Below are 57,671 nucleotides of genomic sequence, written 5' to 3'. Positions count from 1 at the left end.
GCCGCCTTCCCGGGCGAGTACGGCCTGATGGTGCATGAAACCAACACCCTGGTCGGCGCGCACGTGCAGACCATGCAGGACGTGCTCGCCGTGGTCCAGCGCTACGCCGTGGGCGACCTCAGCGCCGACATCGCCCGCTACCCCGGCGACAAGGCCGCGATCAGCACCACTGTCGATGCGGTCAAGCACAACCTGGCCAGTATCAATGCCGAAATCAAGCGTCTCGGCGCAGCCGCGGCCGCTGGCGACTTCAGCCAGCGCGGCGACGCCGCGCGCTTCGACCACGACTTCGCGCAGATGATCGCCAGCCTCAACGCGATGATGCAGGTCAGCGACGACAACCTGGGCAAGCTCTCGCAGCTGCTTTCGGCGATTGCCGAAGGCGACCTCACCGCGCGCATGCACGGCGACTACCAGGGCGTGTTCGCGACCATGCGCGACGACGCCAACGCCACCGTCGCACAGCTGACCCAGATCGTCGGCCAGATCCAGGAAGCGGCCGGCAACATCAACCTGGCCGCCGGCGAGATCGCCACCGGCAACAGCGACCTGTCGCGCCGTACCGAACAGCAGGCCGCCAACCTGGAAGAAACCGCCGCCTCGATGGAGGAACTGACCTCCACCGTGCGCCAGAACGCCGAGCATGCCCGCCAGGCCAACCAGCTCGCCATCGGCGCGCACAGCGTGGCCTCGCAGGGCGGCGAAGTGGTCGGCCAGGTGGTCACCACCATGAGCGCGATCGAAGCCAGCTCCAAGCGGATTGCCGAAATCATCTCGGTGATCGACGGCATCGCTTTCCAGACCAACATCCTGGCGCTGAATGCCGCCGTGGAAGCGGCGCGTGCCGGCGAACAGGGCCGCGGCTTCGCCGTGGTCGCCTCCGAAGTGCGCACCCTGGCCCAGCGCTCGGCAGGCGCCGCCAAGGAGATCAAGGGCCTGATCGACGACTCGGTCGGCAAGGTCAACGACGGCTCCGCCCTGGTCCACAAGGCCGGCGCCACCATGGGCGAGATCGTCGCCTCGGTGCAGCGCGTCACCGACATCATGGCCGAGATCTCCGCCGCGTCGCAGGAACAGTCGGCCGGCATCGAACAGGTCAACCAGACCGTGGTGCAGATGGACGAGACCACCCAGCAGAACGCCGCGCTGGTGGAGGAAGCCACCGCCGCCGCCCGCGCCATGGAAGAGCAGGCAACCCAGCTGGCCGACGCCGTCTCGATCTTCCGCCTCGACAACCAGGTCGCCAACGCGGTCAGCGCAGTAGCCGCTCGCGTCGCACCGCCTGCACCACTGCGCAGCGTGAAGCCGGCAGCCGCCAAGCCGCCCTCCATCGTGCGCACCCCGCGCAGCACCCCGGCCGACGACAGCAACTGGCAGGAATTCTGACGTCGTAGAGCGGAGCCCTGCTCCGCTCCCCACCGCCCCCCATCCTCCCGAGTGCGCCCGTGACCACGCCTACCGCTCCTGCCACCACCAGCACGCCAAACGGTCGCGAATTCGAGTTCGCCGACCGCGACTTCCGCCGGATCTGCGACCTGATCTACCAGCGTGTCGGCATCTCGCTCGCCCCGGCCAAGCGCGACATGGTCTACGGCCGCCTCTCGCGACGTTTGCGCGCGCTGGGCCTGCGCAGTTTCCAGGAGTACCTGGACCAGTTGGAAAAGCACGGCGGCGATGAGTGGCAGGCCTTCACCAACGCGCTGACCACCAACCTCACCGCATTCTTCCGCGAACCGCACCACTTCGAAAAGCTCGACACCGAACTGCGCGCGCGCACCGGCCACGGCACGCTGCAACTGTGGTCGTGTGCCGCCTCCACCGGTGAAGAGCCCTACTCCATGGCGATCACCGCCTGTGAAGCGTTCGGCACCCTGAAGCCGCCGGTACGGATCCTGGCCACCGACGTGGACACCCAGGTGCTGGCCACCGCCAGCAAGGGCGTCTACACCATCGACCGCGTCTCCGGCCTCGATCCCGCGATCAAGAAGCGCTACTTCCAACGTGGCAGCGGCCCCAACGAAGGCCAGTGCCGCGTGCACCCGGCCCTGCGCGAGCTGATCGACTTCCGCCCGCTCAACCTGCTGGCGCCGCGCTACGACGTCGGCGGCCCGTTCGACGCCCTGTTCTGCCGCAACGTGATGATCTATTTCGACAAACCCACCCAGCGCGGCATCCTCTCGCGGCTGATCCAGCACATGGGCGACGACGGCCTGCTCTATACCGGGCATTCGGAAAACTACCTGCACGCCGCCGACCTGATCCAGCCGTGCGGCCGTACCCTGTACAAGCGCGCTCCCGGAGCCCCGGCATGAACCTCGCCGCCCGCACCGACGATGTCATGCGCTACTACGACAGTCGCTTCAAGGTGACCGCCGCCAAGCTGCTGCCCACCCAGTACCTGGTGGTCGATGACGAAACCGCGCTCACCACCACCCTGGGCTCGTGCGTGGCCGCGTGCCTGCGCGACCCGGTACTCAAGATCGGTGGCATGAACCACTTCCTGCTGCCCGAGGGCAACGTCGGCGACGGTGCACCGGCGCGCTACGGCAGCTACGCGATGGAACTGCTGATCAACGACCTTCTCAAGCGCGGCGCACACCGCAAGCGCCTGGAAGCCAAGGTATTCGGCGGCGCCAACGTGCTCAAGGGTTTCACCAGCAATCCGGTCGGAACCCGCAATGCCGAGTTCGTCCGCCAGTACCTGCAGGCCGAACACATCCCGGTGCTGGCTGAAGACCTGTGCGGCATCCACCCGCGCAAGGTGTGGTTCTTCGCCGACACCGGCCGCGTGGTCGTGCAGCGCCTGCCGCATGCGCACGAAGCCGAAGTGGCCGCGACCGAGTCGGCCGTGCGTGCGCGCCTGTCGCGTGCCCCGGTCACCGGCGGCGTGGAGCTGTTCGAATGATCAGTGGTTCGCCTGTACGCGTCCTGATCGTGGACGACTCCGCCGTGGTGCGGCAGATGTTGAGCGAGATCCTCGCCAGCGATCCCGGCATCGAAGTGGTCGGCACCGCCGCCGATCCGCTGCTGGCACGCGAGAAGATCAAGCGCCTGGCGCCGGACGTGATCACCCTGGACGTGGAAATGCCGCGCATGGACGGGCTGGCATTCCTGGAAAACCTGATGCGCCTGCATCCGTTGCCGGTGGTCATGATTTCATCGCTGACCGAGCGCGGCGCCGACACCACCCTGCAGGCGCTGGCACTGGGCGCGGTGGATTTCATCTCCAAGCCGAAGCTCGACGTCGCGCGTGGCCTGCAGGGCTATGCCGAAGAGATCATCGCCAAGGTCAAGATGGCCGCACGCTCGCGTGTGCGCACCCTCGCGCGCCCGATCGCCCCGCGTGTGACCCTGGACGCCGTAGCGCCCTCGCCCACGCGCTCCATCCAGTTCCGTACCACCGACCGTCTGATCGCCATTGGTGCATCGGCCGGTGGCACCGAAGCGCTGCGGGTGGTGCTGGAAGGCATGCCCGCCGATGCACCGGCGGTGGTGCTGACCCAGCACCTGCCCGCCACCTTCAGCACCGCCTTCGCCGAACGCCTGGACCGCCATTCGGCAATGTCCGTGCGCGAAGCCAGCGACGGCGAGGCCGTGCTCGCCGGCCACGCTTATCTGCCGCCGGGCGGCAAGCACCTGCGCGTTATCCGTGACGGTGCGCGCTGGCGGTGCCGCATCGACGACGGCCCGGCCGTGAACCGGCACAAGCCGGCGGTGGACGTGCTGTTCCGCTCCGTGGCGGAAAGCGCCGGCGCCAACGCCATCGGCGTCATCCTCACCGGTATGGGCGACGACGGCGCACGCGGCCTGCTTGAACTGAAGAACGTCGGCGCCCCCACCCTGGTCCAGGACGAAGCCACCAGCGTGGTCTGGGGCATGCCGGGTGCCGCGTTCAAGCTGGGCGCGGCGGAAGAGCAGGTCCCGCTGGAGCGGATCGCCGAACGTCTGATGGCGCTGGCGCGGGGCTGATGAAACGAAATGGCAGGGACTGGTAGGGTCGGTTCCCAAACGACCGCCGATCGCGGCTCCGGGTTCATTGACGCATGGGCCCCGAACGGAACCGCCTTCGGCACGTTCGCTCCGTTACAGGCCCATGCCCCAATGAACCGATCACCACCCCAGCGGTGGATGCTCCTCCGCATCCTGCGGCCGCACCACTTGTGCATCCATGCACGGCGTCGATTGGGATGCGACCCTACCGCCGCCCTCCTGGCTATTCCCAATACAACCGCATCGGGTTGGCTACCAGCAGCTTGTGCTGCAACTCTCCTGTCACCGCAATCCGTGGAATGACATCCACCAGCGTCCCGTCATCGGGCATGTGCGACTTCAGGTTCGGGTGCGGCCAGTCCGTGCCCCACAACACCCGCTCCGGGAACTGCTCGACCAGGTACCTGGCGAACGGCACCACGTCGTCGTAGTCCGGCGGACCAGACTGCGACAGCCGCTCCGGGCAACTGACCTTGGTCCACACGTTGGGGTGCTCGCGCATCAAGCGCACGAACCGCTGGAACTCCGGGCCCTCCACCGGCTGGGTCACATCCGGACGCCCCATATGGTCCACCACCACCGTAGTTGGCAGCGACGTGAAGAAGTCCCAGCGCTCGGCCAGGTCCGCCGCCTCGAAGTAGACCACCACGTGCCAGCTCAGCGGCGCGATCCGCTCGATGATGGCGTGGTAGTACGCATCCGGCTTCGGATCCACCAGCCGCTTCACGAAGTTGAAGCGCACGCCACGGACACCGGCTTCATGCAACCCGCGCAACTCCGCGTCGGTCACCGTGTCGCGCACCGTCGCCACGCCCCGCGCCCGTCCATCCGAACTGCGCAGCGCATCCACCAGCGCGCTGTTGTCGGCACCATGGCAGGTCGCCTGCACGATCACGTTGCGGCTGAAGCCCAGGTGGTCGCGCAGCGCGAACAACTGCTCCTTGCCCGCATCGCACGGCGTGTACTTGCGCTCCGGTGCATACGGGAACCGGTCGCCCGGGCCGAACACATGGCAGTGCGCGTCCACCGCACCCGGCGGCGGCACGAACGTCGGCCGGCTGGCGTTCGAACAGAAGTCCAGCCAGTCCGCATCTTTCACGAAGTCGCTCATTACAGGCCTCTCGCCTTCAGTTGTGCGTCCAGCCGCGGGTACACGCGCCGCGCATTGCCCGACAGCACCCTGGCGCGATCGTCGGCCGACAACCCCAGCGCCTCCACATAGCGCAGCGTGTCATCGAAGAACTGTCCCGTCTCCGGGTCGATCCCTCGCACCGCCCCCACCATCTCGGAGCCAAACAGGATGTTGTCGATGTCGATCACTTTGAACAGCAGGTCGATACCCGGCTGATGGTATACGCAGGTGTCGAAGAACACGTTCTTCATCACGTGTTCGTTCAGCGGCGGCTTGTCCAGCATGTCCGCCAACCCACGGAAGCGGCCCCAGTGGTACGGCACCGCACCGCCCCCATGCGGGATGATGAAGCGCAGCGTCGGGAAGTCACGGAACAGATCGCCCTGCAGGAACGGCATGAACGCGGTGGTGTCAGCATTAAGGTAGTGCGCGCCGGTGGCATGGAAGTTCGCATTGCAGCTGCCCGACACGTGCACCATCGCCGGCACGTCCAGCTCCACCATCTTCTCGAAGAACGGATACCAGGCGCGGTCGGTCAGCGGCAGCCCGGTCCAGTGCCCACCGGACGGATCCGGATTGAGGTTGCAGCCGACGAAACCCAGCTCGTTCACGCAGCGCTCCAGCTCCGCGATCGAATGGGCGATCGGCACGCCAGGCGACTGCGGCAGCTGGCACACGCCGATGAAGGTCTCCGGGTACAGCCGCACCACCCGCGCGATCAGGTCGTTGCAGCGTCGCGTCCATTCCGCGCTGACCGCCTCGTCGCCGATGTGATGGGCCATGGTGCTGGCACGCGGCGAGAAGATGGTCATGTCCGCGCCGCGTTCACGCAGCAGGCGCAGCTGGTTGGCTTCAACGCTTTCGCGCAGTTCGTCGTCGCTGATCTCCGGGTAGACCGGCGCAGGCAGGATTGGGTCGTTGAAGTGCGCCACCTGCGCCTTGCGGAACGCGTCGTGGCTGGCAGGAGCGGTGGTGTAGTGACCGTGGCAGTCGATGATCATGGGAGGCCTCGTGGGGGAGGAATTACCAGCCGAACAGCTGGGCGAAATGGACGTCCACGCGCAGGCCGACGATCAGCGCATCGGGAATGTCGGTGGTCCGCGTGGGCGCGTAAATCGGGTCGGGGTTGACCACGTACTGCAGGTTCGGCATCAGCCGGATGCCTTTGTGTACGGCCCAGCCGTAACTGAGCTCGGCGATGATTTCATCGGCATTGGGCGCCCCGGTACCGCCACTGCGCGCGCGTCGGTCGCGCAGGAAGCCGATCTGCTGATCGCTGAAGTGCGTGTTGGAGACGAACATCGCCAACGTATCCTGGTCGCGGCCGGCAAACGTGCCGGTCTTGACGAACCCGGCGGAGACGAACTGGTCCACGGGCGCTTCGTTGCCGGTGTTGACGTACGCCCGGGCGAACAGCGCCAGGTTGCGCTTGCCCTCACCGCGCCACACGGTCTGGTCGGCCATGCCGAACCAGCCGGCGCGCGCGCCCTCCTGCATCGCTGTGGGGCGGCCGGTCAGCGCGGCCGAGTTGCCATTGGCATCGTAATACGGGCTCTTGCCGCCGTCGCTGTTGCGGTACATGCCCAACCGGAACGCGCGCGGCAGACGGTCATTGGCGAAGCTGGTCTGGTACCCGACCTCATAGGCGGTGATGGTGCCGGTGCCCTCGCCCACCGAGAAGTCCAGCCCGTTCTTGCCGGCCTTGTTCAACTCGTTGTTGTAGTCGAACGCGCCGCCCTGCACATACCAGCGATCATTGACGTCGTAGCGCAGGATGCCGGCCCAGGAGGAATTCGGGTAGGCGGTGATGCCGAGGTCGGTGATCGCGCCATACGGGGTCAGGCACATCGCATTGCTCATGAACACGCAGTTGAGCGGCGAATTGTTGAAGTAACTGTTCACCGGAGCGCGGCCGGCGGTGATGCTCAGGCCATTGTCGAAGCGATGGCGCACGGTCAGCCGGGTCAGGCGCCCGCCGGCCACCGGCCGCCAGGTCTGCTGTGCACTGATCGAGTTGCCGATCTTCTCGCGGGCCAGGTTGCGCCCTGCAAACCAGGCCCACTGCGCGTCGACGTCGGTGTTGTGCACGCCGAACAGGGCGTCCAGGTCGAACTTTGACTGCGCCATGATCCAGTAGGAGCCTTCGGTCCCCTGCTCGACCCCGCCTACCGGGTTGGAGGCGACGTTGCCGACGAAATCCAGGGTCAGGTCGACGCCCTTCGGCAGCGTGCCTTGGGCGGCCGCAGGTGCGGCCAGTGCAGCGCTCAACAACAGCGCAAGCGTGGTGTGGTGAATGGTGGACATGATCTCTCCCTCCCCGGTGCCGTAGCACCGGGTTCAATGCACTCTCAGGTGGCGCCGCCCGCATGCGGCGGAGCGTCGGTCAGGCTTCGCGGACGCCCAGGTGGCGCAGGCGGGCACGGCGGGTACCGATCTGTTCGGCCATCACCTTCTCGTCCAGCTTGCCTTCCCACTTGGCGATCACCAGCACCGCGATCGCGTTGCCCACCAGGTTCACGAAGGTCAGCCCTTCGGCCAGGATGCGGTGAATGCCCAGGATCAGCGCGATGCTGGCCACCGGGATGGTGCCGGTGGTGCCCAGCGTGGCGGCCAGTACCACGAACGCCGCGCCGGCGACGCCTGCCGCGCCCTTGGAGGTGAGCAGCAGCACCGCGATCAACCCCAGCTGATGCCACACGGTCAGCTCGGTGTTGGTAGCTTGTGCCAGGAACAGTGCGACCGTGGTCAGGTACAGGCAGGTGCCGTCCAGGTTGAACGAATACCCGGCCGGAATGACGAAGCCCACCACGCTCTCTTCGCAGCCCAGCTTCTTCATTTTCTCGATCAGGCGCGGCAGCACCGTTTCGGTCGAGGTGGTGGCCGCCACGATCACGATCTCATCGCGCAGGTAGGCCAGCAGGCGCCACAGGCTGGCACCGGTCCACCAGCACACCGTACCCAGCACCAGCACGGTGAAGGCTGCACAGACCACGAAGAACTCGATGATCAACTCGCCCAGTGACAGCAGCGACCCGGCCCCGAACTGGCCCACCGTGAAGGCGATGGCGCCGAATGCACCGATCGGCGCGAAGTACATGATGTAGCCGATGATCTTGAACAACGCACTGGACGTGCCTTCGATCACCTTCATCACCGGCGCGCCGCGCTCGCCTACCGAGGCCAGCGCCACACCGAACAGCACCGCCACGAACAGCACCTGCAGCACGTGCGCTTCGGTGAACGCGCTGACCAGCGTGTTGGGAATGATCGCCATGACGTAGGCCACGATCGACTGGTCATGTGCGGTATGCACATAGCCCTGGATGCTGGCCATGTCGATGGTGGCGGGGTCGATGTTCATGCCGGCGCCCGGCTGCCACAGATCGACCGCGACCAGGCCGACGATCAACGCCAGTATGGTGATCACCTCGAAGTAGATCAGCGACTTCAGTGCCAGGCGGCCGACGCTGCGCATGTCGCGCATGCCGGCGATGCCATGCACTACCGTCACGAAGATGATCGGCCCGATCATCATCCGGATCAGCTTGATGAAGGCATCACCAAACGGCTTCATCGCCGAACCCCAGTCCGGCTGCAGCCAGCCCAGCACCACGCCGATCACGGTGCCGGCCAGCACCTGGAACCACAATTGGCCGAATACGCCGAAGCGGCCCTGCCGCTTCTCAACTACTGTCATGACAACCCTCCCAGGTCACAAGAATAAGGACGGTGCGCCTATTCAGTCGAACGCGAGGTTCAACCGAACAGCACCCCGTCAAAGAGCTTTCGCGCGGTACGCAGGATCGCCGCAGCGGTTACCTGCCCCGCCGCATCCCGCTCCAGCACACAGCCGGTGCTGCCGCTGGGGTGTTCGATATCCAGCTGCAGCGGGCTGCCCTCCGCCACGGTAGCCAGACCGCTGGCCGGCGACCCGGGCAACAGGCAGGCGGTCGCGACAGTCACCGCTCCCAGTACGCCGATGGAGGCATGGCAGCGGTGCGGAATGAACGAGCGCACGCAGATCGCGCCGCCATTGCGCGGGGCGGCCACCAGCATCATTTTCGGTACCGACTGCGTGGTGAGATCGCCGAGGTTCATCAGCGGACCGACCTGCAGGCGGATCGCCTCCAGACGCGCCTTGAGTGCATCGTCAGCATCGAGCGTTGCACGGTCTTCGTAACCGCTCACGCCCACGTCGCTGGCCCGCAGCACCACGCAGGGCATGCCGTTGTCGATCAAGGTCACCTGCACCCCGTCAATGACATCGCAGGCATTTCCCGTAGGCAGCAGCGCGCCGCAGCTGGAGCCGGCGATATCGGCAAACGTCAGCGGGATTGGTGCGGCCGTACCCGGCACCCCGTCGATCCGCGCTGGACCGTCATAGCGCACCGTGCCGCCGGGGGTCTGCACCTGTGCGGTGGCCACCTTGCCGGTGTTGACCATGAAGATCCGCACCTCGGTGGAATGCTCCCCCGCCTCGACAAGACCACGCTCGATCGCGAACGGCCCGACCCCGGCCAGCAGGTTGCCGCAGTTCTGCGCATCGCTGACCACGGCTTCATCGACGAAAACCTGCAAAAACAGGTAGTCGACATCCGCATCGGGGCGGCTGGACGCAGATACCACCGCAACCTTCGAGGTCAACGGATCCGCGCCGCCCATGCCATCGATCTGGCGCGGGTCCGGCGAGCCGAAGGCACGCAACAGGAACGCATCACGCTCGGCGGGTGTCGGCGGCAGCGCGTCGGCCAGGAAGTACCCGCCCTTGGAGGTACCACCGCGCATCCACATCGCGCGCACGCCGTCATTCATAGCGCAGGCCCTTGGCCGCCAGGCGCTCGCGCATGGCGTAGATGTCCAGGCCCAGCTCGCCCTTGGCCAGGCGCTCGCGCTTGTCAGCTTCGCGGTCTTCGCGGGCCTGGGCCTCCGTCGCGACGCGCGCCGCCTCGGCACGCGGAACGATGCACACGCCGTCGTCGTCGGCAATCACCACGTCACCGGGGTGCACCAGGGCGCCGCCGCAGACCACCGGCACGTTCACCGAGCCCAGGGTTTCCTTCACCGTGCCCTGCGCATGGATCGCCCGGCTCCAGACCGGAAAACCCATCGCGGTCAGGTCGCGGACGTCGCGTACACCGGCGTCGATCACCAGACCCTGGCAGCCGCGCACCTGCGCGGACGTGGCCAGCAGGTCGCCGAAATAGCCATCGGTGCAGTCGCTGGTCGGCGCCACCACCAGCACATCGCCCTCGCGCAGCTGCTCGATGGCCACATGCATCATCCAGTTGTCGCCCGGCGGCACCGACACGGTGATGGCGCTGCCTGCAATGCGGGCGCCGTTGTAGATCGGGCGAAGCCGTGGGTGCAGCAGGCCGCTGCGGCCCTGGGCCTCGTGCGCGGTGGCAACACCGGCGTGGGCGAGGAGCTGGATTGCGCCGACAGCGGCGCGTTCGACACGGGTGACGACGCGGGACATCCATCCATCCTTCAATGACGATGATGCAGTCTTGTCCGCGAGCGCCCACCCCTCAAGATCGATTTCCGCAACAGCCATTTGGTTTGGTTATAGTTGATCCATGAACCGCGCTCTCGAGTTGAACCTGAAGCACCTGCACGCACTGGTCGCGGTGCATCGCCACGGCGGTATCAGTGCCGCTGCGCCACAGGTAAATCTGTCGCAGCCCGCGTTGACCCAGGCCATCGCGCGGCTGGAGACCCAGCTCGACGCCACGCTGTTCGACCGCCAGCCCGGCGGCATGGCGCCCACCGAAGCGGCCGAGCTGCTGGTGCCACGCATCGAGCGGGCACTGGGCTACATCGCCGATGGGGTACGCGTGGCACGCCGCGCGCACCGCCTGCCCGCGCTGCCGGCGGTGGAGCGGCGGGTAACACTGGGCCAGCTGCGGGCGCTGGTTGCCGTGGATGCGGCGGGCAGTTTCACGCTCGCAGCGGCGCGCTCTGGCATTTCACAACCGGCGATCTACCGTGCCGTTCACGAGCTGGGCACGGCCATCGAGACCCCGCTGACCGAACGCCATGGCAAGACCGTACAGACCACTCCGGCGGCCACACGCATGCTTCGACTGGTGCGGCTGGCCTTGTCCGAACTTGCTGCGGGCATCGATGAAGTGGCGCTGCTGCGCTCCGAACAAGGCGGCCGTGTCACGTTGGGCGTCATGCCGCTGGCACGCGCCATCCTGCTGCCGCAGGTACTGGCGCGCTTCGCACGCGCCCACCCCGGCGCATCGGTGAACGTCATTGAAGGACCGTATGCGGAACTGCTCGGCGACCTGCGGGCCGGCAGCCTGGACCTGTTGATCGGCGCCATGCGCGACAGCCTGCCGGTGCGCGACATCGCGCAGGAAGGGTTGTTCGACGACGAACCGGTGATCGTGGCACGCACCGACCATCCGCTGGCAGGCGCCACCTCACCCGCGTTCGAACAGCTGCTGGCCTACCCGTGGGTGATCGCCGCCACCGGCGCACCGGTACGCGCCCGCTGGGAACGCATGTTCCGCCAGCACGGACACGAACCGCCGCGGCTGCGCATCGAATGCGGCTCGGTGCTGATCACCCGCGGCCTGCTGCTGGAAGACGACTGGCTCACCCTGATGTCGCGCGACCAGTTCGTGATCGAACGCCGCGCCGGCCTGCTCTGCGAAATCGGCAGCGCCGGCGACGAAATGCGCCGCCGGATCGGCCTCACCACGCGCGCGGACTGGCACCCCACCCGGCTGCAGCAGGCCTTTGTCGACACCTTCCGTGCGGTCTGTGCAGAACGGAGCAACGACAGCGACACCACATGGCCATTCCGCCATCCGGACCCGAAAACGTCCATGCAATAAAAAACCCCCGGCTCGCACCGGGGGTTTTTCATTCAACACATCAACCGATCACGAAACTCAGGCGGCGACCGTCTTGGCCACGTCCTGGTATTCCTCGATCTGGTCGAAGTTCATGTAGCGGTAGATCTCCGCGCCGCTCTTGGCGATCACGCCCACATCGGCCATGTACTCTTCCTTGGTCGGGATGCGGCCCAGGCGCGAGCAGATCGCGGCCAGTTCGGCCGAACCCAGGTACACGTTGGTGTTGCGGCCCAGGCGGTTCGGGAAGTTGCGGGTCGAGGTCGACATCGCGGTGGAGCCTTCGCGGATCTGCGCCTGGTTGCCCATGCACAGCGAGCAGCCCGGCATTTCCATGCGTGCGCCGGTGGCGCCGAAGGTGCCGTACACGCCTTCCTTGGTCAGCTCCGAAGCATCCATCTTGGTCGGCGGGGCCACCCACAGGCGGGTCGGCAGGTCACGCTTGCCTTCCAGCAGCTTGGCAGCCGCACGGAAGTGACCGATGTTGGTCATGCACGAACCGATGAACACTTCGTCGATCTTGGCACCGGCCACTTCGGACAGGGTCTTCACGTCGTCCGGGTCGTTCGGGCAGGCCACGATCGGCTCGTGGATGTCGGCCAGGTCGATCTCGATGACGGCGGCGTACTCGGCGTCGGCATCCGGCTCAAGCAGTTCCGGGTTGGCCAGCCACGCTTCCATCTTCTCGATACGGCGCTGCAGCGAACGCGGATCCTGATAGCCCTCGGCAATCATCCACTTCAGCAGCGTGATGTTGCTGGTCAGGTACTCGATGATCGGTTCCTTGTTCAGGCGCACCGAGCAACCGGCGGCCGAACGCTCGGCCGACGCGTCGGACAGTTCGAACGCCTGTTCGACCTTCAGCTCCGGCAGGCCTTCGATTTCCAGGATACGGCCGGAGAAGATGTTCTTCTTGCCAGCCTTGGCCACGGTCAGCAGGCCCGACTTGATCGCGTACAGCGGAATCGCGTTGACCAGGTCACGCAGGGTCACGCCCGGCTGCATCTTGCCCTTGAAGCGCACCAGCACCGACTCCGGCATGTCCAGCGGCATCACGCCGGTGGCAGCAGCGAAGGCGACCAGGCCCGAACCGGCCGGGAACGAAATGCCCACCGGGAAACGGGTGTGCGAGTCACCGCCGGTACCGACGGTGTCCGGCAGCAGCATGCGGTTGAGCCAGCTGTGGATCACGCCGTCGCCCGGGCGCAGCGAGACGCCGCCACGGGTGGAGATGAACTCCGGCAGGGTGTGGTGGGTCTTCACGTCCACCGGCTTCGGATAGGCGGCGGTGTGGCAGAACGACTGCATCACCAGGTCGGCCGAGAAGCCCAGGCAGGCCAGGTCCTTCAGCTCGTCGCGGGTCATCGGGCCGGTGGTGTCCTGCGAGCCGACCGAGGTCATCTTCGGTTCGCAGTAGGTGCCCGGGCGCATGCCCTGGCCTTCCGGCAGGCCACAGGCGCGGCCGACCATCTTCTGCGCCAGCGAGAAGCCCTTGCCGGTGTCGACCGGCTGCACCGGCAGGCGGAACAGGTCGGTCGGGGCCAGGCCCAGCGCTTCGCGCGCCTTGCCGGTCAGGCCGCGGCCGATGATCAGCGGAATGCGGCCGCCGGCGCGCACTTCGTCGAACAGCACGTCGGACTTGACCTGGAACTCGGCGATCACTTCACCGTTCTTCAGCGCCTTGCCTTCGTACGGACGCAGCTCGACCACATCGCCGTGCTCCATCTTCGACACGTCCAGCTCGATCGGCAGTGCGCCGGCATCTTCCATGGTGTTGTAGAAGATCGGGGCGATCTTCGAACCCAGGCAGACGCCACCGGCACGCTTGTTCGGGATGAACGGAATGTCATCACCGGTCCACCACAGCACGCTGTTGGTGGCCGACTTGCGCGAGGAACCGGTACCGACCACGTCGCCCACGTAGGCAACCAGGTGGCCCTTGTCCTTCAGGTCGAGGATCTGCTGGATCGGGCCGCGCTTGCCGTCTTCTTCCGGGGTGAACGGCGCGTCGTCGCGCTTGTTCTTCAGCATCGCCAGGGCGTGCATCGGGATGTCCGGGCGGGTGGTCGCGTCCGGCGCCGGCGACAGGTCGTCGGTATTGGTTTCGCCCGGCACCTTGAACACGGTGACGGTCATGCTCGCGGCCACTTCCGGCTTGCTGGTGAACCACTCGGCATCGGCCCAGCTCTGCAGCACGGCCTGCGCGTTGGCGTTGCCTGCCTTTGCCTTTTCCTGCACGTCATGGAAGGCGTCGAACACCAGCAGGGTGTGCTTCAGCGCATCGGCGGCAATGGTGCCGACGCTGGCATCGTCCAGCAGCTGCACCAGCGGCGCGACGTTGTAACCGCCGAGCATGGTGCCCAGCAGTTCGGTGGCGCGCTCGCGCGAAATCAGCGCGTTGGTTTCGCTGCCGAAGGCGATCGCAGCCAGGTACGAGGCCTTGACCTTGGCGGCGTCATCCACGCCGGCCGGAACGCGGTGGGTCAGCAGCTCGACCAGGACGTCGGCTTCGCCGGCCGGCGGGTTCTTCAGCAGTTCGATGACGTCGGCCGTCTGCTGGGCGTTCAGCGGCAGCGGCGGGATGCCAAGCGCGGCGCGCTCGGCTACGTGGTGGCGGTAGGCTTCCAACATGACAACTCCCGGGTGATTCTCGAAGAATGCGATTGAATGAAACGGTTGAAAAAAGAGGGCTCAGGCGTGCGGCACGATCAGCTTCAGGCCCTTGAAGTAGTCGCGGTAAAACTTGTCGTTCCAGGTGATCAGGCCGTCGCACTGCAGCAGCGCGTGCGCGCCGACCATGAAGTCGTCCAGGCTGCGCCGGCTGTCCCCGCGCTGACGATGGCGGCGGTGCATCTCGCCCGCGCGCAGGGCCGACTTGGCTTCCAGCGCGTTGAAATGGACGCCCATTTCCTCCAGCGCTTCCAGCACCTCGGCACCGCCGCGCAGGCTGGCACAGACTTCGGCGAGGGTCGCCCCGCACACCACCACCTTGCCGCTGACCAGGCTTTGGCGCAGGCAGGCCTCCACGGCATCGGCCTGCGGACCATTGCTCAGCAGCTCGACCAGCACCGGGGAATCGACGGCGATCATCCCGGCTTACTCCTCGTCGCGCACGGCGCGCACGGCCGCCTCGGCCGACTCGAAGCCGTCCAGCGAAAACTTGCCGCGTGCCCGTGAAATGGCATCGTCGACACTCTTGCGCAGGATGATGCGGCTGCCGTCGAGCTCCACCTTCAACTGGGTGCCTTTGGTCAGGCCGAGCGCATCACGGACCGCCTTGGGCAAGGTGATCTGTCCGCGTTCTGCAACGGTGGCTTCCATCGGTAGGCCCTCCAGAGTATGTACGAATTATACATACTTGGACCCGCATACTTCTACCCGGCCCTGTTCAGCCTCGCCGCCTCCAACCGGCCAAGGCCCTGCCACACCAATGACACAGGCGATACATAGGTATAGGTAGCCTGAGGCCCTGCCGAAGTCCGGCGCGTGGCTGAAGGGTTCATACTGGTTCCCACTGCCGGCGCCTGGCCTCCGGCAACCGCAAGCAGGCCCCCCGGGCCACTGCAAGCCATCCGCAAGAGGAGTTTCCCCGCATGAGCGACTCGTTCTCCACCCGCAGCCAGCTGGACGTCGGCGGCACCACCTACGACTACTTCAGCCTGCCCAAGCTCGGACAGCAGTTCGACATCTCCCACCTGCCCTATTCGATGAAGATCCTGCTGGAGAACCTGCTCCGGCACGAGGACGGCGGCGCGACCGTCGGCCGCGATCACATCGAAGCGGTGGCACGCTGGAACCCGGCCGCCGAGCCGGACATCGAAATCGCCTTCATGCCGGCGCGCGTGGTGCTGCAGGACTTCACCGGCGTACCCTGCGTGGTCGACCTGGCCGCCATGCGCGACGCCGTGGTCAAGCTGGGCGGCCGCCCGGAACAGATCAACCCGCAGATTCCCTCCGAGCTTGTCATCGACCATTCGGTGCAAGTGGACGTGTTCGGCACCCCGGACGCACTGGACCTGAACGGCAAGATCGAGTTCCAGCGCAACCAGGAACGCTACGGCTTCCTGCGCTGGGGCCAGAAGGCGTTCGACAACTTCAAGGTGGTGCCGCCCAACACCGGCATCGTCCACCAGGTGAACCTGGAAAATCTGGCCCGCGTGGTGATGACCGCGGACAAGGACGGCAAGGCGGTTGCGTATCCCGACACCGTGTTCGGTACCGACAGCCACACCACCATGATCAACGGCATCGGCGTGCTCGGCTGGGGCGTGGGCGGCATCGAGGCCGAAGCGGCCATGCTCGGCCAGCCCTCGTCGATGCTGATTCCGCAGGTGGTGGGCTTCAAGCTCACCGGCCGCCTGCCCGAAGGCGCCACCGCCACCGACCTGGTGCTGACCGTCACCCAGATGCTGCGCAAGCTGGGCGTGGTCGGCAAGTTCGTCGAGTTCTACGGCGACGGCCTGCAGCACCTGCCGCTGGCCGACCGCGCCACCATCGGCAACATGGCCCCGGAATACGGCGCCACCTGCGGCATCTTCCCGATCGACAACGAATCGCTGACCTACCTGCGCCTGTCCGGCCGCAGCGAAGAGCAGATCGCACTGGTCGAAGCCTATGCCAAGGCGCAGGGCCTGTGGCACGACGCCAACAGTCCGCATGCGCAATACAGCACCACGCTGGAACTGGACATGGGCACGGTGAAGCCGTCGCTGGCCGGCCCGAAGCGTCCGCAGGACCGCGTGCTGCTGGAAGACGTGCAGAAGAACTACCGCGAAGCGCTGGTCGGCATGACCGCCAACCGCGACAAGCGCAGCGACGACGTGTCCTCGTTCGTCAACGAAGGCGGCGGCGCCGCAGTGGGCAACGAGCAACTGGCCAAGGGCTTCGCCGACATCGAGATCGAAGGCCGCAAGGTCCGGCTGAAGGATGGTGCGGTGGTCATCGCTGCCATCACCTCCTGCACCAATACCTCCAACCCGGCGGTGATGATCGGTGCCGGCCTGCTCGCGCGCAACGCGGCCGCCAAGGGCCTGAACCGCCAGCCGTGGGTCAAGACCTCGCTCGGCCCAGGCTCGCGCGTGGTCACCGACTACCTGGAAAAGGCCGGCGTACTGAAGGAGCTGGAGAAGATCGGCTTCTACGTGGTCGGCTACGGCTGCACCACCTGCATCGGCAACTCCGGCCCACTGCCGACCGAAGTCAGCGCCGGCATCGCCACCGGCGACCTGGTCGTCACCTCGGTGCTGTCGGGCAACCGCAACTTCGAGGGCCGCGTGCACCCCGAAGTGAAGATGAACTACCTGGCCAGCCCGCCGCTGGTGGTGGCCTACGCCATCGCCGGCACCACCGACATCGACCTGACCACCCAGCCGCTGGGGACCGGCAGCGATGGCCAGCCGGTATACCTGCGCGACATCTGGCCGAGCAACAAGGAAATCGGCGATGTCATCGCAGCGACCGTCGGCCCGGAAATGTTCAAGCAGAACTACGCCGACGTGTTCAAGGGCGATACCCGCTGGAACACCATCGCCTCGCCGGACGGCAATCTGTACGAGTGGAGCGATGCCTCCACCTACATCAAGAATCCGCCGTACTTCGATGGCATGACCATGCAGACCGGCACCATCGATGACGTGCACGGCGCGCGCGTGATGGGCCTTTTCGGCGACTCGATCACCACCGACCACATCTCCCCGGCCGGCAACATCAAGAAGGACTCGCCGGCGGGCCGCTTCCTGCAGGAGCGCGGCGTGCAGCCGGCCGACTTCAACAGCTACGGCAGCCGCCGCGGCAATGACGACGTGATGGTGCGCGGCACCTTCGCCAACATCCGCATCAAGAACCTGATGTTCGGCGGCGAGGAAGGCGGCAACACCCTGTACTACCCGGCGGGCGGCGGCGAGCCGCAGAAGCTGGCCATTTACGACGCGGCCATGAAGTACAAGGCCGACGGCGTGCCGCTGGTGGTGTTTGCCGGCAAGGAATACGGCACCGGCTCCTCCCGCGACTGGGCGGCCAAGGGCACCAATCTGCTGGGCGTGAAGGCGGTGATGGCCGAGAGCTTCGAGCGCATCCACCGCTCCAACTTGGTCGGCATGGGCGTGCTGCCGCTGCAGTTCAAGGCCGGCGAGAACGCCCAGAGCCTGGGCCTGGATGGCTCGGAGAAGGTCGACATCACCGGCCTGGCCGATGGCGCCAGCAAGACGGCCACGGTCACCGCGACCCGCGCCGACGGCACCGTGAAGACCTTCCAGGCCCACGTGATGCTGCTGACCCCCAAGGAAGTGGAGTACTTCAAGCACGGCGGCCTGCTGCAGTACGTGCTGCGTCAGTTGGCGGCCCGCTGAGCCCCGTGGCCCCCTTCCATTCAGGAAGGGGGTCTGCACGCGGCCTGCACACTTTATTCACAGGCCCTTCGCGTTTTCCATTCGGACCGGTATGCTGCCGGGGACCGAAACGACGGATACTGGCCGTCGGCATCACAACATCCACGTTTCCTGGAGGGGGAATAATGAGTCTGGAACGTCCCTGGCTGCAGAGCTATCCCAACGGCGTACCCGCCGAAATCGACGTCAACGAGTTCCGTTCGGTGTCGGCCGTTTTCGATACGTCCGTGGCCAAGTACCGCGACCGCCCCGCCTACTCCAGCTTCGGCAAGGTCCTCACCTACGGTGAAACCGACGCCCTGGTCGAAAAATTCGCCGCCTACCTGCTGGGCGAGCTGAAGCTCAAGAAGGGCGACCGCGTCGCCCTGATGATGCCCAACTGCCTGCAGTACCCGGTGGCCACCTTCGGCGTGCTGCGCGCCGGACTGACCGTGGTCAACGTCAACCCGCTGTACACCGCGCGCGAACTCAAGCACCAGCTGGTCGACGCCGGCGTCAGTGCGCTGGTGGTGGTCGACAACTTCGGCGACACCGTCGAGCAGGTCATCGCCGACACGCCGGTCAGGCACGTGGTCACCACCGGCCTGGGCGACCTGCTCGGCGCCAAGGGCGCGATCGTCAACTTCGTGCTGAAGTACGTCAAGAAGATGGTGCCCAACTACCACATCAAGGGCGCCGTCCGCTTCAAGCAGGCGCTCAAGCTGGGCAGCCGCCACGCGCTTCCGCCGGTCGAGATCGACCACGACGACATCGCCTTCCTGCAGTACACCGGTGGTACCACCGGCGTGGCCAAGGGTGCGATGCTCACCAACCGCAACCTGATCGCCAACATGCAGCAGGCCTCGGCGTGGCTGTCGACCTCGGGCATCGAGCCGGGCAAGGAAGTGATCATCACTGCCCTGCCGCTGTACCACATCTTCGCGCTGACCGCGAACGGCCTGGTCTTCATGAAGTTCGGTGGCTGCAATCACCTGATCACCAACCCGCGCGACATGAAGGGCTTCGTCAAGGAGCTCAAGGGCACCCGCTTCACCGCCATCACCGGCGTCAACACGCTGTTCAACGGCCTGCTCAACACCCCGGGCTTCGACGAGATCGACTTCTCTTCGGTCAAGTTCACCCTGGGCGGCGGCATGGCGGTGCAACGTGCCGTGGCCGAACGATGGAAGAAGGTCACCGGCGTGACCCTGGTCGAAGCCTACGGCCTGACCGAGACCTCGCCGGCAGCCTGCATCAACCCGCTCACCCTGCCCGAGTACAACGGCGCCATTGGCCTGCCGATCCCGTCCACCGATGCCTGCATCAAGGACGACAACGGCAACATCCTGGCGCTGGGCGAAGTGGGCGAGCTGTGCATCAAGGGCCCGCAGGTAATGAAGGGCTACTGGCAGCGGCCGGAAGAAACCGCCACCGCCATCGACGCCGACGGCTGGCTGCACACCGGCGACATGGCGAAGATGGACGAACAGGGCTTCTTCTACATCGTGGACCGCAAGAAGGACATGATCCTGGTGTCCGGCTTCAACGTGTACCCGAACGAAGTCGAAGACGTGATCGCGATGATGCCCGGCGTACTGGAAGTGGCCGCAGTCGGCGTGCCGGACGAAAAGTCCGGTGAAATCGTCAAGGTGGTCATCGTCAAGAAGGATCCGAACCTGACCGCCGAACAGGTCAAGGAACATGCCCGCGCCAACCTGACCGGCTACAAGCACCCGAAGATCGTCGAGTTCCGCAAGGAACTGCCGAAGACCAACGTCGGCAAGATCCTGCGCCGCGAACTGCGCGACGCCCCGACGGCGTAACCGCCAGCATCAAGTTAACGAAGAACGCCCGCCCATCAGCGGGCGTTCTTCGTTTTGGAGCATTTGTTCGGACTGGAACGAATCTGCGCATTCTGCGCCGTGCCAGGCGAATCCGATTATCTCGGCGACCGGCACCTCATCTCCGCAATACCGCCGCCGCACAACGCGTATGGCGCTTTCACCCATTCTTCATCGCGCCAGCGGAACACCCCCCGGGTTTATGCATTTCACCCCCCACCGCCGGTGTAGGATCGCGGCGTGTGGACCCGTCCGGCCTGCCGCCCACCGTCCTCCCAGCAGGCCAACCCGCCGAGGTGATCACCATGCATTCCATCGAAAAGCTCCCCTATGCCCGCGGCTACGCGACCATCCGCACCGAAACCACCGGCGACAACGCCGCCCACTGGTTGTTCATGCACGCCGACGCCGCCACCGGCATCCGCCCCTGCTGCCGCAAGGACATGCTGGACGAAATGTGGAGCGTGATGAGCCAGATCACCCTCTCGCCGGCCGAACGCGCCAGCGGTCGCCTGCGCCATTTCGTGCTGGCCTCCGACGCCACCGCCTACAACCTGGGCGGCGACCTGGCCCTGTTTGCCCAGCTGATCCGCGAAGGCAACCGCGACCGCCTGCTGGCCTATGCACAGCGCTGCGTGGAAGGCGTGCACCACCTGCACACCGGCTTCGGCGGCGACGTCCGCTCGATTGCCCTGATCCAGGGCGACGCACTGGGCGGTGGCCTGGAAATGGCCCTGGCCTGCCACACCATCATTGCCGAGGAAGGCTGCGGCATGGGCCTGCCTGAAGTCCTGTTCGGGCTGTTCCCGGGCATGGGCGCCTACTCGTTCCTGTGCCGCCGCGTGGCCCCGCAGCTTGCCGAGAAGATCATCCTCGAAGGCCGCGTGTACTCGTCCGAAGAGATGTTCGCCATGGGCGTGGTCGACATCCTGGTGCCTAAGGGCCAGGGCATGAAGGCCGCCGAAGACCTGATCCGCCAGCAGCAGCGCACCCCGCGCAGCTACCTGGCGATGAACGCCGCACGCAACCTGGCCCAGGCGGTGGGCTATGACGAGCTGCTTGAGATCACCAAGATCTGGGTCGATTCGGCCCTGGCCCTGGAAGACAAGTCGCTGCGTACCATGGACCGTTTGATCAAGGCGCAGACCCGTCGTGCGCAGTTCGATGCCGCGTAAGGGCGCTACCGACGGCAAGGGGGTTCGGTAAAAAAGCCCGGTGGAAACCGGGCTTTTTTCCATCCTTCAGCGCATGTCGATGCCGCCGTCGTCGCTGGATGCGGCACCGGGGCGCCGACGTTCTGCCAGCGCCTGTCGGCCTTCCTTCACCGCGGTGCGGATCAACGTCATCCGCTCGCGCCATTCGCTCTTGAGCTGCCAGTCGGCCATGTGCATCACCTCGCCGGCCCGGTACGCCACCCGCACCAATCCCAGGTTGCTGGCCACGCCCTTGATGGCGTGCGCCTGCTCGCGAAGCAGCACCCAGTCGCCGCGTTCGCCGGCTTCCATGGCCCCGCCCACGCACTGCGTGGCATCGGCCAGGCACTGGCGGATGAATTCCTGTTCGAAGCCCTCGCCCATGCCCAGCGCGGCCAGCTCGTCGAGCACGCCGGTATCGAGCACACCCACCGCGACCGGCGCCGACTGGACCACGGCCGTGCGCGCCTTGAGGCCGTCGTTGGCGGCAATTTCTGCCAGGGTATCGAGCAGGCGCACCGGCACTACCGGCTTGCCGAAGAAGGTGTGCGCACCGGCCTGGGTGCACTGCTGGATGGATTCGGGGGTGACATCCGCGCTGAGCACCAGCACCGGCGTGCGCGGGGCGCCACCGGCCTGCAGCACGCGCAGTTCCTTGAGCATGTCCAGCCCGCTCATGCCGGGCATGTGCAGGTCGACGATGGCCACGTCGTAGTCGCTCTCGGCCATGGCGTCGAGCACCGCTTCGCCGCCATTGACGCACACCACCTTGTGCCCGGCCTTCTGCAGCAGTCGCTGCAGCACCAGCCGGTTGGCCTGGTGGTCGTCGGCCACCAGCACCTTCATGCTGCGCACGCGGGCACGGTGGCGCAGGAACGGGTCGGCGAACGCAATCACGTTGTCCGGCGCGGCGGCGCTGCCCTCCCCGACCACGGCCGGGGTGTATTCGCCCGCCACCACCGGCGGCAGCGCGAACGGCAGTTCGAACCAGAAGCAGCTTCCCTGGGGCGGATTCTCGGCATAGCCGATCTGCCCGCCCATGGCCTCCACCAGTCCGCGCGAAATCGAGGTGCCCAGCCCGCTTCCCTCGTGACGGCGACCCAGGCTCACATCGGCCTGCTCGAAGGCCTGGAACAGCCGCGCGCGCATGTCCGGCACCACGCCGATGCCGGTGTCGAGGATGTCGAAACGCAGCCGAACCTGGCCTTCGTTTTCCTCGCGAAGCTGCGACACGCGGATTTCGATGCGGCCGTGCTCGGTGAACTTGACCGCGTTGCCGGCCAGGTTGAGCAGGATCTGGCGCAGGTGTCCGAGGTCGCCGCGCAACAGCTTGGGCACGCCGGCAGCCACCTTGACCTGGTAGTCGAGGCGCTTGACCCTGGCCTGCGGCATCAGGATCAGCCCGATCGACTGGATCACCTCGTCCAGCGAGAAATCCTCGGCCACCACGCGCAGCTTGCCGGCTTCAATCGCGGAGATGTCCAGCACCTCCTCGACCAGCGCCAGCAGGCTGCGCGAGGACGCCTGGATGGTGTTGACGCACTCGCGCTGCTCTTCATCCAGCGTCGTGGTAGCCAGCACCTCGGTCATGCCGGACAGGCCGTTCAGCGGGGTGCGGAACTCATGGCTCATGTTGGCCAGGAAGCGGCTCTTGGCTTCACTGGCGCGGCGTGCCTCGTCCATGGCGTGGGTCAGCTGGCGCAGCAGCGTGGCGAAGTACAGCGGCACGGCCGCCAGGCCCAGCCACAGGCCGAAGCCAAGGCGCGCGTTGGCCTGCCAGTAGTCGGTGACCAGCACGGTCACCCCGAAACTGACCAGTGCCATGCCCACGGCGGTGTACAGGTATTTGTTGCCAAAACGCATGCCGTTGCCGACGGTCACCCACATCACCACGATGTAGACCCAGGCCAGCGGCTCGCCCATCTGCACCATGCCGGCGGCGATCAGCCCATAGTCGGCCAGCATGCCGGCCACCCGGCGCGGGTCAGAGCGCCCGGGGCGCGCCAGCAGCCACGCGAACAACAGCACCGACAGGGTCAGCCCGGTCAGCACGATGCCCAGCACCACCTGGTATTGATGGTGCGGCAGGTCGTGGCGCGGACCGGGGAGCAGCACGTAGCCCAGGATCAGTACGATCAGCACCATGCGCACGATGGCCTGGCCGTGCTCGGTGTCGGGCCGGTTGCCCAGCCGCTGCTTCAACGCGTGGTACATGCTCTGCACGTCACATCCCCGGTCGGGCCGACGCAGTGGAATGCTGCGCGCAGATATCGTCGAGCTGCTGCCGGCCGCGCAGCAGGGCATCCACGCAGCGGGGGTCGAACAGGCGACCGCGCTGTGCGTACAGATAAGCCAGGGTGGCTTCCATCGTCCACGCTTCCTTGTAGGGGCGCGGCGAGATCAACGCATCGAACACGTCGGCCACCGCCACGATCCGCGCTTCCAGCGGAATCGCATCGCCGCGCAGGCCGTCGGGGTAGCCACTGCCGTCGTAGCGTTCGTGGTGGCGCAGTGCAATCAGCGCACCGACCTGGATGAAGCGGTTCTGGCTGCCGCTGAGCAGCTCGTACCCGATGCGCGGATGCCGACGCATGATTGCCAGCTCCTCGTCGTCGAGCTTGCCCTGCTTGAGCAGTACCGCATCGGGAATGGCGATCTTGCCCATGTCGTGCAGTGGCGCGGCCGCCTCGATCAGCTTGACCTCTTCTTCCGGCAGCCCCAGCTGTTCGGCGATCAGCCCGGCCACGTGCGCCATGCGCTCCAGGTAGGCACTGGTGCCCGCATCACGGAACTCGATCGCACGGGCCAGCCGCGACAGCGTCTCGCGCTCGCGCTCTTCCACCTCGTGCATGCTGGCCAGCAGCCGCTGCTCCAGCGACAACGCGCGTTGCTTCACGTTCTCGGATTGCTGGCGCAGCTGCAGCAGGTTGTAGCAGCGCGCCCGCAGTTCGCGCGGACGGATCGGCTTGACCAGGAAATCGATCACCCCGGCTTCCAGCGCGGCCTGGCGGATCGGCTCGTCGCCGACCACGGTAATCAGGATGACCGGAATGTCGCGATGCTTGGGCAGGCGGCGGAAACGGCGGGCGAACTCCAGGCCGTCCATCTCCGGCATGCGGTAATCGAGCAGCAGCAGGTCGACCCCATGCGATTCGCACCAGGCCAGCGCAGTGAGCGGGTCGCCAAAGTCATGCACGCTCAGTTCCGGTGCGATGTCCTCGATGACATGCCGCAGCATGGTGCGCGCAGACGTCTGATCGTCAACGATGACAATATTCAAGGCTGCTTCCGTTGTCTTCCTGGACCACACTGGAACATGCTGCGGAGACGAAACTCCGCTGCTTTGTACGCCGGCACCTTGCATGGGACCCACCTCCGGTCATGATTCCCCATTCATGATCTTGGCCATGCCGTGATGCGTGCGTCACGCAGGGGGCCGCCCAGTGCTCATGAACCGTAGCCTGTCGCCCATAGGGCGCCTCAATGGGCTACGCAGAAACCATACTCGTCCGGCCATCCCAGCGGAACCCCGCCGGGTGGCCGGAGGGGGTCCATCCGGACCTGCGTCTCAGTTTTCGGGACGCATGTAGGGGAACAGGAGCACGTCGCGGATCGAGCTGCTGCCGGTCAGCAGCATCACCAGCCGGTCGATGCCGATGCCCAAGCCGCCGGTCGGGGCCATACCGTACTCCAGCGCACGGATATAGTCGGCGTCGTAGTGCATGGCCTCGTCGTCGCCGCCTTCCTTGGCCGTGACCTGGGCCTGGAAGCGGGCCGCCTGGTCTTCGGGGTCGTTCAGCTCGGAGAAGCCATTGGCCAGCTCCTTGCCGTTGATGAACAGCTCGAAGCGGTCGGTATAGCCCGGCTGGTCGTCGTTGGCGCGCGCCAGCGGCGAGACCTCGACCGGGTGGTCGGTGATGAAGGTCGGCTGCACCAAGGTGTGCTCGACGGTGGCTTCGAAGATCTCCAGCAGCAGCTTGCCCCAGCCGTAGGACGGCTTGACCCGGATCTTCAGGCGCTCGCAATGGCGCAGCAGCGCCTCGCGGTCGGTGCAGTCGGCCAGGCTGATCTCCGGGTTGTGGTGGCGCACGGCCTCGTCCATGCGCCAGCGGCGGAACGCCGGAGCCAGGTCGATGGTGGCGCCGTCCCACTCCACGGTGGTGGTGCCCAGCACCTTGCTGGCCACGTCACGGATCACGCCTTCGGTCAGGTCCATCACTTCGGTGTACGTGGCGTAGGCCTCATACAGCTCCATCATGGTGAATTCCGGGTTGTGCCGGGTGCTCACGCCTTCGTTGCGGAAGTTGCGGTTGATTTCGTACACCCGCTCCAGCCCACCCACGACCAGGCGCTTGAGGTACAGCTCCGGGGCCACGCGCAGGTACAGGTCCAGGTCCAGCGCATTGTGGTGGGTGGTGAACGGCTTGGCCGTGGCACCGCCCGGGATGTAATGCATCATCGGCGTTTCGACTTCCAGGAAGTCGCGGTTGTCCAGCCAGGCGCGCATCGCGCGGATGATCCGCGAGCGCTTGATGAACACCTCGCGCGACTCCGGGGTCACGATCAGGTCGACGTAGCGCTGACGGTAGCGCTGCTCCACGTCGGCCAGCCCGTGCCACTTGTCCGGCAGCGGGCGCAGCGACTTGGTCAGCAGGCGGATGCTGGTCGCCTTGACTGACAGCTCGCCGGTCTTGGTACGGGTCAGCCCGCCTTCCACCGCGATGATGTCGCCCACGTCCCAGCCCTTGAAGGCCGTGTAGGCGTCGCCCAGGGTGTTGCCCTGCAGGAACAGCTGGATGCGGCCGGACTCGTCCTGGATCTGGGCGAAACTGGCCTTGCCCATCACCCGCTTGGCCATCAGGCGGCCGGCCATCTTCACCGTGCGGTCGGTGGCTTCCAGCGCTTCGGCGGTCCACTGTTCGGCATCGGCGAATTCGGCCTGCAGGCTGCCGGAGAAGTCCTCACGGCGGAAGTCGTTCGGATAGGCGATGCCCTGCCCGCGCAGCGCGGTCAGTTTCGCGCGGCGCTCGGCGATGAGGCTGTTCTCGTCGACGGGGGTCTGCGGCGCGGCGGTCTGATCGTTCATGGCGTGGGTCTGTGTATTGGGGGATGAGGACTGGGAAAAAAATGAAACAACATCGGGCCGCACAGGGCGGCCCGACGGTCAGGCGTCGAGGCGTTTGGAACCGACTTCCAGGCCCGACTTCAGGCTGGCTTCGACGAATTCGTCGAGGTCGCCGTCAAGCACCTTCTGCGTATCCGAACGCTCGATGCCGGTGCGCAGGTCCTTGATGCGGCTCTGGTCGAGCACGTAATTGCGGATCTGGCTGCCCCAGCCGATGTCGGACTTGGTCGCTTCGACCGCGTCGCGTTCGGCGTTGCGCTTCTGGATTTCAAGCTCGTAGAGCTTGGCGGCCAGCATCTTCATCGCGTTGTCGCGGTTCTGGTGCTGGCTGCGGCCGGTCTGGCAGGCCACGACCGTATTGGTCGGGATGTGCGTGATACGCACCGCCGATTCGGTCTTGTTGACGTGCTGGCCACCGGCGCCCGAGGAACGGTACACGTCGGTACGCAGATCGGCCGGGTTGATGTCGATTTCGATGTTGTTGTCCACTTCCGGGGACACGAACACCGAGGTGAAGCTGGTGTGGCGGCGGTTGTCCGAATCGAACGGCGACTTGCGCACCAGGCGGTGCACGCCGGTTTCGGTCTTCAACCAGCCATACGCGTAATCGCCTTCCACGCGCAGCGTGGCCGATTTGATGCCGGCGACGTCGCCACCGGACACTTCCATCAGTTCGGTCTTCCAACCGCGCGATTCGCACCAGCGCAGGTACATGCGCAGCAGGATTTCGGCCCAGTCCTGGGCTTCGGTGCCACCGGCACCGGCCTGGATGTCGACGAACGCCGGGGCGGTGTCCATCTTGCCGGAGAACATGCGCTGGAATTCCAGCTGCTCCACGTGCTTCTGGTACTTGTCCAGGTCGGCGACCACGGCCAGGGCGGTATCTTCGTCCTGTTCGCTTTCAGCCAGTTCCAGCAGTTCGGTGGATTCGGTCAGGCCGTCCAGGATGGTGGCGATGCCACCGACGGTCTTTTCCAGCATGGAACGCTCGCGGCCCAGGTTCTGGGCGTACTCGGCGTTGTTCCAGATGTCGGGGTTTTCCAGTTCCCGGGTTACTTCTTCCAGACGCTCTTTCTTGGCGTCGTAGTCAAAGATACCCCCTGAGCGAGACCACGCGATCGGTCAGATCGGTGATTCGCTGGCGCACGGGATTGAGCTCGATCATATCGGCGGTAATGAAGGCTTGGGACAAGACCAGAGATTATAGCGTCCCAAGCCCCGTTCATGTTCATGGGTCAGCGGACCTCGAATTCACCCACCAGCACGGTTTCTGAGTCGTCTTTCAGGCGCATCGTCACCTGCTGGTCCTGCTGGCGCCGGCTGCCCCAATGGGTACTCAGGCGCAGCGTCAGCGTGGTCGCCCCGGTCACCAGCTGTTCGCGGCTTCCGAAGTAGTTGGCTTCCACCTTGTACCTGCCCGGCTTGGCCTGGCGCAGCGAGAACTGCTCGGGACCGTAGCCGCCGGTGAAGTCGCGCGACATCTGCCCACCCTGGTATGTCAGGCGATTGCCGTAATAGGCGCGTTCACCGTTCGGGTCGGTCACCCACAGGTCCATGTCGCTGTTGTCGCTGTCCCAGCTCAGCACCACGCGCAGGTCCAGCGGCATCGCCCGGCGCAGGCGCGGATCGACCGCACGCGCGTCCACCCCGGTTCGGGCGACCAGCGTCGTCAGCTCGTCCAGCGCGATCAGCGAGATCCCATCGAAGCGCGAATCCCACGGCCGCACCACCACTTCGTTGAACGCGGCCAGCGCCTCCGCCGGCTGGTTATCGGCTTCCAGCGCCAAGGCGAGGTCGCGGAAGCTCTGCGGCTCTTCCTCACCGAGCGCCAGCACATCGCGGAATACCGGCACCGCCAGCGCCGCGGCCTTCGCCTGCATCAGCCGGTAGCCCAGCACGCGCAGCACGTGGCGGTTCTCCAGCTGCATCTCCGCCAGGTTCGACAGCACCCGCAGGGCCAGGTCGCGCTGGCCGTGGGCCAGCAAAATGTCGGCCACGTCCAGGTAGAACGCGCTGCTGTCGGCGTGGTCATCGCGCTCCTGCAGGTACAACGCATACACCGCATCCGGACGCGCCGCACGCAGGCGACGGGCATAGTCCGAGTCGGGCGCCCAGGCGGCCACGCTGATCTTCAGAGCGCCGCGATTGGCGCGGTCGTCGGCGGCAGGGGCGTCGGCCTCGGCGGCGAATGCATCGGCATTGGCCTCGGCTCGCGCCTGCTGACGCGCAGCGGTGACTTCAACCCGGTCCAGCGTTGCCGAGCGTGAGGCCTCACGATGGCGTTGTTCGCTCTCTGCGGCGAGCATCATTGCCGGTGCGGGCGCAGGCGGTGGCGGCGCCCCGGCCGGCATGGGCGCTGACAGCGCCTTCATCGACGCGGCCACGGGCGGCGCGCCCTTCGGCCAGGACCGGTTCCACCACAGCTCGCGCTCGGCGAACTGGGCTGCAAGCGTGTCCAGTCGCTTGCGGCGCGCGGCGGCATCATCGGCGATGCTGACCGCATGCAGGCGGTCGTACTCCTGGCGCAGCGGTGCGGCCGGGCGGATGCCGTAGCGCAGGTAGTCGTCCAGGGTTTCCAGTACCAGCAGCGAGGTATCCGCGCCGACCAGCCCGAAGCGCTGCGACAGCGCCTGCAGGGCTGCGCGGTTGGCGGCGGGATCTGCGGCCAGCGCCCGCCGCTGCCCATCAGCCCAGGCATGGGCGACCAGTCCACCGCCGGCGTCGCGTGCATCGGCCAACGGCACGCTTACGGTGCGGCGCGTGCCGTTGGCGGCAGGCAGCTGGAGCCGCAGCACGGCATCCGCACGCTGCACTCGTCCGAGCACGCGTACCCAACCGTGGTCCGCACGATCGGTATCGACCCGCAGGTCGGCCACGCCCTCACCATCGGCCACCACATCCGCCGGGTTCCCGCGCAGCAGGCGCGAAGCTGCGGCATCCACGTCACCTGCCCCACCGACCACCAGTAGCTGGCCATGCCCCGCGCGGGTCCAGGCTCGCAGGCGCTCGCTGTCGGTGCGGGCACCGGCGCCGCTCAGCGCGTAGAGGCGCTGCCCCGGCCGCAACGCCGGTCGCTCGCGCTTGCCGTAATTGGCCAGCCCATCGCTGACCAGCAGGTATTCGTCCACGTCGGCCTGCGCGGTCCAGTCGCCGAGCGCACTGGCGCCGTCGCGCGGCAGCGCCTCCAGATGGCGGCGCAATGCATTCCAGTCGCCCTGCCGAACCTCGAAACGGCGGGTCGGTTCAGCCCGGTCGCGCAGCACGGTCAGCTGAACTTCGCCATTGCCAATCGAGGCGAAGTAGCGATCCAGCACGGCCAGCTCCGCAGCGGTGTCGCGGTGTCGCGCGGAACCGGATGCATCCCACAGCAATCCCACCCGGCGCGGCAACGCGCGCGCCTGGGCCTGCACTGGAACCGGCACCTGCACCATCACGTACTGCTCGCCGTCGAAGGTGCCGCGCACCGCATCCACGCCGCGCGGCAGCGGCAGCGTCCAGCCCAGTTGCGCTGGCAACGCCGTGCCACGTCCCTGCCAGTGTGCCTGCCACGCGCCTTCGCGCAGGGCCAGTGCCACCGGTGCCCTGCCGTTGGCCACGGGAACACCGCTACCTGCCGCATCAACGTTCAGCTGCACCGACTGTGCCTCCCGCGCGAACTGCAGCGGCAGGGTCCAGCGCAGGCCCTTCGCCTCCACCGGTAGCGCCTCGCGCAGGGTGATCACCACCCGCCGCGTGCCCAGAGCCGGAATGGGATAGATACGCAGCCGAAACTGATTGCCAGCGGTCTGCTCGAGCAGGCCAGGGTCGACCCCGCGCCGCTCGATCGCTTCGAAGACCTGACGCCCCTGCGCCTTCGGCACCGGCACCGCGTCGCGCAGCGCACCGCCGATATCCAGTGCGAAGCCGGTGACCTTCTGCCCCTCGGCCAGCGGAAACTCCAGCGAACCTTCCAGCACGCGCCGGTTGGGGTTGCGGAATACCAGCTCGATCCGGGTCTCGCCGAGCCCACCGGCCACGTGACTGTCGATCCGTGCCTGCTCGAGCAGCACCGGCTGCTCGGCCCCGGCCACCTTCAGTACCGGACCGGCCATCTGTTGGGCGGTCGCGCCCTGCCCCAGCACCGTGCCAACCCACACCACGAAACCCAAGCCGATCCTGCGCAGCAGGCTGTCCATGTGACGCTCCAGATCCGATGACGATAGATTCAACGCATGAAGATCGGGAACGGGGTTGATGGACAAGTGCGATTGAGCGGGTCACGCTTCCCATCCCAACGGACGTGTTTACAACAAGGACCCCCATGCGCCAGTCCCTGCTCCTGCTGATCCTTGCCGGCCTGTCGCCGGCCGTGAGTGCCGCACCTGCGGAAGCGGTGGTGCCCGGCATCGACTTCGGCCACGAGGACTGGACTCTGGCCTGCGACAACACGCGCACCTGCCGTGCTGCGGGCTACCAGCGCGACGACGGCGAAAGCGAGCCGGTGTCGATCCTGCTGACCCGCAACGGCGGGCCGGACCAGCCGGTCCGCGCCGAACTGATGCTCGGCGAGTACGACGAAGGCGACCTGCCCACCCGGGTCACGCTGCGCATCAACGAAAAGGCGCTGGGCACGGTCGACAACGGCGGCCCGTTCTCGGTCAGCCAGGTCGCCGCCCTGCTGAAGTCGCTGGTCCGCGACAGCCGCATCGAACTCCTCGGCGGCAAGGACCAGCGTTGGGTCGTGTCGGACAAAGGCGCGTCAGCCGTGCTGCTGAAGATGGACGAGTTCCAGGGCCGGCTGGGAACCCCGGGTGCACTCATGCGCAAAGGGGTCCGCGCCGAGTCCAGTGTGCCGCCAGCGCTGCCGGTGCCGGTGATCACCCTGGCCAGAAAGGTCCCTACCACCGCTGCCGATACTGCACTGGGCGATGCGCCGGCGTTGCGGGCGGCTCTTGTCGCGGCCACATCCGCGGACGATTGTGATGCGCTGAATCCCGGCGAAGGTGGCTCCTACGAGGGTCCGCAGCCCATCCGCGTACAGCGCCTGTCGCGCAACAAACTATTGGCGTCGACCTCCTGCTGGCGCGGCGCGTACAACACCGGCGAGGGTTACTGGGTCATCAATGACCACGCCCCGTACCAACCCACCCTGGTGACCAACCTGGGTGGCGACGACGACACCGTGACCATCAGCGCTGCGAACAAAGGGCGGGGCCTGGGCGACTGCTGGTCAACCGCCAGCTGGGGCTGGACCGGCACCGCCTATGTCCAGACCTCCGACGCAACCACGGGCCTATGCCGCCTCGTAGCCGCGGGTGGCGCATGGCAGATGCCGACGCTGGTAACAGAAGTGCGTGAACCGTAGAGCCACGCCCTGCGTGGCTGCGCCCTTCAAACGTCGGCGCAGTGCTCGATGATCAGCTGGATGGCGCCACCACCGCGGTAGTCGTCGCTCACAAGGCGATAGGCGATGTGCACGTGGTTGGCGGGGGCGTTGCCGCGCCAGCCGCTGAAGTGGATGGCGTTGATCGGCTCGGCGCGGCCGGGCACGCGCAGGCTGAGCTTGAGGTGCTTTTCCTTCAGCACCTGCCAGCGGGCGACCTGGAAGTGGCCGTCGAACAGCGGCTCCGGGAAACCCTGCCCCCATGGGCCGGCGAGGCGCAGGGCTTCGGCGTGGCGGAAGTCCAGTTCGGACGGGGCCAGTTCGCCATCGCTCATCAGCAGCTGCTGCAGTGCGGCGGGGTCCATGCTGGATTCGACTACGGAAACGAATGCCTGCTGGAAGTCCTGCAGGCGTGCATGCGGCAGGCTCAGGCCGGCCGCCATGGCGTGACCGCCGAACTTGTCGATCAGGCCCGGATGCGCGGCATTGACCAGCGCCAGCGCGTCACGGATGTGGAAACCGGCGATGGAACGCGCCGAACCCCGCAGCGAATCGCTGCCCGGCTCGGACGGTGCAAACGCGATCACCGGGCGGTGCAGGCGGTCCTTCATTTTGGAGGCCACCAGCCCGACAACGCCGGGGTGCCATTCGGCGTCGAACAGGCAGGCCGCGATCGGTCGCTCACCTTCGGCACCCAGCACTGCACGGGCGACGGCCAGCTCGGCGTCGTCGGTCATCAGCTGCTGGACGGCGCGACGCTCCGAGTTGATCTGCTCCAGGGTCTGGGCGATCTCGCGTGCTTGGGAGCGATCTTCGGTCAGTAGCAGCTCGATGCCCAGCGCCATGTCTTCGAGCCGGCCAGCGGCGTTCAGGCGCGGACCGATGGCAAAACCAATATCGGTGGCACTGAGGCGTGCCACGTCACGACCGCTCGCCTCGATCAGCGCCTGCAGGCCTACGCACCCCTGCCCCGCGCGCAGGCGGCGCAGGCCCGCACTCACCAGCGCCCGGTTGTTGGCGTCCAGTGCCACCAGGTCAGCCACGGTGCCAACCGCGACCAGATCAAGCAGCGTCAGCAGATCGGGCTCGGCGCCCGGTGCGAAGGCACCCTGAAGGCGGAGCTGACGACGCAGCGCCATCAGCACGTAGAAGATCACGCCGACCCCTGCGAGCGCCTTGCTCGGGAAGGCATCGCCGTTGATGTTCGGGTCGACGATGGCGTCGGCCGGCGGCAGCTGTTCGCCGGGCAGATGATGGTCGGTGACCAGCACTTTCCAACCCAGAGCCTTGGCCGCGTTTACGCCGGCGTGGCAGGCAATGCCGTGGTCCACCGTGACCAGCAGCCCGGGCTTCAAGGGCGCCAGTTCTGCAACCAGGGAAGGCGACAATCCATAGCCGTGCAGCATGCGGTTGGGCACCGCATGCACCACATCGCGCGCCCCCAGCATGCGCAGGCCGCGTACGCCAACCGCACACGCAGTGGCGCCATCGCAATCGAAATCGCCCACGACCAGGATGCGCGCGTTGCTGGCGATGGCTTCGGCCAGCAGATCGACCGCCGCCTGCATGCTGCCCATCAGCTCAGGCGCATGCAGTTGCGCCAGCTTGGGCTGGGCCTGGGCGGCGTCTGTGACACCGCGCGCCGCGTAGAGGCGCTGCAGGAGCGGCAACATCTCAGCGGGCCATTCGCCGGCAGACGGGATGGCGCGGCGCTGGATCTGGAGCGAATCGGAAGCGGTCAATGCAAGCTCGGGTAAGTGCGGGAGCACGGCGCTAATGCCGTTGACGACATGATACCCCCCGGCGGTAGAGCCACGCCCTGCGTGGCTGGGTGCGTCCGGAGGTAGAGCCGCGCCCTGCGCGGCTTCATGTGTCCAGCAAAGAGCATCCACGCAGGGCGTGGATCTACCGGGGATCAGCCCTCGTGCAGCTGCACCGGCTTTTTCCAGAAGCGCCAGCGCTGGCCTTTGTCGAGCTCGAAGCGCGCACCGTCTTCGAAATCGAGTACCAGGCGGCGCAGCTCGCCACGTTGCAATGCCGAGAGCAGCGGACGGATCGCGTCGTTGCCCAGCTGTTCCAGCGAACGCAGCTGCCGCAGGTCGACCAATGCATCCACCTGCTGGTCGCCGTCGGCCTGCACGCCGGCCGCCTTGGCCAGCGCCTGCAGCAGCGCATCGCGGCTGCGCACCTGCGCATGCGCGGTGCGGACCGCTTCAGGCAGTTCACCGCCACCCCAGAACCAGAGCGAATTGACCGCACGCTTGCCGGCGGTCACACGCTGGGCGTTCCACGGGTGCTGGTGCAGCACCACCTGGGCCTCGGTCAGCAGCGCACGCCAACGGCGGCCTGCATCGCCCTCGGGCAGGTAGGCGAACAGGTCATCGCCGAGTACATCGTCGGGTGCGGCAAACGCCGGCAGCGTGGTGCCCGGCGGCAGGCGAAGGTACCAGCGCGAGGGGGTCGGCGCGTCCAGGGTGAATCCGTAACCGGCAAACAGCGGTTGCAATGCCGGCAACAGCGCGGCCACGTCGTCGGCCTCGAGTCGCAGCGTGTCGCCGTGACCCATCATCCGCGCGCCGTGCATGTCCGGCACCACGTTGGCCGGGTCAGCCCGCAGCCACACCCCGTCATGGGCATCCCCCACGTCGAGCTGGCGGGTCAGCGCGGCCACCGGCCAGTCGGCCGGCTGCAGCTGGAAATGCCGCTGCAGCTGGGCACGTTCGCCAGCGTCCACGTGGCTGCGCTCGGCACGGCCGAGCGCTTTGGCCACGTCATCGGGCAACGACGACGCGGGGAACCGGCTGCGTGCCGGCAGCAACAACGTCGCCGTGGCCATGGCCGGGTCAGTCCAGGTACTGGACGCTGACGATTTCGTAGTCGCGCTTGCCGGCCGGTGCGTCGATGGTGACCGCGTCGCCTTCCAGCTTGCCGATCAGCGCCCGCGCCAGCGGCGAGGAGATCGCGATCAGGCCGAGCTTGATGTCGGCCTCCAGGTCGCCCACGATCTGGTAGCGCTTCTCTTCATCGCTTTCCACATCGGCCAGCTCGACGGTGGCGCCGAACACGACCTTGCTGCCCGCATTGAGCTTGCTGATGTCGATGATCTCGGCATGCGAGAGTTCGCCTTCCAGCTGCTTGATGCGGCCTTCGATGAAGCCCTGCTCTTCGCGCGCGGCGTGGTACTCGGCGTTCTCCTTGAGATCGCCGTGCTCACGCGCTTCGGCGATCGCCGCGATGACCTTCGGGCGCTTGACCGACTTCAGGTGGTCCAGCTCTTCGCGCAGACGCTGCGCGCCCTTCAGGGTGATCGGTGCTCTCATGCGTTCAACTCCTTGTGCAGCTCCTGCAGCGACCAGACCGGGCCGGTACCGCGGAATTCCAGGGATTGCACCAGCGCCTTGGCGCCGGCAATGGTGGTCGAATAGGTCACGCGGTGCTGCAGCGCTTCGCGACGGATCGAGAACGAGTCGTTGATCGCCGCGCGACCTTCGGTCGTGTTGACGATATACACGATCTCGCCGTTCTTGATCGAATCGACGATGTGCGGGCGGCCCTCGACAACCTTGTTGACGATCTCGCAGTCCATGCCGTGCTCCTGCAGCCACGCGGCGGTGCCACGGGTGGCGACCAGGCTGTAGCCGCGTTCCAGCAGGGCCTGGGCGACCGGCAGCACGCGCTTCTTGTCCGGGTCGCGGACCGACACGAACGCCTTGCCAACCGGCGGCGCCTTGATGCCGCCGGCTTCCTGCGCGCGCGCAAAGGCGGCGCTGAAGCTGCGGCCCACGCCCATCACCTCACCGGTGGAGCGCATTTCCGGCCCGAGGATCGGGTCGACGCCCTGGAACTTGGCGAACGGGAAGATCGCTTCCTTGACCGAGTAGTAGTCCGGCACGATCTCCTTGGTCGCGCCCTGCTCGGCCAGGGTCTTGCCGGCCATGCAGCGCGCGGCGATCTTGGCCAGCGCCATGCCGGTGGCCTTGGAAACGAACGGCACGGTGCGCGAGGCACGCGGGTTCACTTCCAGCAGGTACACGATGTCCTGGCCGTCGTCGCCGGCCTGGATCGCGAACTGGGTGTTCATCAGGCCGACCACGTTCAGGGCCTTGGCCAGCTCCACCACCTGGCGGCGCAGCTCGGCCTGGGTTTCCGCCGACAGCGAGTACGGCGGCAGCGAGCACGAGGAATCGCCCGAGTGCACGCCGGCTTCTTCGATGTGCTCCATCACGCCACCGATCAGGACGTTGCCATCCTTGTCGGCGATGATGTCGACGTCGCACTCGACGGCGTTGTCGAGGAAGCGGTCCAGCAGCACCGGCGAATCGTTGGACACCTTCACCGCGTCGCGCACGTAGCGGGCCAGGTCGGCTTCGCCGTAGACGATTTCCATGGCGCGGCCACCCAGCACGTAGCTCGGGCGCACCACCAGCGGGTAGCCGATCTCGCGGGCCAGCAGCAGGGCTTCCTGGTCGTTGCGGGCGATGCGGTTCGGCGGCTGCTTCAGGCCCAGCTTGTCGACCAGCTGCTGGAAGCGCTCACGGTCTTCGGCCAGGTCGATCGAATCCGGGCTGGTGCCGATCACCGGCACGCCGTTGGCCTCCAGCGCGCGCGCCAGCTTCAGCGGGGTCTGGCCGCCGTACTGCACGATCACGCCCTTCGGCTGTTCCAATTCGACGATTTCCAGCACGTCTTCCAGGGTCAGCGGTTCGAAGTACAGGCGGTCGGAAGTGTCGTAGTCGGTCGACACGGTTTCCGGGTTGCAGTTGACCATGATGGTTTCATAACCATCCTCGCGCAGCGCCAGTGCCGCGTGCACGCAGCAGTAGTCGAACTCGATGCCCTGGCCGATGCGGTTCGGGCCACCGCCCAGGATCATGATCTTGTCGCGGTTGCTCGGTGCAGCCTCGCACTCGTCCTCGTAGGTCGAGTACAGGTAGGCGGTACCGGTGGAGAATTCACCGGCACAGGAGTCCACGCGCTTGTAGACCGGGCGCACCTTGTGCGCACGGCGCAGCGCGCGGATGGCGGCTTCGTTGGTGCCGGTCAGCTGCGCCAGGCGCGCGTCGGAGAAACCGGCGCGCTTGAGCTTGCGCAGGCGTGCAGCGTCCAGCGCATCGATGCCACCGGCAGCAACCTCAGCTTCGGCAGCGATGATTTCCTCGATCTGGTCCAGGAACCAGTGGTCGATGAACGACAGCGCGTAGATCTCTTCCACGCTCATGCCGGCGCGGAACGCGTCGGCGACGAAGAACAGGCGCTCCGGGCCCGGCGCCTTCAGCTCGCGACGCAGGGTCTGCAGGTCTTCTTCGTTGGCCAGGTCCAGGCCGGTTGGGTCGAAGCCGACCTTGCCGGTTTCCAGACCACGCAGGGCCTTCTGCACCGACTCCTGGAAAGTGCGGCCCATCGCCATCACCTCGCCCACCGACTTCATCTGGGTGGTCAGGCGGGCATCGGCGGCCGGGAACTTCTCGAAGGCGAAGCGCGGGATCTTGGTGACGACGTAGTCGATGGACGGCTCGAACGAGGCCGGGGTCAGGCCGCCGGTGATCTCGTTCTTCAGTTCGTCCAGGGTGTAGCCCACGGCCAGCTTGGCGGCAACCTTGGCGATCGGGAAGCCGGTGGCCTTGGAGGCCAGCGCCGACGAACGAGAGACGCGCGGGTTCATCTCGATGACGACCACGCGGCCGGTCTTCGGGTTGATGCCGAACTGCACGTTCGAGCCACCGGTGTCGACGCCGATCTTGCGCAGCACGGCGATGGAGGCATCGCGCAGGCGCTGGTATTCCTTGTCGGTCAGGGTCTGTGCCGGCGCCACGGTGATCGAGTCACCCGTGTGCACGCCCATCGGGTCGAGGTTTTCGATCGAGCAGACGATGATGCAGTTGTCCGCGGTATCGCGGACCACTTCCATTTCGAACTCCTTCCAACCCAGCACCGACTCTTCCACCAGCACTTCGGTGGTCGGCGACAGTTCCAGGCCGCGGCTGACGATCTCGACCAGCTCTTCGCGGTTGTAGGCGATGCCGCCACCGCTGCCGCCCAGGGTGAAGCTGGGGCGGATGATGGTCGGGTAGCCGACGCGGGTCTGGATCTCCAGCGCTTCGTCCAGGGTGTGGGCGACGGCGGCGGTCGGGCATTCCAGGCCGATCTCACCCATGGCGACGCGGAACAGCTCGCGGTCTTCGGCCATGCGGATCGCTTCGCGCTTGGCGCCGATCAGTTCGACGTTGTACTTCTCCAGCACGCCGTGGTCGGCCAGGTCCAGCGCGCAGTTCAGCGCGGTCTGGCCACCCATGGTCGGCAGCAGCGCATCGGGCTTTTCCTTGGCGATGATCTTCTCGACCGTCTGCCAGTTGATCGGCTCGATGTAGACGGCGTCGGCCATCTCCGGGTCGGTCATGATCGTGGCCGGATTGCTGTTGACCAGCACCACGCGGTAACCCTCGTCACGCAGGGCCTTGCAGGCCTGGGCGCCGGAGTAGTCAAACTCGCAGGCCTGGCCGATGACGATCGGGCCAGCACCGATGATGAGGATGGTCTTGAGGTCAGTGCGCTTGGGCATTTTCTTCTCTAAGTCAGTACAGCGTGACAAGGGGGAGTGATCGCACGCTGTCGATCAGGAATCTTGATCCGCAGCGCCGCGCCAGGGGCAGCAGCGATGCGGGGTGTACGGTCCATCGCGACGCCACCGGGAGCCGGCGGCGTACTGATCACGCCTTGGCCTGCTCCATCAGCACCACGAAGCGGTCGAACAGCGGACCGACGTCGGTCGGGCCCGGCGACGCTTCCGGGTGGCCCTGGAACGAGAACGCCGGCACGTCGGTGCGGGCGACGCCCTGGTTGGTGCCGTCGAACAGCGAACGGTGGGTCACGCGCAGGGTGGCCGGCAGGGTCGCTTCATCGATCGCGAAACCGTGGTTCTGCGAGGTGATCATCACCCGGCCGTTGTCCAGGTCCTGCACCGGGTGGTTGGCACCGTGGTGGCCGTGGCCCATCTTCATGGTCTTCGCGCCCGAGGCCAGGCCCAGCAGCTGGTGGCCCAGGCAGATGCCGAAGGTCGGGATCTTCACATCGATGAAGGTCTTGATCGCTTCGATGGCGTAGTCGCACGGTTCCGGGTCACCCGGGCCGTTGGACAGGAACACGCCGTCCGGCTTCAGTGCCAGCACCTCGGCGGCCGGGGTCTGGGCCGGCACCACGGTCACTTCGCAGCCGCGCTCGGCCAGCATGCGCAGGATGTTGGTCTTCACGCCGAAGTCGTAAGCCACGACCTTGAACCTCGCCGGCACGCTGACGAAGGCATTGGCATCCAGGTCCAGCTGGCCCTCGGTCCAGGTGTAGGTCTTCTCGGTAGTGACGACCTTGGCCAGATCCATGCCCTTCAGCCCCGGGAACTTGCGGGCGGCTTCCAGTGCCTTTTCCACGTCGATGTCGCCGGCCATCAGCGCACCGTTCTGCGCGCCCTTCTCGCGCAGGATGCGGGTCAGCTTGCGGGTGTCGATGCCGGCGATGGCGACCACACCACGCTGGATCAGCCAGTCCTGCAGCGACACCTGGCTGCGCCAGTTGCTGGGACGGCGGGGAACGTCGCGCACGATCAGGCCGGCCGACCACACCTTGGACGCTTCATTGTCCTGGTCGGTCATGCCGGTGTTGCCGATATGCGGATAGGTCAGCGTGACCATCTGCCGGGCGTAGGACGGGTCGGTCAACACTTCCTGATAGCCGGTCATGGCGGTGTTGAACACCACCTCACCGACGGACAGGCCGGGCGCGCCTACGGATTCGCCCTCGAATACGGTGCCGTCTTCGAGGACGAGGATTGCGGCTTGGGTCACGGGAATCTCACTTTGGCTACCGAGGGGGTGCCGAAGTCACGCCACGCTTCACGGAAAAGCGGTTGCAAAAAAGCGCGGACTGCGGTGCGGGACCGGTCCGGCTATCGTGATTCGGCGAGCGGGAATTGTAATGGGAAGGGCGCCCGGGCGCCAGTGGTTGCGCGTATTCACAATGTGCCGGGCGGTCTCGGGCGTAGAGACACGCCATGCGTGTCCCTCGCAGCCTGTGCCTCGGTCAGAGGCCCGCACCCGCCAGCAGATCCCGAACCCGATAGCTTCCTGCGGCGCGCCCATTCAGCTGAACGGCGGCAAACAGCGCCCCCCGCGCGAAGATGTCCCGGTTGGTCGCCCGATGGGTCAGCTCGATGCGCTCGCCCAGTCCGGTGAACTGGACCAGATGCTCCCCCACGATGTCACCGGCACGCAGGCTGGCGTAATGCGGCTGCGCCCCGCCCTTCTGCGCAGCGGCGCCCAGCGTGAGCGCGGTACCCGACGGCGCGTCCTGCTTGTGCACATGGTGGGATTCGACGATGTCGCAGTCCCACCCTGCCAGCGCGGCAGCGGCGCGTTCGACCAGTTCATCCAGCACGGCCACGCCCAGCGAGAAGTTGGACGCCCATACCAGCGGGATCTTACCGGCGGCCGCGATCAGCGCCTGGCGCTGGGTTTCACTGATGCCGGTGGTTCCTGACACCAGCCCTGCCCCGCGCTCAACGCACAGGGCCAGCACCGGGTCGAACCCTTCGGGCAGGCTGAAGTCGATAGCCACGTCGAACTGCGGCGCGCCGTGCAGCTCGCTCGCGGCGAAGTGCGGCACGCCTTCAACCACGCGCTGGACGGGCGAACGACGGGTAACGGCGGCGACGACCTGCAGGTCGTCGCGCTCGGCAGCCAACCGCAACAGGGCCTGGCCCATGCGGCCGGACGCACCATGGATAAGCAAACGAATGGGGGGAGTAGTCATGCTCGAAGGCTAAAGGAAAGGCCTGCGAAACGGTAGCGCCGGCCGTTGGCCGGCCCACGCGATACCAGGTCCAGCCAACCGCAGGCGTTACCGGTGCTGCTTCGGCGGCGTCGGCCCACAACTGTCGCACCCACCGCATGCGCCACCACCGCCACTCGCCGGTGGCGCTATCCGCCGCCCAAGCGCCTGCATCCAGCCGGCCCGCTCCGGTTTCACCAGCCCCAGCGCAATCGCCCCGCGCACGCGTCGCACGGTGCCAGGCATCTGCTTCTTCAGCACCACCCACGCGCTGGCCAGCACGATCAATGCGACCACCACGTACTGCAGCAGCAGGCCGGCATCCATCAGCCGCCGCCCAGCGCCACGGTCACCTGGTAGGTGACCAGCGCAGCCACATAAGCCGCCGCGAACAGGTAGAAGGTGGCAAACCCGACCTGCTTCCAGGAGTTGGTCTCGCGCTTGATCGTGGCCAGGGTGGAGATGCACATCGGTGCATAGATGAACCACACCAGCAATGACAGCCCGGTTGCCAGCGACCAGCCATTGGCCACCACCGGGGTCAGCGCCTGGATCGCGGCGTCGTCATCGGCTGCCGACAGCGCATAGATGGTCGCCAGCGAGGACACCGCCACCTCACGCGCGCCCATGCCGGGGATCAGCGCGATGCAGATCTGCCAGTTGAAGCCCAGCGGCGCGAAGAATACCGCCATGGCGTGGCCGATCTGGCCGGCAAAGCTGTAATCGATGGCCGGCATGGTCGCGTTCTCAGGCGCCGCCGGGAATGACAGCAGCACCCAGAGCAGGATGGTCAGCGAAAGGATGATGCCGCCCACGCGTTTCAGGAAGATCATGCCGCGCTCGTACAGGCCCACCGCCAGGTCGCGCGGGTGCGGAATGCGGTACGACGGCAGCTCCAGCATCAACGGATGCTCGCTCTTGTCGCGGCGCCATTTCTTCATCACCCACGACATCGCCAGCGCGCTGAGGATCCCGGCCACGTACAGGCCGAACAGGATCAGGCCCTGCTGGCTGACAAAGCCCCACAGCGTCTTCTGCGGAATGAACGCACCGATCAGCAGCGCGTACACCGGCAGCCGCGCCGAGCAGGTCATCAGCGGCGCCACCAGGATGGTGGCCAGGCGGTCGCGCGGGTCCTGGATGCTGCGGGTGGCCATGATCCCGGGCACCGCGCAGGCGAAGCTGGACAGCAGCGGAATGAACGAACGCCCGGACAGACCGGCCGAGGCCATCATGCGGTCGAGCAGGAACGCGGCGCGCGGCAGGTAGCCGGACTCTTCCAGCGCCAGGATGAAGGCGAACAGGATCAGGATCTGCGGCAGGAACACCACCACCCCGCCGACGCCGGCGATGATGCCGTCGGTGAGCAGGCTGGTCAGCGGCCCGGCCGGCAGGTTCGCGCCGACCACTTCGCCCAGCCAGCCGAAGCCGGCTTCGATGCCGTCCATCATGGGCGTGGCCCAGGCGAACACCGCCTGGAAGATCAGGAACATCACCACCACCAGGGTCAGCAGCCCGAACACCGGGTGCAGCAGCCAGCGGTCCAGCGCGTCGTCGATCTTCGCGGTACGGGTCGGCATGCTCACCGCGGCGGCGAGGATGTCGCGCACCTGCATGTGATAGTCCGCTTCGCCTGCCACGGCTGCCACCGGCGCATCCAGGTGCGGCACCATCGCGTCCAGGCGCTCCACCAGCGCGCGTGCACCGTTGCGACGCACCGCCACGGTTTCCACCACCGGCACGCCCAGGGCTTTTTCCAGCGCCGGCACATCGATTTTGATGCCACGGCGCTCGGCCGCGTCGACCATGTTCAGCGCCACGATCATCGGCTTGCCCAACTCACGCAGCTCCAGCGCGAAACGGAGGTGCAGGCGCAGGTTGGTGGCGTCGATCACGCACAGCAGCACATCCGGCGCGGCTTCGCCCGGGTAGAAGCCCCGGCACAGGTCGCGGGTGATCGCCTCGTCCAGGCTGGCCGGCTGCAGGCTGTAGGCACCCGGCAGGTCGAGCACCGCGAACTCGCGACCGGACGGCGCGCGCAGGCGTCCTTCCTTGCGTTCCACGGTGACACCCGTGTAGTTGGCGACCTTCTGGCGGCTGCCGGTGAGCTGGTTGAACAGCGCGGTCTTGCCGCTGTTGGGGTTGCCAACCAGGGCAACGCGCAGGGCGGCGGCGCTCATGCGGCCGCTCCGTCAGCAACCGCAGTGATGTCGATGCGCCTGGCTTCGGAAATCCGCAACGCGAAACGGGTGAACCCGACCTGCACCAGCAGCGGTTCGCCGCCGATGGGACCACGGGCTACCAGACGCACATCTTCACCCTTCACAAAACCCAGTTCCCTGAGCCGGCGGGCGATGGCGTCGTTTGCATGGAGGTCGCGCACCGAGTCCACCTGAGCGGAGCCGTGCAGCGGCAGATCGGACAACGTCACAGGTCGCCTTCGGTCGATAAGAATGGTTATCAATTCTAGCATCGCCGCGTCGCGTCATGGCCCGCACCCCTTGGGCCGCTATGATCCATACATGTATGAAGCAGGCGCAGGCCCCCATGATGAGTGACGCTTTACGGATTGAACGCAGCGCCGCAGTGCTGACCCTGTGGCTGGACCGCCCCGCCCTGCACAACGCCTTCGACGCCGGCCTGATCGCGGCGCTGACCGCCGCGCTGGAGGCGGCCGGGCGCGACCCCCAGGTCCGCGCGGTAGTGCTGGCCGCCACGGGCGCCTCGTTCTCGGCCGGCGCGGACATGCAGTGGATGCGCGGCATGGCCGCCGCCAGCGAGGAGGACAACCGCCAGGACTCGCTGGCCCTGGCCCGGCTGATGCGCACCCTGGACGAGCTGCCCAAGCCGACCATCGCCCGGGTCCACGGCGCCGCGTTCGGCGGCGGGGTCGGCCTGGTGGCCTGCTGCGACATCGCCGTCGCCAGCACCAGCGCCCGCTTCGGCCTGACCGAAAGCCGCCTGGGCCTGCTGCCGGCGGTGATCTCGCCCTATGTGATTGACGCGATCGGCCCGCGCCAGGCCCGGCGCTGGTTCGCCACCGGGGAGCATTTCGACGCGGAGACCGCGCTGCGGATCGGGCTGGTGCACCAGCTGGTCGAACCTGAACGCATCGATGAAGCCGTGCAGCGCCAGCTGGGACTGCTCGACAAGGCCGGCCCGATTGCCTCGTCCTCGGCCAAGGACCTGGTGCGCCGGGTCGCGGCCGGTCGCGACCGCGACGCCACCGACCGCGACAACGCTGCGCTGATCGCGCGGCTGCGGGTCTCGGCCGAAGGCCAGGAAGGCCTCGGTGCGTTCCTGGACAAGCGCGCCCCGCACTGGGTCAGCCAGGATTGAACGCGGCCGCTGGCCGCTTTGTTTCCCATCCCGCGTATCTCCCTGTCGTGGCCCGCCAGGGAAATGCGCCGTCAATTCATCCAGGATGTTCCGTGATCGCACTTGAGTTCTACCCGCTGTCCGCCCGCCAGGCCCGCCGTCATGGATGACTTCGTCCGCATCGTCGAAGTCGGTCCGCGCGACGGGTTGCAGAACGAAGCCCAGCCGGTGGCCACCGCCGACAAGATCGAGCTGATCCGGCAGTTGTCGCTGACCGGCCTGCGCACCATCGAGGCGACCAGCTTCGTGAGTCCGCGCTGGGTGCCGCAGCTGGCCGACGCCGCCGAGGTCTACGCCGGCATCGAACGCCTTCCGGGCATCGACTATCCGGTGCTGGTGCCCAACGAGCAGGGTTACGACCGGGCACGTGCGGTGGGCGTGCAGGAAGTGGCGGTGTTCACCGCTGCCTCGGAGGCCTTCAACCGCACCAACACCAACGCGGGCATCGACGAATCGCTGGCCCGCTTCGCGCCGATCCTGGAGCGTGCCCGCGCCGATGGGGTCAAGGTGCGCGGCTATGTCTCCACCGTGCTCGGCTGCCCCTACCAGGGCGAGGTGCCGGTCAGCGAGGTGGTACGCGTGGCGAAAGCGCTGCACGCCATGGGCTGTTATGAAATCTCGCTGGGCGACACCATCGGCGTGGGCACCCCGCGCAAGGCGCGCGCGATGCTGCATGCGGTCGCCACCGAGGTGCCGATGCCGGCGCTGGCCGTGCATTTCCACGACACCTATGGCCAGGCCCTGGCCAACATCGACGCCTGCCTGGAAGAAGGCGTACGCGTGGTCGATTCGGCAGTGTCAGGCGCCGGCGGCTGCCCCTACGCCAAGGGCGCCAGTGGCAACGTCGCCAGCGAGGACGTGGTGTACCTGCTGCACGGGATCGGCATGCGCACCGGCATCGACCTGCCCGCGCTGGCCGCTACCGGCCGCTGGCTCGCTGCTCGGCTCGGCCGGGAAACCGGCAGCAAGGCCGGCAGGGCCCTGGCCGCCGCATGAACCGACGCCGCCCGCGCATGGATGCTGCGGTCGGTGACCACCTCACCGCGCACGTCGATGTGCTGGCGGCGCTGGAGCAGGCCCTGGCGCAGCCGCCGGGCACTGATGTGCATGCCCTGCTGCGCGACGTGCAGCAGGCGCTGCAGGAAGCGATGGACGAGCGTCAGCTGGCGCTGCGCCGCTATGCCGCCCTGTTCGATGCGGTTCCCGACCCGGTCAGCATCCTCAGCGAAACCGGCGTGGTGCTGGACCTCAACCAGGCCGGGGTGCGCGCGTATGGCCGCAGCCGCGAGGACATCGTCGGCCAGCCCATCGAAACGCTCAACCCGGACCTTCCCAGCGACCACCTCGACCCGGTCTGGGAAGCGCTGCGCCGGGGCGAAACCTATGTCATCGAAGTCACCAACATGCGCGGCGACGGCAGCCGCTTCCCCGTGGAAGTACATTCGGCCGGGTTCGAACACCAGGGCGAACACTGCATCGTGGCGGTGGCGCGCGACCTGAGCAGCCGCTGGCAGGCCGAGTCACGTTACCGCCTGCTGATGGAGTCGATCGACAAGGGCGTGATCCTGTTCGACCGCAACCTGCGCGTGGTCTCGGCCAACCCGGCCGCGCACCGCATCCTCGGCACCCAGGGCAACGGCGGCAGCCTGCAGGCGCTGCTGGCCCCGGAAGACTGGATCAGCGTGGACGAGCACGGCCATCCGCTGAACCGCGAGCAGTGGCCGGCCAGCGAATCGCTGCTGCGCGGACGCATCATCCGCAGCACCATCGTCGGCCTGTATCACCGCCCGCGTGGGCGCATGATCTGGATCTCCACCACCAATGTGCCGGTATATGGCAACGGCCGCGACATTCCCGACCATGTGTTCGCGCTGTTCAGCGACATCACCGAACTCAAACGCAACAACACCCTGTTCGACCGCGCGCAGTCGCTGGCCCACATCGGCGGCTGGGAATGGGATCGCGGCCTGCACCGGTTGTACCTGACCGACGAAGCCGCGCGCATCCTCGGCCAGGAGCTGCCGCTGCAGGACATGGCCGAGCTGCTTGAATGCCTGCGCGTGGACGATCGCGCGCAGCTGCAGCAGGCCCTGCTGGACGTGATCGACCGCCAGGCGCCGTTCGAGCTGGAGCTGCAGGGCCAGCGCAGCGACGGCCATTCGTTCTGGGTGCGCATGATCGGCGAGGCCGAAGCCGGCGACGTCAACGCCGCGCGCATTGCCGGCACCGTGCAGGACATCACCTCGCGCAAGCATGCTGAAGAGACGCTGCGCATCCAGGCACGGACCGACCCGCTTACCGGGATCATGAACCGCGACGCGGTGCTGACCGACCTGGCTACGCGCATGGGCAGCCCCACCCATTCCAAGGTCGGCGTGCTGTACATCGACCTGGACCGCTTCAAGACCGTCAACGACCTGCTCGGCCACAACGCCGGCGACGAACTGCTGATCGACGCGACCCGGCGCATTTCCACCGCGATCGGCACCGAGGGACTGCTCGCCCGGTTTGGTGGCGACGAGTTCCTGGTGGTCTGCGATACCCGCGACCAGCCCGACCAGCCCGAGCGCCTGGCCGAGGCGATCACCCGCGCGTTCGCCACGCCGTTCCGGTTCGGCAGCGACGAGTTCGCGGTGACCACCAGCATCGGCATCGCCCGCGCGCCGCAGGACGGGCTGCGCCCACAGCAGCTGATCCAGAACGCCGACATCGCCATGTACGACTGCAAGCGACGCACCCGCAACGGCTGGCAGGTGTTCTCGCAGGAACTGGCGCAGCGCCAGCACGACCGACTGCAGATCGAAAGCCGCCTGCATCGCGCACTGGACGATGACGAGTTCCACCTGGTCTACCAGCCCCAGGTCAACCTGCACACCGGGCAGATGGTGGCGGCCGAGGCACTGATCCGCTGGCGCAACTCCCAGCTCGGCGAACTGCGCCCGGACATCTTCATCGGGCATGCCGAAAGCACCGGCGACATCGTCCGGATCGGGTTGTGGGTGCTGAACGAGGCCTGCCGGCAGGTGCGCCAGTGGCAGGACGCCGGGCTGGGCATCGTGCGGGTGGCGGTCAACGTCTCCTACCGTCAGTTCGTCGGCGAGGACCTGGCCCGCAACGTCCGCCAGGCACTGGACCAGTACGGCCTGCCCGGCAGCGCGCTGGAGCTCGAATTCACCGAACGGGTCCTGATCGAGGATGCCCCGGACACCCTGCAGACCTTCGCCCGCCTGCGCGAGATGGGGGTGCTGCTGACCATCGACGACTTCGGGGAAGGCTACAGCGCGCTCAACTACCTGCGCCGGCTGCCGATCCACGGGCTCAAGCTCAGCCAGATGTTCGTCGAGGGGGTGCCCGGCAACCGCTCGGACGTGGCGGTGTGCGAGGCGGTCTGCGGGATCGCGCGCAGCCTGGGTCTGGGGCTGGTTGCCGAGGGGGTCGAGTCGGAGGAGCAGCGGCGGTTCCTGCACGACATGGGGGTCACCGTCGGCCAGGGCTTCCTGTTCGCGCCCGGGCTGGCCCCGGACGAGTTCGCCCGCCGCCTGACCCCGCGCCACTGAGCACCCGCGCGCGCTGCACAACGGCGAAACCGGCCATATCCGCTAGAATCGCCGGTTCTTGAACCTGCGGGATCGTGCAATGCAGCTGTCTTCCGTCCGCGCCGTCGTCACCGGCGGTGTTTCCGGCCTGGGCCTGTCGGTGGCCCGGCACCTGGTGGCCCAGGGCGCCCGCGTGGCGCTGTTCGACCTCAACGATGAAAAAGGCGCGGCCGCGGTCGCCGAACTCGGCGCCGAACACGCCCGCTATTTCAGCACCAACGTCAGCGACGAGGCTGCGGTTGCTGCGCAGATCGACGCCGCGCATGACTTCCTCGGCGGCCTGAATGCGGTGGTGAGCTGCGCCGGCATCCTCGGTGCCGGCCGCGTGCTCGGCAAAGAGGCGCCGATGCCGCTGGCCACCTTCCAGAATACGGTGATGGTCAACCTGGTCGGCAGCTTCAACGTCGCCAAGGCCGCCGCCAACCGCATGCAGCACAACACCGCCGGCGACGACGGCGAGCGCGGGGTCATCATCAATACCGCCAGCGTGGCCGCCTACGAAGGCCAGATCGGCCAGGCCGCCTATGCTGCGTCCAAGGGCGGCGTGGTCGGCATGACCCTGCCGATGGCGCGCGAGCTGTCGCGCTTCGGCATCCGCGTGATGACGATCGCCCCGGGCATCTTCTGGACCCCGATGGTCGACGGCATGCCGCCGGCCGTGCAGGAGTCGCTGGCCGCGTTGATCCCGTTCCCGCCCCGCCTGGGCAAGCCGGAAGACTTCGCCGGCCTGGTCGGACACATCCTCACCAACACCTACCTCAACGGCGAAACCATCCGCCTGGATGGCGCGGTGCGGTTGGCTCCCAAGTAATACCCCCTACTCCACCTACTGATCTTCATCCCATGAAAGCCAACGACATCAAGAAAGGCAACGTCGTCGAGTACAACAACGGCGTCTACCAGATCCGCGACATCGAGCGCAGCTCGCCGCAGGGTCGCGGCGGCAACGTGCGCTTCCGTTTCATCATGTACAGCGTGCCGGGTGGCAACAAGCTGGACGCCAGCTTCGACGCCGACGACAACCTTCCGGAAGTCGAACTGCTGCGCCGCCAGTCCACCTACTCGTACATGGACGGCGATGCGTTCGTGTTCATGAACGATGAGGACTACACCCCGTACACGCTGGATGCGGACGTGATCGGCGACGACGCCGGCTACATCACCGACGGCCTGACCGGCATCTACGTGCAGGTGATCGACGACCAGCCGGTGGCCGTGCAGCTGCCCGCCAGCGTGGTGCTGGAAGTGGTCGAGACCCCGCCGGAAATGAAGGGCGGCACCGCGACCAAGCGTCCGAAGCCGGCCAAGCTGAGCACCGGCATCGAAATCATGGTGCCGGAATACATCACCAACGGTGAGCGCGTGCTGGTGAATACCGCGACCGGCGAGTTCGCCGGTCGCGCGGATTGACCGGGTCGCACCTATCGTGCAGATGCCGTAGCGCCGGGCCCTGCCCGGCTGCTTCTGGCTGGACGCTGCGGGGCAGCCACGCAGGGCGTGGCTCTACCGCATAGGCTCCGGCTTACCGTACGTGGGACACGCGTGGCGTGTCGCTACGGGCGGGTGGCGCGGGCGGGCGCGCCGGCGAACTCGCCACAGCCGTGGTACTGGCGGGCGCCCACGGTAAGCATCGCCGTGGCCCCGAAGCCCTGCCCACTCATATCGTCATGGCAGAGCGTTCGCTGATAGCTCAGCTTGATCTCGGTACCGTCGGCCGCCTTGCCCGACCAGCCGTCCGGGCCCTGCGCAGGCGAGGCTACTTCGTACTTCTGTTCACCGTAGCCGGTTTCCACGCGAAGCACCGGGTTGGGCCCGTCGCTCACCTGGGCCAGCCAGCCCGGCTCGTTGCCGGTGGCGCGGAAGGCGGGCACGGCGTCGGTTCCAGCGGCAGGCGCCGCAGGCGCCAGCGACCCGCCTGCTTCCGCGGCCGGTGCAGCAGCAGCCGCAGCCGTCCCACCCGCAGGGTCGGTCGGACCTGAATCCGCCTGCTGCGCAGGCTGGCAGGCAGCCAGTCCGAGGGCCACGGCCGCGCTCACGATAAGGGGAGAAATGCGCATGTTCGACTCCTTTGCCGATGTTCTGGATCAGCAACAGATCCTAGCCCCGTGGGTGTGACCGGGGGTGAAATGCGGGCACCGCGTAGGGACACGCCATGCGTGTCTGCTTTCGTCGGGTACCGCGCGGACACGCATGGCGTGTCACTACCCCGCGTCGCGTGCCAGGTGGCGCATTCGGCTTCCCAACCTGACCAGCGTGTCATCGATCGTGGCCAGCTCCCGCTGCTGCGCGGCCGGCAAACGCGCGCGCATCTGCTCCTGAAGCTCCGCCCAGGCTGGCATGCCACGCGCGCTGATCCGCTCCGACGCGGCGGCCGCCGCTGCACGTTCTTCGCCAACGGGCAGGCCATAGCCTTCGCCACCGATCAGGCCGGCTGGATTGACCAGCTGCCCGGCGTCGTCCAGCAGCGCCAGCAACGCGGCAAGCGCGCTGTCGCCACCCTCCCCCGCCGTGCCCAGCGCGCGCTTGAGCCCGTCGCGCGCGCGCAGTTCTTCGCGGTAGCGTGCAGCCTGCTCCAGCAGCAGCAACGCAGACGTTGCACGCAGTCCGCCGCGCTCGGCCCATGCAGCGCGCTGCCCGGCCGGCAGTTGCAGCCAGGCGTTGACGTCGCGGGTGGGCAGGTCCAGTTCCGCGCGCGCAACGTCGAACAGCTGCTGGTAGTGCGCCTGCGCCGATGGGAAGTAGTAGCCAAGGCGCATGGCCTCACGGCGATCGTCCAGCACCGTGGCATCGGCGCGTCCTTCGCGCTTCAGTCGGCGAAGCAGGCCAGTTGGGCTGAGCCGGTTCAGGCCGGGATCGGCCCAGCGCGGCACGCCTTCCTGCAGCAACTTGCCGGTTTCCACCGCGCAGTTGTTGCTGATGAAGCGGTAGCGCCCGTCGTAGCTCCAATGCACCTGGCCGACGCGCTCGAGCAGGCTGGCGATGTCGTCCGGCTCCAGCGCCAATGGCACCGACTGCAGCCCGCGGAGTTCAAGCTGGGTGTACTCGTTGATGACCTGGTTGAGCGGCAGCACGAAAAGCCGCGACGGATACACCCCGGTCAAGCCGCTCCAGCTGGAAATCTGCACATCGCCGACAAAAGCCCGGAACGACAGCACGCGGTGCTCGGCCAGGTCCAGCCGGCAGGCGGGGCCGCGCGGGCGCCCCGGCGCACAGATCACCAGGCGCAGCATGCTGTGGCCCCACCGGCTCATCAGCTGGTCGTTGCCTTCGGCCAGCAGGTAATCCACCGCGTAGACGCGCTGCGGGTCCAGCTCCAGCAGCGAGGCCTCCCCGGTGGTGTCGCCGGCCTGGACCAGCGGCACGCTGCTGATGCAACGGGCCTGTGGACCGGCGCCGATCTCGGCGGCATACCACGCGGCCAGCGCCGGGCGGCGGCAGGCGAAATCTGGGTCCAGCAGGTAATGCTCGGCATTGACGGCCAGGTACTCGGCCGGGCTGTGCCGTTCGTACGGGTCCGGGCTGCGTTCGGTGAAGGCGTTCGCGCCGCGGCCCAGCCGCCACGGGCGCTGCTGCCAGCCGGCGAGGTCGCGCCAGCGGGCGCTGTACGACCAGCCACCGTCGGCGGCCCGGTCGAGCACGTGGGTCAGTTCATGGATGACTGCGGCCTGCACCGCGCGGGGCATCGGTTCGCCCGGGCGCACCGCATCCAGCAGGTCACGACGCAGGGTGATCGCGCCCTGGCGCGTGCGGCCGTGCACGTTGTCGGGCAGGCGGTCCGACCAGGCCACGGAAACCGGCGCGACGAACCGCGATTGCCACGACGTCGGCAACAGCGCGGGTGTCTCGCGCAGCACCTGCGCGGCGCGGAGCGCCTGCACCGGCGTCAGACCGTCGGCGTCGAGCTGCAACTGCAGCGCGGCCTGCGCAGTCGGGACGGACAACAGCGCCGCCAGGACCGCCGCGCATCGGCGCAGGGCCCGGCGGCGAAGTGGCATCAGCGGGCCAGCAGGGTCCGCGCCAGCTGCAGGTCGCTGGCGTCGCGCGCGGCGGCGCCGGTTTCGCGCAGGTGCAGCAGTGCTGCTTCCAGGCGGGCGCCACGGATCGCGCCGTCGCTGGCGACGAAGGCCGCCGCATCTTCGCGCGCGTCCACCACCACCTTGTCGTCGTCCGAGCTGGACGAACCGGCCGAGGAGGCGCCCGACGCCGAACCGGCCGACGAGCCGGCAAAGCTGGAAGCAAGAGCCGAAAGCGGCAGGGCAAGCACGGCAAACAGCAGGATCGATCGCGTCATCTTGGATTCGTTCAGGACAGGAATAGGCAAAGCGTATCGACTATGTGAAAGCCTGTCGCCTGTCACAGGTCGAACACCTTGCCGGGATTCAGCAGCCCTTGGGGATCAAACGCATGTTTGACCGCCTTCATCAACGCGATTTCAGCCGGGCCGCGGGTACTGTCCAGGTAGCCCTTCTTGACCAGCCCGATGCCATGTTCGGCGGAAATGCTGCCGTCAAAGTCCTTCAGTACCTTGGCCAGCAGCTTGGTGACGTGCTCGCACTGCTGCAGGAATTCGGCATCGTCCGTGCCATCGGGCTTGAGCACGTTGATGTGCAGGTTGCCATCGCCGATATGCCCGAACCAGACCACGTCGAAGTGCGGATACGCCTCGCCGATCAACGCCTGGGTCTGCGCCATGAACGCCGGCATCGCCGAGATCCGCACCGACACGTCGTTCTTGTACGGCTTGTAACGCGCCACCGCTTCGGTGATGCCCTCGCGCAGGCGCCACAGCTGCGCCGCCTGTGCATCGCTCTGGCTGACCACGCCGTCGCTGACCCAGCCCTGCTCCAGGCAGGCTTCGAACGCCGCCATTGCGGCCGCTTCCTGGGCCTCATCGCCGGCCGCGAACTCGGTGACCACGTAGAACGGATACACCTGCTCGAACGGCGCCTGCGCGCCGTGTGCCAGCACGTGTTCCAGCGCCCGGTCGGTGAAGAATTCGAAGGCCTGCAGCTGCATGCGCTCGCGGAACGCGGCAAACACCTGCATCAGCACCTCGAACGACGGCAGCGCCAACAACATCACGTTGCTGGCCGGCGGCGGGTCGGTGAGTTTCAGGGTGGCCTCGACGATCACCCCGAGCGTGCCTTCCGAGGCGATCAGCAGCTGGCGGAAATCGTAACCGCTGGAGTTCTTGATCAGCCCCTTGTTCAGCTCCAGCAGCTCACCGCTGGCGGTCACCACCTTGAGCCCGGCAATCCATTCTCGCGTATTGCCGTAGCGGATCACGCGGATGCCGCCGGCGTTGGTGGCGATATTCCCGCCGATCGAGCAGGAACCCCGTGCAGCGAAATCCACCGGGTAGATCAGGCCATGCTCGCGCGCAGCGTTGTGCACCGCTTCCAGCGGCATGCCGGCCTGCACGGTCAGGGTACGGTCGACCGCATCGAAGGCCAGTGGCTTGTTCATCCGCTCCAGACTGAGCACCAGCTCGCCCTGGGCTGCCACGGCCCCGCCACTCAGGCCGGTGCGACCCCCGGAAGGCACTACCGCCACGCGCTGGGTGCTGGCCCAGCGCAGGATGGCCTGCACCTCCTCGACACTGCCCGGCAGCGCGATCGCCAGCGGCGCCGGTGTCCAGCGGCGGGTCCAGTCCCGCCCGTAGTGTTCGAGGTCGGCCGGATCGGTCTTGAGCCGCAGCCCGGGGCAGTCCTGCAACAGCGAATCAAGGCGCGGATCAGTCATGGAATCGAACGCAAGGCGGAGAACGCCAAAGGGTAGCGCACGACTCAAAGTCGTGCGACCGAAGCCAGCCTTGCTACCGACACATGGTCGCGTCTGAAACCATTTTCCCTCTTTGGCGCACCGCACCATGCCCCTTCCGATCTGGCATAGTGGGCAGCTCCCGTCCAACATGCTGCCGCTCGCCCATGTCGCCGAAGAAGACCTCATTCCCCAAGCAGGATATCCGCGTGCTGTTGCTGGAGGGGGTCAGCCAGACCGCGATCGACGTGTTCAGCGCCGCCGGCTATTCGCAGATCGAGCTGCACAACAAGGCGCTGCCCGAAGATGAGCTGAAGGCCCGTATCGCCGAAGCGCACATCGTCGGCATCCGCTCCCGCACCCAGCTCAGCGCCGAGGTGCTGGCCCATGCCAAGCGGCTGATGGCGGTGGGCTGCTTCTGCATCGGCACCAACCAGGTCGACCTGGAAGCGGCGGAACTGGCCGGCATTCCGGTATTCAACGCGCCCTACTCCAACACGCGCAGCGTGGCCGAGCTGGTCATCGCTGAAGCGATCATGCTGACCCGTGGCATTCCGCAGAAGAATGCCGAATGCCACCGTGGCGGCTGGTCCAAGTCGGCCGCCGGCAGCCATGAGGTACGCGGCAAGACCCTGGGCATCGTCGGCTACGGCCACATCGGCACCCAGGTCGGCGTGATGGCCGAAGCAATGGGCATGCAGGTGATCTTCCACGACATCGAGACCAAGCTGTCGCTGGGCAACGCACGTGCTGCCATCGACCTGGACGACTTGCTGGCCCGCGCCGACATCGTCACCGTGCATGTCCCGGAAACGCCGGCCACCCAATGGATGATTGGCGCCGCGCAGCTGGCGAAGATGCGCCCCGGCGCGCACCTGATCAACGCCGCGCGCGGCACCGTGGTCGACATCGACGCGCTGGACGCGGCACTGCACTCGGGCCACATCGGCGGCGCGGCGCTGGACGTGTTCCCGGTGGAGCCCAAGGGCAATGGCGATGCGTTCGTTTCGCCGCTGACCGCGCACGACAACGTCATCCTGACCCCGCACGTGGGCGGCAGCACGCTGGAAGCGCAGGACAACATCGGCGTGGAAGTGGCGGCCAAGCTGGTACGTTACAGCGACAACGGCAGCACTCTGTCGGCGGTCAACTTCCCGGAAGTGACCCTGCCCGAGCATGCCGACAGCCTGCGCCTGCTGCACATCCACCAGAATGTGCCGGGCGTGCTGTCCAGGGTCAACGAAATCTTCTCGCGCCACAACGTCAACATCGACGGCCAGTTCCTGCGCACCGACCCGAAGGTCGGTTACGTGGTGATCGACATCACCGCCAGCGAAGAACAGGCCGCAGCGGTACGCGACGAGCTGGCGGCCATTCCCGGCACCCTGCGGACCCGCGTGCTGTATTGATCAGCACCCGGTAGTGCCGGGCTCTGCCCGGCAAGGTTTCACCGCGCCAACCAGCGCTTGGCCATGCGCGGCAGCGAATCGTCCCCATCCGGGGTTTCAATCGCCGCGTTGGCCACGTCGGCCACCTCACGCCACGCCAGCGCCAGCGACTCCTCGCTGACCACGAACGCCTCGCTCCCCAGCGCCCGCACCACGTAGCGGGCGTCATAATGCCAATGCCCGGGCACGTCTTTCCGCTCCGGGATCCAGTGCTTGTCGATGTCGAACAGCTCGCCATCCTCCAGCACCAGCCCGGTGAGCCCGGACTCCTCCACCGCCTCCGTCAGCGCAACCTTCGCCAGGTCGCGCTCGCCGTCGGCGTGCCCGCCCAACTGCAACCAGCGGTCCAGCTTGCGGTGGTGGGTCAGCAAGACCCTGTCGCCATCGGCGCTGACCAGCCACGCGCTGCCGGTGAAATGGCCGGCCAGGCGACTGCGCAGGAAGGGATTTTCCGGATCATCCAGCAATGTGCTGAATTCGTCAGCCAGCCCGGCGTGTTCTGGGTGGCGACGGGCGTAATCGGCCAATTGCGCGCGCAGCGCGGGGTCAAGTCCTACAACGGATTCGGGGATTTGGGACATGGCAGCGGCGCAGGAAGACGGATTTGGCAGATTATCGCCCGGCATGCTGCATTTGCGCTTGTAAGCAGGCTTCAGCTTTGGCTAAGGTACAGCGGGCCGTCTCTTTGGGGCGGCCGAGAATAAACCCAAGGGTATGCGGCGACGTATCGCACACCCCCACCCACCATTTCTGGGAAGCACTGCATGCTGAAGTCTCTGTTGAGGGTCAAACCGGTCGAACCGGCCGGGCACGTCGATGCCGGCGAGCCGATCGAGGGCAGCCTGGATGGCGAAGCCTCACTGAAAAGGACCCTCACGGCGAAACACCTCATCATGCTGGGCATCGGCGCGGTGATCGGCGCAGGTATCTTCGTGCTGACCGGCCAGGCCGCGGCCAACCATGCCGGCCCTGCCGTCATGCTGTCGTTCGTGATCGCCGGCTTCGCCTGCGCCCTCGCTGGCCTGTGCTACGCCGAGTTCGCCGCAATGATGCCGGTCTCCGGCAGTGCCTATTCCTACTCCTACGCCACCCTGGGCGAAGGCATGGCCTGGTTCATCGGCTGGTGCCTGGTGCTGGAGTACCTGTTTGCTTCGGCCTCGGTCGCAGTGGGCTGGTCGGCGTACCTGATCAGCTTCATCACCACCACGCTGCACATGCCCTTCCCCGACGCGCTGAGTGCGGCGCCGATTTCCTGGACCGGCCATGAGTTCATCGCTTCGGGCAAGCTGTTCAATCTGCCAGCGGTGCTGATCGTGGCGGCGGTGTCGGGCCTGCTGTACGTGGGCGTGACCCAGTCGGCCTTCGTCAACGCGATCATCGTGGCGATCAAGGTCACCGTGATCTGCCTGTTCATCGGCTTCGGCGCGCAGCACATCGACGTAGCCAACTGGACCCCGTTCATTCCGGAAAACACCGGTGTGTCCGGCGAATTCGGCTGGAGCGGCGTGTTCCGTGCAGCCACCATCGTGTTCTTCGCCTACATCGGCTTCGACGCGGTTTCGACTGCGGCGGGCGAAACCAAGGATCCGCAGCGCAACATGCCGATCGGCCTGCTCGGCTCGCTGGCGGTGTGCACCATCGTCTACATCATCGTCTGTGCGGTGCTGACCGGCATGATGCCGTACCACCTGCTGGGCACCGACAAGCCGGTGGCCACCGCTCTGGAGCCCTACCCGACCCTGTCCTGGCTGAAGACGTTCGTGGAGATCGGCGCCATCGCCGGCCTGTCCTCCGTGGTGCTGGTGATGATGATGGGCCAGACCCGCATCGCCTACACCATCTCCCGCGACGGCCTGCTGCCGAAGTTCTTCGGCAAGGTCCACACCCGCTTCCGCACCCCGTACGTCGCCACCATCGTGGTCGGCGTGATCGCCGCCGCGCTGGCTGGCCTGGTGCCGCTGAACGTGCTGGGTGAACTGGTGTCGATGGGTACCCTGCTGGCCTTCGCCACGGTCTGCATCGGCGTGCTCGTGCTGCGCTATTCCAAGCCGGAGATCCATCGCCCGTTCCGCGTGCCGATGGTGTGGATCATCTGCCCGCTGGGCGCGGCCACCTGCCTGTTCCTGTTCTGGCAGGCGTTCGTGGTGCACTGGCACCTGTTCGTGGGCTGGACGCTGCTCGGCCTGCTGATCTACCTGGGCTACGGCATCCGCAACAGCAAGCTGGCCAAGTCGCCCTGATCCGCCTACGGGCCGGCCTCGCGCCGGCCCGTCCGTTTTCCCCGCGCGCCGGTCATGGCGCGCTTCGACAAGACCACCACACATGTTCAAGCAACTGTGGGCCACCAAGCACCCGCATGCCGCCCATGAAGACGCCAACGGCCTGAGCCTGCGCCGCCACCTCGGCCCCTGGGGCCTGACCGCACTGGGTATCGGCGCGGTGATCGGCGGCGGCATCTTCGTCATCACCGGCCAGGCCGCCGCCAACCACGCCGGCCCGGCGATCATGCTGTCGTTCGTACTGGCCGCCATCTGCTGCGCCTTCTGCGCGCTGGCCTACGCCGAATTTGCCTCGATGGTGCCGGTCTCCGGCAGCGCCTACACCTACACCTACGCCACCTTCGGCGAACTGGCCGCCTGGTTCATCGGCTGGATGCTGGTGCTGGAATATGGCGTCTCGGCCTCGGCGGTTGCGGTCAGCTGGACCGGCTACTTCCTCAGCCTGCTCAGTCATTTCGACATCTACCTCCCAACCGCGCTGGTCAGCGCCCCGCTGGACGCACAGCTCCGCCCGACCGGCGC

The 57,671-nt window shown here is 66.9% G+C and carries 44 protein-coding genes and 1 pseudogene (2 of these 45 cut by a window edge); 17 read left to right on the top strand and 28 right to left on the bottom strand.

The window, feature by feature from the left end; all coding sequences use genetic code 11:
• The 4 genes in view from RYM47_RS13550 to RYM47_RS13535 are tightly spaced (at most 59 nt apart) and all read left to right on the top strand, a layout consistent with a single transcriptional unit that may run on beyond the window.
• Positions 1-1,386, top strand: partial view of a methyl-accepting chemotaxis protein gene (locus RYM47_RS13550; protein WP_315388591.1) — the 3' portion only. It extends 867 nt beyond the left edge of the window; the window shows 1,386 of its 2,253 coding nt (coding positions 868-2,253); its start codon lies off the left edge, out of view; its stop codon occupies positions 1,384-1,386.
• A gap of 59 nt (positions 1,387-1,445) precedes the next feature.
• Entirely contained in the window at positions 1,446-2,312 is an 867-nt protein-coding gene (locus RYM47_RS13545; protein ID WP_315388590.1) for a CheR family methyltransferase, read from the top strand.
• The gene (gene cheD, locus RYM47_RS13540; protein ID WP_315388589.1) at positions 2,309-2,905 is read left to right on the top strand and encodes a chemoreceptor glutamine deamidase CheD; all 597 of its coding nucleotides are present in this window, start codon (positions 2,309-2,311) and stop codon (positions 2,903-2,905) included. The genes RYM47_RS13545 and cheD overlap by 4 nt, the downstream gene beginning before the upstream one ends.
• Positions 2,902-3,969 carry a chemotaxis response regulator protein-glutamate methylesterase gene (locus RYM47_RS13535; protein ID WP_315388588.1) on the top strand — a complete coding sequence of 356 codons (1,068 nt, stop codon included), beginning with the start codon at positions 2,902-2,904 and terminating at the stop codon, positions 3,967-3,969. Before cheD ends, RYM47_RS13535 begins: the two co-directional genes overlap by 4 nt.
• 244 nt (positions 3,970-4,213) lie before the next feature.
• Here RYM47_RS13535 and RYM47_RS13530 read toward each other — a convergent pair whose 3' ends face one another.
• The 6 genes from RYM47_RS13530 to RYM47_RS13505 all read right to left on the bottom strand — a co-directional run bounded on the left by RYM47_RS13530 (position 4,214) and on the right by RYM47_RS13505 (position 10,598).
• The gene (locus tag RYM47_RS13530) at positions 4,214-5,101 is read right to left on the bottom strand and encodes an amidohydrolase family protein (protein ID WP_315388587.1); all 888 of its coding nucleotides are present in this window, start codon (positions 5,099-5,101) and stop codon (positions 4,214-4,216) included.
• Positions 5,101-6,123, bottom strand: a complete 1,023-nt coding sequence (locus RYM47_RS13525; protein WP_315388586.1) for an amidohydrolase family protein — start codon at positions 6,121-6,123, stop codon at positions 5,101-5,103. Before RYM47_RS13525 ends, RYM47_RS13530 begins: the two co-directional genes overlap by 1 nt.
• Before the next feature lie 22 nt (positions 6,124-6,145).
• The gene (locus RYM47_RS13520; protein ID WP_315388585.1) at positions 6,146-7,426 is read right to left on the bottom strand and encodes a carbohydrate porin; all 1,281 of its coding nucleotides are present in this window, start codon (positions 7,424-7,426) and stop codon (positions 6,146-6,148) included.
• 79 nt (positions 7,427-7,505) lie between these two features.
• Positions 7,506-8,819 (bottom strand): C4-dicarboxylate transporter DctA, encoded by a 1,314-nt coding sequence (gene dctA, locus RYM47_RS13515; RefSeq protein WP_315388584.1) that lies wholly within the window; start codon positions 8,817-8,819, stop codon positions 7,506-7,508.
• A 59-nt stretch (positions 8,820-8,878) separates the two neighbouring features.
• On the bottom strand, positions 8,879-9,934 hold the full coding sequence (locus RYM47_RS13510; protein WP_315388583.1) for a 4-oxalomesaconate tautomerase: 1,056 nt from the start codon (positions 9,932-9,934) through the stop codon (positions 8,879-8,881).
• A complete protein-coding gene (locus tag RYM47_RS13505) occupies positions 9,927-10,598 on the bottom strand; it encodes a 4-carboxy-4-hydroxy-2-oxoadipate aldolase/oxaloacetate decarboxylase (protein ID WP_315388582.1) in 672 nt (223 codons plus the stop codon). Before RYM47_RS13505 ends, RYM47_RS13510 begins: the two co-directional genes overlap by 8 nt.
• A gap of 100 nt (positions 10,599-10,698) precedes the next feature.
• Between RYM47_RS13505 and RYM47_RS13500 the strand changes: the two genes are divergently transcribed.
• Positions 10,699-11,967 carry a LysR family transcriptional regulator gene (locus tag RYM47_RS13500; RefSeq protein ID WP_315388581.1) on the top strand — a complete coding sequence of 423 codons (1,269 nt, stop codon included), beginning with the start codon at positions 10,699-10,701 and terminating at the stop codon, positions 11,965-11,967.
• A 57-nt stretch (positions 11,968-12,024) separates the two neighbouring features.
• Here the strand turns inward: RYM47_RS13500 and acnB are convergent, their stop codons facing one another.
• From acnB to RYM47_RS13485, 3 genes are read right to left on the bottom strand one after another with little or no spacing between them, the layout of a single operon-like run.
• Entirely contained in the window at positions 12,025-14,616 is a 2,592-nt protein-coding gene (gene acnB / locus RYM47_RS13495; RefSeq protein WP_315388580.1) for a bifunctional aconitate hydratase 2/2-methylisocitrate dehydratase, read from the bottom strand.
• Between the two features lie 60 nt (positions 14,617-14,676).
• Entirely contained in the window at positions 14,677-15,075 is a 399-nt protein-coding gene (locus RYM47_RS13490; RefSeq protein WP_315388579.1) for a type II toxin-antitoxin system VapC family toxin, read from the bottom strand.
• A 6-nt stretch (positions 15,076-15,081) separates the two neighbouring features.
• Positions 15,082-15,306 (bottom strand): AbrB/MazE/SpoVT family DNA-binding domain-containing protein, encoded by a 225-nt coding sequence (locus RYM47_RS13485; protein WP_315388578.1) that lies wholly within the window; start codon positions 15,304-15,306, stop codon positions 15,082-15,084.
• Positions 15,307-15,578: 272 nt separating this feature from the next.
• Here RYM47_RS13485 and acnA point away from each other — a divergent pair, with 272 nt between their 5' ends.
• The 3 genes from acnA (at position 15,579) to RYM47_RS13470 (ending at position 21,366) form a co-directional block, all read left to right on the top strand.
• Positions 15,579-18,332: an aconitate hydratase AcnA gene (gene acnA / locus RYM47_RS13480; RefSeq protein WP_315388577.1), complete on the top strand. Its 2,754-nt coding sequence runs from the start codon at positions 15,579-15,581 to the stop codon at positions 18,330-18,332.
• Positions 18,333-18,496: 164 nt separating this feature from the next.
• Positions 18,497-20,173 (top strand): long-chain fatty acid--CoA ligase, encoded by a 1,677-nt coding sequence (locus RYM47_RS13475; protein WP_315388576.1) that lies wholly within the window; start codon positions 18,497-18,499, stop codon positions 20,171-20,173.
• 323 nt (positions 20,174-20,496) lie between these two features.
• Positions 20,497-21,366, top strand: a complete 870-nt coding sequence (locus RYM47_RS13470; protein WP_315388575.1) for a crotonase/enoyl-CoA hydratase family protein — start codon at positions 20,497-20,499, stop codon at positions 21,364-21,366.
• Between the two features lie 66 nt (positions 21,367-21,432).
• Here RYM47_RS13470 and RYM47_RS13465 read toward each other — a convergent pair whose 3' ends face one another.
• The 5 genes from RYM47_RS13465 to RYM47_RS13445 all read right to left on the bottom strand — a co-directional run bounded on the left by RYM47_RS13465 (position 21,433) and on the right by RYM47_RS13445 (position 30,684).
• The gene (locus tag RYM47_RS13465; protein ID WP_315388574.1) at positions 21,433-23,598 is read right to left on the bottom strand and encodes an ATP-binding protein; all 2,166 of its coding nucleotides are present in this window, start codon (positions 23,596-23,598) and stop codon (positions 21,433-21,435) included.
• Between the two features lie 10 nt (positions 23,599-23,608).
• On the bottom strand, positions 23,609-24,748 hold the full coding sequence (locus tag RYM47_RS13460; protein WP_315388573.1) for a two-component system response regulator: 1,140 nt from the start codon (positions 24,746-24,748) through the stop codon (positions 23,609-23,611).
• A gap of 204 nt (positions 24,749-24,952) precedes the next feature.
• Positions 24,953-26,470, bottom strand: a complete 1,518-nt coding sequence (gene lysS / locus RYM47_RS13455) for a lysine--tRNA ligase (RefSeq protein WP_311184451.1) — start codon at positions 26,468-26,470, stop codon at positions 24,953-24,955.
• Between the two features lie 78 nt (positions 26,471-26,548).
• Positions 26,549-27,674, bottom strand: a protein-coding gene (gene prfB / locus RYM47_RS13450; protein ID WP_315388605.1) for a peptide chain release factor 2 whose coding sequence is annotated in 2 segments (ribosomal slippage) — positions 26,549-27,598 and positions 27,600-27,674 — 1,125 coding nt in all. Because the reading frame shifts where the segments join, the coding sequence is not laid out codon by codon here.
• Positions 27,675-27,744: 70 nt separating this feature from the next.
• Positions 27,745-30,684: a VIT domain-containing protein gene (locus RYM47_RS13445; protein ID WP_315388572.1), complete on the bottom strand. Its 2,940-nt coding sequence runs from the start codon at positions 30,682-30,684 to the stop codon at positions 27,745-27,747.
• A gap of 125 nt (positions 30,685-30,809) precedes the next feature.
• Here RYM47_RS13445 and RYM47_RS13440 point away from each other — a divergent pair, with 125 nt between their 5' ends.
• Positions 30,810-31,853, top strand: a complete 1,044-nt coding sequence (locus RYM47_RS13440) for a DUF1176 domain-containing protein (RefSeq protein WP_315388571.1) — start codon at positions 30,810-30,812, stop codon at positions 31,851-31,853.
• A 26-nt stretch (positions 31,854-31,879) separates the two neighbouring features.
• Here RYM47_RS13440 and recJ read toward each other — a convergent pair whose 3' ends face one another.
• The 9 genes from recJ to RYM47_RS13395 form a co-directional block, all read right to left on the bottom strand.
• A complete protein-coding gene (gene recJ / locus RYM47_RS13435) occupies positions 31,880-33,544 on the bottom strand; it encodes a single-stranded-DNA-specific exonuclease RecJ (RefSeq protein WP_315388570.1) in 1,665 nt (554 codons plus the stop codon).
• Between the two features lie 242 nt (positions 33,545-33,786).
• Positions 33,787-34,707: a phosphoglycerate mutase gene (locus RYM47_RS13430; protein ID WP_315388569.1), complete on the bottom strand. Its 921-nt coding sequence runs from the start codon at positions 34,705-34,707 to the stop codon at positions 33,787-33,789.
• A 7-nt stretch (positions 34,708-34,714) separates the two neighbouring features.
• Positions 34,715-35,179: a transcription elongation factor GreA gene (gene greA / locus RYM47_RS13425; RefSeq protein WP_315388604.1), complete on the bottom strand. Its 465-nt coding sequence runs from the start codon at positions 35,177-35,179 to the stop codon at positions 34,715-34,717.
• Between the two features lie 8 nt (positions 35,180-35,187).
• The gene (gene carB / locus RYM47_RS13420; RefSeq protein WP_315388568.1) at positions 35,188-38,430 is read right to left on the bottom strand and encodes a carbamoyl-phosphate synthase large subunit; all 3,243 of its coding nucleotides are present in this window, start codon (positions 38,428-38,430) and stop codon (positions 35,188-35,190) included.
• A gap of 148 nt (positions 38,431-38,578) precedes the next feature.
• Positions 38,579-39,706 carry a glutamine-hydrolyzing carbamoyl-phosphate synthase small subunit gene (carA, locus tag RYM47_RS13415; RefSeq protein ID WP_054171664.1) on the bottom strand — a complete coding sequence of 376 codons (1,128 nt, stop codon included), beginning with the start codon at positions 39,704-39,706 and terminating at the stop codon, positions 38,579-38,581.
• A 235-nt stretch (positions 39,707-39,941) separates the two neighbouring features.
• Complete coding sequence (dapB, locus tag RYM47_RS13410) at positions 39,942-40,670, bottom strand: 4-hydroxy-tetrahydrodipicolinate reductase (RefSeq protein ID WP_315388567.1); 729 nt, start codon at positions 40,668-40,670, stop codon at positions 39,942-39,944.
• 87 nt (positions 40,671-40,757) lie between these two features.
• On the bottom strand, positions 40,758-41,015 hold the full coding sequence (locus RYM47_RS13405; protein WP_315388566.1) for a DUF6587 family protein: 258 nt from the start codon (positions 41,013-41,015) through the stop codon (positions 40,758-40,760).
• On the bottom strand, positions 41,015-42,868 hold the full coding sequence (locus RYM47_RS13400) for a ferrous iron transporter B (RefSeq protein WP_315388565.1): 1,854 nt from the start codon (positions 42,866-42,868) through the stop codon (positions 41,015-41,017). The genes RYM47_RS13405 and RYM47_RS13400 overlap by 1 nt, the downstream gene beginning before the upstream one ends.
• Positions 42,865-43,119 carry a FeoA family protein gene (locus tag RYM47_RS13395; protein ID WP_315388564.1) on the bottom strand — a complete coding sequence of 85 codons (255 nt, stop codon included), beginning with the start codon at positions 43,117-43,119 and terminating at the stop codon, positions 42,865-42,867. Before RYM47_RS13395 ends, RYM47_RS13400 begins: the two co-directional genes overlap by 4 nt.
• A 119-nt stretch (positions 43,120-43,238) precedes the next feature.
• Between RYM47_RS13395 and RYM47_RS13390 the strand changes: the two genes are divergently transcribed.
• From RYM47_RS13390 to yeiP, 5 genes are all read left to right on the top strand, one after another.
• Entirely contained in the window at positions 43,239-44,027 is a 789-nt protein-coding gene (locus tag RYM47_RS13390; protein ID WP_315388563.1) for an enoyl-CoA hydratase-related protein, read from the top strand.
• Positions 44,028-44,168: 141 nt separating this feature from the next.
• A complete protein-coding gene (locus RYM47_RS13385) occupies positions 44,169-45,062 on the top strand; it encodes a hydroxymethylglutaryl-CoA lyase (protein WP_315388562.1) in 894 nt (297 codons plus the stop codon).
• Positions 45,059-47,623: an EAL domain-containing protein gene (locus tag RYM47_RS13380; protein WP_315388561.1), complete on the top strand. Its 2,565-nt coding sequence runs from the start codon at positions 45,059-45,061 to the stop codon at positions 47,621-47,623. Before RYM47_RS13385 ends, RYM47_RS13380 begins: the two co-directional genes overlap by 4 nt.
• A gap of 79 nt (positions 47,624-47,702) precedes the next feature.
• Positions 47,703-48,473, top strand: coding sequence for an SDR family NAD(P)-dependent oxidoreductase (locus tag RYM47_RS13375; RefSeq protein WP_315388560.1), 771 nt, complete (start codon positions 47,703-47,705; stop codon positions 48,471-48,473).
• Positions 48,474-48,505: 32 nt separating this feature from the next.
• The gene (gene yeiP / locus RYM47_RS13370; protein ID WP_315388559.1) at positions 48,506-49,072 is read left to right on the top strand and encodes an elongation factor P-like protein YeiP; all 567 of its coding nucleotides are present in this window, start codon (positions 48,506-48,508) and stop codon (positions 49,070-49,072) included.
• A 143-nt stretch (positions 49,073-49,215) separates the two neighbouring features.
• Here yeiP and RYM47_RS13365 read toward each other — a convergent pair.
• From RYM47_RS13365 to RYM47_RS13350, 4 genes and pseudogenes are all read right to left on the bottom strand, one after another.
• Positions 49,216-49,527, bottom strand: a pseudogene (locus RYM47_RS13365) (hypothetical protein); the annotation flags it as partial.
• A 336-nt stretch (positions 49,528-49,863) separates the two neighbouring features.
• Positions 49,864-51,657, bottom strand: a complete 1,794-nt coding sequence (locus tag RYM47_RS13360; protein ID WP_315388558.1) for a DUF4105 domain-containing protein — start codon at positions 51,655-51,657, stop codon at positions 49,864-49,866.
• The gene (locus RYM47_RS13355) at positions 51,657-51,953 is read right to left on the bottom strand and encodes a DUF2388 domain-containing protein (RefSeq protein WP_315388557.1); all 297 of its coding nucleotides are present in this window, start codon (positions 51,951-51,953) and stop codon (positions 51,657-51,659) included. Before RYM47_RS13355 ends, RYM47_RS13360 begins: the two co-directional genes overlap by 1 nt.
• Before the next feature lie 62 nt (positions 51,954-52,015).
• Positions 52,016-53,404: an FAD-binding oxidoreductase gene (locus tag RYM47_RS13350; protein ID WP_315388556.1), complete on the bottom strand. Its 1,389-nt coding sequence runs from the start codon at positions 53,402-53,404 to the stop codon at positions 52,016-52,018.
• 185 nt (positions 53,405-53,589) lie between these two features.
• Here RYM47_RS13350 and serA point away from each other — a divergent pair, with 185 nt between their 5' ends.
• Positions 53,590-54,831 (top strand): phosphoglycerate dehydrogenase, encoded by a 1,242-nt coding sequence (serA, locus tag RYM47_RS13345; RefSeq protein WP_315388555.1) that lies wholly within the window; start codon positions 53,590-53,592, stop codon positions 54,829-54,831.
• Between the two features lie 38 nt (positions 54,832-54,869).
• On the opposite strand, the gene RYM47_RS13340 is transcribed toward serA, so the two are convergent.
• Positions 54,870-55,451: an NUDIX hydrolase gene (locus RYM47_RS13340; RefSeq protein WP_315388554.1), complete on the bottom strand. Its 582-nt coding sequence runs from the start codon at positions 55,449-55,451 to the stop codon at positions 54,870-54,872.
• 183 nt (positions 55,452-55,634) lie between these two features.
• Here RYM47_RS13340 and RYM47_RS13335 point away from each other — a divergent pair, with 183 nt between their 5' ends.
• Positions 55,635-57,110, top strand: a complete 1,476-nt coding sequence (locus tag RYM47_RS13335; protein WP_315388553.1) for an amino acid permease — start codon at positions 55,635-55,637, stop codon at positions 57,108-57,110.
• An 82-nt stretch (positions 57,111-57,192) separates the two neighbouring features.
• Positions 57,193-57,671, top strand: partial view of an amino acid permease gene (locus RYM47_RS13330; protein ID WP_315388552.1) — the 5' end (the start) only. 949 nt of this gene lie beyond the right edge of the window; the window shows 479 of its 1,428 coding nt (coding positions 1-479); the start codon lies at positions 57,193-57,195; the stop codon falls past the right edge of the window.

This window comes from uncultured Stenotrophomonas sp., assembly GCF_963519125.1.
Lineage (GTDB): Bacteria > Pseudomonadota > Gammaproteobacteria > Xanthomonadales > Xanthomonadaceae > Stenotrophomonas.
Note: the sequence above shows the minus strand (reverse complement) of the source record. Positions and strands in the feature narration are given on the sequence as shown.

What these genes read in the sequence shown, in the direction of transcription:
- RYM47_RS13500 (WP_315388581.1), top strand. Translation starts at nt 10,699, where the DNA reads ATGAACCGCGCTCTCGAGTTGAACCTGAAGCACCTGCACGCACTGGTC.
- RYM47_RS13485 (WP_315388578.1), bottom strand. Translation starts at nt 15,306, where the DNA reads ATGGAAGCCACCGTTGCAGAACGCGGACAGATCACCTTGCCCAAGGCG.
- acnB (WP_315388580.1), bottom strand. Translation starts at nt 14,616, where the DNA reads ATGTTGGAAGCCTACCGCCACCACGTAGCCGAGCGCGCCGCGCTTGGC.
- RYM47_RS13360 (WP_315388558.1), bottom strand. Translation starts at nt 51,657, where the DNA reads ATGCCACTTCGCCGCCGGGCCCTGCGCCGATGCGCGGCGGTCCTGGCG.
- dapB (WP_315388567.1), bottom strand. Translation starts at nt 40,670, where the DNA reads ATGACTACTCCCCCCATTCGTTTGCTTATCCATGGTGCGTCCGGCCGC.
- RYM47_RS13530 (WP_315388587.1), bottom strand. Translation starts at nt 5,101, where the DNA reads ATGAGCGACTTCGTGAAAGATGCGGACTGGCTGGACTTCTGTTCGAAC.
- cheD (WP_315388589.1), top strand. Translation starts at nt 2,309, where the DNA reads ATGAACCTCGCCGCCCGCACCGACGATGTCATGCGCTACTACGACAGT.
- serA (WP_315388555.1), top strand. Translation starts at nt 53,590, where the DNA reads ATGTCGCCGAAGAAGACCTCATTCCCCAAGCAGGATATCCGCGTGCTG.
- RYM47_RS13335 (WP_315388553.1), top strand. Translation starts at nt 55,635, where the DNA reads ATGCTGAAGTCTCTGTTGAGGGTCAAACCGGTCGAACCGGCCGGGCAC.
- RYM47_RS13380 (WP_315388561.1), top strand. Translation starts at nt 45,059, where the DNA reads ATGAACCGACGCCGCCCGCGCATGGATGCTGCGGTCGGTGACCACCTC.
- recJ (WP_315388570.1), bottom strand. Translation starts at nt 33,544, where the DNA reads ATGTTGCCGCTCCTGCAGCGCCTCTACGCGGCGCGCGGTGTCACAGAC.
- RYM47_RS13520 (WP_315388585.1), bottom strand. Translation starts at nt 7,426, where the DNA reads ATGTCCACCATTCACCACACCACGCTTGCGCTGTTGTTGAGCGCTGCA.
- RYM47_RS13430 (WP_315388569.1), bottom strand. Translation starts at nt 34,707, where the DNA reads ATGGCCACGGCGACGTTGTTGCTGCCGGCACGCAGCCGGTTCCCCGCG.
- RYM47_RS13375 (WP_315388560.1), top strand. Translation starts at nt 47,703, where the DNA reads ATGCAGCTGTCTTCCGTCCGCGCCGTCGTCACCGGCGGTGTTTCCGGC.
- dctA (WP_315388584.1), bottom strand. Translation starts at nt 8,819, where the DNA reads ATGACAGTAGTTGAGAAGCGGCAGGGCCGCTTCGGCGTATTCGGCCAA.
- RYM47_RS13445 (WP_315388572.1), bottom strand. Translation starts at nt 30,684, where the DNA reads ATGGACAGCCTGCTGCGCAGGATCGGCTTGGGTTTCGTGGTGTGGGTT.
- RYM47_RS13470 (WP_315388575.1), top strand. Translation starts at nt 20,497, where the DNA reads ATGCATTCCATCGAAAAGCTCCCCTATGCCCGCGGCTACGCGACCATC.
- acnA (WP_315388577.1), top strand. Translation starts at nt 15,579, where the DNA reads ATGAGCGACTCGTTCTCCACCCGCAGCCAGCTGGACGTCGGCGGCACC.
- RYM47_RS13460 (WP_315388573.1), bottom strand. Translation starts at nt 24,748, where the DNA reads ATGCAAGGTGCCGGCGTACAAAGCAGCGGAGTTTCGTCTCCGCAGCAT.
- carB (WP_315388568.1), bottom strand. Translation starts at nt 38,430, where the DNA reads ATGCCCAAGCGCACTGACCTCAAGACCATCCTCATCATCGGTGCTGGC.
- yeiP (WP_315388559.1), top strand. Translation starts at nt 48,506, where the DNA reads ATGAAAGCCAACGACATCAAGAAAGGCAACGTCGTCGAGTACAACAAC.
- RYM47_RS13400 (WP_315388565.1), bottom strand. Translation starts at nt 42,868, where the DNA reads ATGAGCGCCGCCGCCCTGCGCGTTGCCCTGGTTGGCAACCCCAACAGC.
- RYM47_RS13510 (WP_315388583.1), bottom strand. Translation starts at nt 9,934, where the DNA reads ATGAATGACGGCGTGCGCGCGATGTGGATGCGCGGTGGTACCTCCAAG.
- RYM47_RS13505 (WP_315388582.1), bottom strand. Translation starts at nt 10,598, where the DNA reads ATGTCCCGCGTCGTCACCCGTGTCGAACGCGCCGCTGTCGGCGCAATC.
- RYM47_RS13440 (WP_315388571.1), top strand. Translation starts at nt 30,810, where the DNA reads ATGCGCCAGTCCCTGCTCCTGCTGATCCTTGCCGGCCTGTCGCCGGCC.
- RYM47_RS13535 (WP_315388588.1), top strand. Translation starts at nt 2,902, where the DNA reads ATGATCAGTGGTTCGCCTGTACGCGTCCTGATCGTGGACGACTCCGCC.
- RYM47_RS13355 (WP_315388557.1), bottom strand. Translation starts at nt 51,953, where the DNA reads ATGACGCGATCGATCCTGCTGTTTGCCGTGCTTGCCCTGCCGCTTTCG.
- RYM47_RS13525 (WP_315388586.1), bottom strand. Translation starts at nt 6,123, where the DNA reads ATGATCATCGACTGCCACGGTCACTACACCACCGCTCCTGCCAGCCAC.
- RYM47_RS13340 (WP_315388554.1), bottom strand. Translation starts at nt 55,451, where the DNA reads ATGTCCCAAATCCCCGAATCCGTTGTAGGACTTGACCCCGCGCTGCGC.
- RYM47_RS13385 (WP_315388562.1), top strand. Translation starts at nt 44,169, where the DNA reads ATGGATGACTTCGTCCGCATCGTCGAAGTCGGTCCGCGCGACGGGTTG.
- RYM47_RS13350 (WP_315388556.1), bottom strand. Translation starts at nt 53,404, where the DNA reads ATGACTGATCCGCGCCTTGATTCGCTGTTGCAGGACTGCCCCGGGCTG.
- RYM47_RS13390 (WP_315388563.1), top strand. Translation starts at nt 43,239, where the DNA reads ATGAGTGACGCTTTACGGATTGAACGCAGCGCCGCAGTGCTGACCCTG.
- RYM47_RS13490 (WP_315388579.1), bottom strand. Translation starts at nt 15,075, where the DNA reads ATGATCGCCGTCGATTCCCCGGTGCTGGTCGAGCTGCTGAGCAATGGT.
- RYM47_RS13465 (WP_315388574.1), bottom strand. Translation starts at nt 23,598, where the DNA reads ATGTACCACGCGTTGAAGCAGCGGCTGGGCAACCGGCCCGACACCGAG.
- RYM47_RS13405 (WP_315388566.1), bottom strand. Translation starts at nt 41,015, where the DNA reads ATGGATGCCGGCCTGCTGCTGCAGTACGTGGTGGTCGCATTGATCGTG.
- RYM47_RS13475 (WP_315388576.1), top strand. Translation starts at nt 18,497, where the DNA reads ATGAGTCTGGAACGTCCCTGGCTGCAGAGCTATCCCAACGGCGTACCC.
- lysS (WP_311184451.1), bottom strand. Translation starts at nt 26,470, where the DNA reads ATGAACGATCAGACCGCCGCGCCGCAGACCCCCGTCGACGAGAACAGC.